General features: G+C 61.0%; 51 protein-coding genes, 8 tRNA genes and 1 riboswitch (1 of these 60 running past the window's edge). Of the genes, 14 read left to right on the top strand and 45 right to left on the bottom strand.

Features of this window, described 5'->3' with window-relative positions:
• A protein-coding gene (locus GIW02_RS11335; protein WP_236411150.1) for a Wzz/FepE/Etk N-terminal domain-containing protein crosses the window boundary here: on the top strand, positions 1–88 show its final stretch. 578 nt of this gene lie to the left of the window's left edge; only the last 88 of its 666 coding nucleotides appear in the window; the start codon falls outside the window, past its left edge; its stop codon occupies positions 86–88.
• Positions 89–654: 566 nt separating this feature from the next.
• Here GIW02_RS11335 and GIW02_RS11330 read toward each other — a convergent pair.
• Positions 655–731: transfer RNA gene (locus tag GIW02_RS11330), tRNA-Val, on the bottom strand.
• Positions 732–915: 184 nt separating this feature from the next.
• Between GIW02_RS11330 and GIW02_RS11325 the strand changes: the two genes are divergently transcribed.
• Positions 916–2,199 carry an NAD(P)/FAD-dependent oxidoreductase gene (locus GIW02_RS11325; RefSeq protein ID WP_236411152.1) on the top strand — a complete coding sequence of 428 codons (1,284 nt, stop codon included), beginning with the start codon at positions 916–918 and terminating at the stop codon, positions 2,197–2,199.
• A 243-nt stretch (positions 2,200–2,442) separates the two neighbouring features.
• Here the strand turns inward: GIW02_RS11325 and GIW02_RS11320 are convergent.
• The 19 genes from GIW02_RS11320 to leuC form a co-directional block, all read right to left on the bottom strand.
• Positions 2,443–2,519 (bottom strand) — tRNA-Asp (locus GIW02_RS11320).
• 106 nt (positions 2,520–2,625) lie between these two features.
• A tRNA-Asp gene (locus GIW02_RS11315) sits at positions 2,626–2,702 on the bottom strand.
• A gap of 55 nt (positions 2,703–2,757) precedes the next feature.
• Positions 2,758–2,833 (bottom strand) — tRNA-Val (locus GIW02_RS11310).
• A 107-nt stretch (positions 2,834–2,940) separates the two neighbouring features.
• Positions 2,941–3,705: an SDR family oxidoreductase gene (locus tag GIW02_RS11305; protein WP_236411153.1), complete on the bottom strand. Its 765-nt coding sequence runs from the start codon at positions 3,703–3,705 to the stop codon at positions 2,941–2,943.
• Positions 3,706–3,716: 11 nt separating this feature from the next.
• Positions 3,717–4,928, bottom strand: a complete 1,212-nt coding sequence (locus GIW02_RS11300; RefSeq protein ID WP_236411155.1) for an O-succinylhomoserine sulfhydrylase — start codon at positions 4,926–4,928, stop codon at positions 3,717–3,719.
• Between the two features lie 65 nt (positions 4,929–4,993).
• Positions 4,994–6,499 carry an amidophosphoribosyltransferase gene (gene purF / locus GIW02_RS11295; protein ID WP_236411157.1) on the bottom strand — a complete coding sequence of 502 codons (1,506 nt, stop codon included), beginning with the start codon at positions 6,497–6,499 and terminating at the stop codon, positions 4,994–4,996.
• Between the two features lie 41 nt (positions 6,500–6,540).
• Positions 6,541–7,098: a CvpA family protein gene (locus tag GIW02_RS11290; RefSeq protein ID WP_003192538.1), complete on the bottom strand. Its 558-nt coding sequence runs from the start codon at positions 7,096–7,098 to the stop codon at positions 6,541–6,543.
• Positions 7,099–7,342: 244 nt separating this feature from the next.
• A complete protein-coding gene (locus GIW02_RS11285) occupies positions 7,343–8,005 on the bottom strand; it encodes an SPOR domain-containing protein (protein ID WP_236419089.1) in 663 nt (220 codons plus the stop codon).
• Complete coding sequence (gene folC, locus GIW02_RS11280) at positions 7,989–9,296, bottom strand: bifunctional tetrahydrofolate synthase/dihydrofolate synthase (protein WP_236419088.1); 1,308 nt, start codon at positions 9,294–9,296, stop codon at positions 7,989–7,991. The genes GIW02_RS11285 and folC overlap by 17 nt, the downstream gene beginning before the upstream one ends.
• Complete coding sequence (gene accD, locus GIW02_RS11275) at positions 9,293–10,213, bottom strand: acetyl-CoA carboxylase, carboxyltransferase subunit beta (RefSeq protein ID WP_236419086.1); 921 nt, start codon at positions 10,211–10,213, stop codon at positions 9,293–9,295. Before accD ends, folC begins: the two co-directional genes overlap by 4 nt.
• Positions 10,214–10,457: 244 nt before the next feature.
• The gene (locus GIW02_RS11270; RefSeq protein WP_236419083.1) at positions 10,458–11,090 is read right to left on the bottom strand and encodes a phosphoribosylanthranilate isomerase; all 633 of its coding nucleotides are present in this window, start codon (positions 11,088–11,090) and stop codon (positions 10,458–10,460) included.
• A gap of 64 nt (positions 11,091–11,154) precedes the next feature.
• Positions 11,155–11,979: a tRNA pseudouridine(38-40) synthase TruA gene (gene truA / locus GIW02_RS11265; protein ID WP_020372639.1), complete on the bottom strand. Its 825-nt coding sequence runs from the start codon at positions 11,977–11,979 to the stop codon at positions 11,155–11,157.
• A 230-nt stretch (positions 11,980–12,209) separates the two neighbouring features.
• Positions 12,210–14,759, bottom strand: coding sequence for a FimV/HubP family polar landmark protein (locus GIW02_RS11260; RefSeq protein ID WP_236421867.1), 2,550 nt, complete (start codon positions 14,757–14,759; stop codon positions 12,210–12,212).
• 160 nt (positions 14,760–14,919) lie between these two features.
• Positions 14,920–15,930, bottom strand: a complete 1,011-nt coding sequence (locus GIW02_RS11255) for an aspartate-semialdehyde dehydrogenase (protein ID WP_236419995.1) — start codon at positions 15,928–15,930, stop codon at positions 14,920–14,922.
• Positions 15,931–16,167: 237 nt separating this feature from the next.
• A complete protein-coding gene (gene asd, locus GIW02_RS11250) occupies positions 16,168–17,280 on the bottom strand; it encodes an aspartate-semialdehyde dehydrogenase (RefSeq protein WP_185704102.1) in 1,113 nt (370 codons plus the stop codon).
• A 64-nt stretch (positions 17,281–17,344) separates the two neighbouring features.
• Complete coding sequence (gene leuB / locus GIW02_RS11245; RefSeq protein ID WP_017530190.1) at positions 17,345–18,427, bottom strand: 3-isopropylmalate dehydrogenase; 1,083 nt, start codon at positions 18,425–18,427, stop codon at positions 17,345–17,347.
• A 53-nt stretch (positions 18,428–18,480) separates the two neighbouring features.
• Positions 18,481–19,245 carry a class I SAM-dependent methyltransferase gene (locus GIW02_RS11240; RefSeq protein ID WP_236419554.1) on the bottom strand — a complete coding sequence of 255 codons (765 nt, stop codon included), beginning with the start codon at positions 19,243–19,245 and terminating at the stop codon, positions 18,481–18,483.
• A gap of 130 nt (positions 19,246–19,375) precedes the next feature.
• Entirely contained in the window at positions 19,376–20,020 is a 645-nt protein-coding gene (gene leuD, locus GIW02_RS11235; RefSeq protein ID WP_236419552.1) for a 3-isopropylmalate dehydratase small subunit, read from the bottom strand.
• A 10-nt stretch (positions 20,021–20,030) separates the two neighbouring features.
• Complete coding sequence (gene leuC, locus GIW02_RS11230) at positions 20,031–21,449, bottom strand: 3-isopropylmalate dehydratase large subunit (RefSeq protein WP_058419749.1); 1,419 nt, start codon at positions 21,447–21,449, stop codon at positions 20,031–20,033.
• A 140-nt stretch (positions 21,450–21,589) separates the two neighbouring features.
• Here leuC and GIW02_RS11225 point away from each other — a divergent pair, with 140 nt between their 5' ends.
• Positions 21,590–22,480: a LysR family transcriptional regulator gene (locus GIW02_RS11225; protein ID WP_236419240.1), complete on the top strand. Its 891-nt coding sequence runs from the start codon at positions 21,590–21,592 to the stop codon at positions 22,478–22,480.
• 66 nt (positions 22,481–22,546) lie between these two features.
• Entirely contained in the window at positions 22,547–25,825 is a 3,279-nt protein-coding gene (locus GIW02_RS11220) for an EAL domain-containing protein (protein ID WP_236419238.1), read from the top strand.
• Here the strand turns inward: GIW02_RS11220 and GIW02_RS11215 are convergent.
• From GIW02_RS11215 to uvrB, 13 genes are all read right to left on the bottom strand, one after another.
• On the bottom strand, positions 25,820–27,154 hold the full coding sequence (locus tag GIW02_RS11215; protein WP_236419237.1) for a hypothetical protein: 1,335 nt from the start codon (positions 27,152–27,154) through the stop codon (positions 25,820–25,822). The two genes, GIW02_RS11220 and GIW02_RS11215, sit on opposite strands and share 6 nt — an antisense overlap.
• A gap of 119 nt (positions 27,155–27,273) precedes the next feature.
• The gene (locus GIW02_RS11210) at positions 27,274–28,116 is read right to left on the bottom strand and encodes a hypothetical protein (RefSeq protein ID WP_236421866.1); all 843 of its coding nucleotides are present in this window, start codon (positions 28,114–28,116) and stop codon (positions 27,274–27,276) included.
• Positions 28,117–28,201: 85 nt separating this feature from the next.
• Complete coding sequence (locus tag GIW02_RS11205) at positions 28,202–29,629, bottom strand: hypothetical protein (RefSeq protein ID WP_236418927.1); 1,428 nt, start codon at positions 29,627–29,629, stop codon at positions 28,202–28,204.
• Between the two features lie 414 nt (positions 29,630–30,043).
• A complete protein-coding gene (locus GIW02_RS11200; RefSeq protein WP_236418924.1) occupies positions 30,044–31,015 on the bottom strand; it encodes a tRNA-dihydrouridine synthase in 972 nt (323 codons plus the stop codon).
• A 55-nt stretch (positions 31,016–31,070) separates the two neighbouring features.
• Positions 31,071–31,505 carry an acyl-CoA thioesterase gene (locus GIW02_RS11195; RefSeq protein WP_116626400.1) on the bottom strand — a complete coding sequence of 145 codons (435 nt, stop codon included), beginning with the start codon at positions 31,503–31,505 and terminating at the stop codon, positions 31,071–31,073.
• Between the two features lie 41 nt (positions 31,506–31,546).
• Positions 31,547–32,380, bottom strand: a complete 834-nt coding sequence (locus tag GIW02_RS11190) for an alpha/beta fold hydrolase (protein ID WP_236418922.1) — start codon at positions 32,378–32,380, stop codon at positions 31,547–31,549.
• 16 nt (positions 32,381–32,396) lie between these two features.
• Positions 32,397–32,936 carry a TetR/AcrR family transcriptional regulator gene (locus GIW02_RS11185; RefSeq protein ID WP_236418920.1) on the bottom strand — a complete coding sequence of 180 codons (540 nt, stop codon included), beginning with the start codon at positions 32,934–32,936 and terminating at the stop codon, positions 32,397–32,399.
• A 190-nt stretch (positions 32,937–33,126) separates the two neighbouring features.
• Positions 33,127–33,202, bottom strand: a tRNA-Glu gene (locus GIW02_RS11180).
• Positions 33,203–33,280: 78 nt separating this feature from the next.
• A tRNA-Ala gene (locus GIW02_RS11175) sits at positions 33,281–33,356 on the bottom strand.
• A gap of 50 nt (positions 33,357–33,406) precedes the next feature.
• Positions 33,407–33,482: transfer RNA gene (locus GIW02_RS11170), tRNA-Glu, on the bottom strand.
• A gap of 78 nt (positions 33,483–33,560) precedes the next feature.
• Positions 33,561–33,636: transfer RNA gene (locus GIW02_RS11165), tRNA-Ala, on the bottom strand.
• A gap of 147 nt (positions 33,637–33,783) precedes the next feature.
• Positions 33,784–35,265 (bottom strand): glutamate--tRNA ligase, encoded by a 1,482-nt coding sequence (gene gltX, locus GIW02_RS11160; protein WP_053128828.1) that lies wholly within the window; start codon positions 35,263–35,265, stop codon positions 33,784–33,786.
• A gap of 218 nt (positions 35,266–35,483) precedes the next feature.
• Positions 35,484–37,499, bottom strand: coding sequence for an excinuclease ABC subunit UvrB (gene uvrB / locus GIW02_RS11155; protein ID WP_017527823.1), 2,016 nt, complete (start codon positions 37,497–37,499; stop codon positions 35,484–35,486).
• Positions 37,500–37,842: 343 nt separating this feature from the next.
• Between uvrB and GIW02_RS11150 the strand changes: the two genes are divergently transcribed.
• Positions 37,843–39,039: an amino acid aminotransferase gene (locus tag GIW02_RS11150; RefSeq protein ID WP_236419477.1), complete on the top strand. Its 1,197-nt coding sequence runs from the start codon at positions 37,843–37,845 to the stop codon at positions 39,037–39,039.
• A gap of 458 nt (positions 39,040–39,497) precedes the next feature.
• Positions 39,498–39,707 (top strand): hypothetical protein, encoded by a 210-nt coding sequence (locus tag GIW02_RS11145; protein WP_049712317.1) that lies wholly within the window; start codon positions 39,498–39,500, stop codon positions 39,705–39,707.
• 101 nt (positions 39,708–39,808) lie between these two features.
• Here GIW02_RS11145 and ptrR read toward each other — a convergent pair whose 3' ends face one another.
• Complete coding sequence (gene ptrR, locus GIW02_RS11140) at positions 39,809–40,687, bottom strand: putrescine utilization regulator PtrR (protein WP_236419479.1); 879 nt, start codon at positions 40,685–40,687, stop codon at positions 39,809–39,811.
• A gap of 103 nt (positions 40,688–40,790) precedes the next feature.
• Here ptrR and GIW02_RS11135 point away from each other — a divergent pair, with 103 nt between their 5' ends.
• Positions 40,791–42,182, top strand: a complete 1,392-nt coding sequence (locus tag GIW02_RS11135) for an aldehyde dehydrogenase family protein (RefSeq protein WP_236421865.1) — start codon at positions 40,791–40,793, stop codon at positions 42,180–42,182.
• Positions 42,183–42,210: 28 nt separating this feature from the next.
• Here the strand turns inward: GIW02_RS11135 and GIW02_RS11130 are convergent, their stop codons facing one another.
• Genes GIW02_RS11130 through GIW02_RS11120 form a run of 3 tightly spaced genes read right to left on the bottom strand, consistent with a single transcriptional unit; the run spans position 42,211 to position 45,137 of the window.
• On the bottom strand, positions 42,211–43,230 hold the full coding sequence (locus GIW02_RS11130; RefSeq protein ID WP_236418169.1) for a sensor histidine kinase: 1,020 nt from the start codon (positions 43,228–43,230) through the stop codon (positions 42,211–42,213).
• Positions 43,231–43,239: 9 nt separating this feature from the next.
• A complete protein-coding gene (locus tag GIW02_RS11125) occupies positions 43,240–44,706 on the bottom strand; it encodes an ATPase domain-containing protein (RefSeq protein WP_236418170.1) in 1,467 nt (488 codons plus the stop codon).
• A complete protein-coding gene (locus tag GIW02_RS11120) occupies positions 44,703–45,137 on the bottom strand; it encodes a hypothetical protein (RefSeq protein ID WP_236418171.1) in 435 nt (144 codons plus the stop codon). The genes GIW02_RS11125 and GIW02_RS11120 overlap by 4 nt, the downstream gene beginning before the upstream one ends.
• A 118-nt stretch (positions 45,138–45,255) precedes the next feature.
• Positions 45,256–45,449: riboswitch (cobalamin riboswitch) on the top strand.
• Between the two features lie 116 nt (positions 45,450–45,565).
• On the opposite strand from GIW02_RS11120, the gene GIW02_RS11115 reads away from it, so the two are divergent.
• The 3 genes from GIW02_RS11115 to GIW02_RS11105 are packed head-to-tail and all read left to right on the top strand — an operon-like array spanning position 45,566 to position 48,350.
• Positions 45,566–46,576 (top strand): ABC transporter substrate-binding protein, encoded by a 1,011-nt coding sequence (locus tag GIW02_RS11115; protein WP_236418172.1) that lies wholly within the window; start codon positions 45,566–45,568, stop codon positions 46,574–46,576.
• Positions 46,577–46,584: 8 nt separating this feature from the next.
• Positions 46,585–47,589: a FecCD family ABC transporter permease gene (locus GIW02_RS11110; RefSeq protein ID WP_236418173.1), complete on the top strand. Its 1,005-nt coding sequence runs from the start codon at positions 46,585–46,587 to the stop codon at positions 47,587–47,589.
• Complete coding sequence (locus GIW02_RS11105) at positions 47,586–48,350, top strand: ABC transporter ATP-binding protein (protein ID WP_236418174.1); 765 nt, start codon at positions 47,586–47,588, stop codon at positions 48,348–48,350. Before GIW02_RS11110 ends, GIW02_RS11105 begins: the two co-directional genes overlap by 4 nt.
• 112 nt (positions 48,351–48,462) lie before the next feature.
• Here the strand turns inward: GIW02_RS11105 and GIW02_RS11100 are convergent, their stop codons facing one another.
• The 7 genes from GIW02_RS11100 to GIW02_RS11070 form a co-directional block, all read right to left on the bottom strand.
• Positions 48,463–48,960 carry a GNAT family N-acetyltransferase gene (locus GIW02_RS11100; protein ID WP_236418175.1) on the bottom strand — a complete coding sequence of 166 codons (498 nt, stop codon included), beginning with the start codon at positions 48,958–48,960 and terminating at the stop codon, positions 48,463–48,465.
• Complete coding sequence (locus GIW02_RS11095) at positions 48,957–49,181, bottom strand: hypothetical protein (protein WP_236418176.1); 225 nt, start codon at positions 49,179–49,181, stop codon at positions 48,957–48,959. The genes GIW02_RS11100 and GIW02_RS11095 overlap by 4 nt, the downstream gene beginning before the upstream one ends.
• Positions 49,182–49,238: 57 nt before the next feature.
• Positions 49,239–49,703, bottom strand: coding sequence for a GNAT family N-acetyltransferase (locus GIW02_RS11090; RefSeq protein ID WP_236418177.1), 465 nt, complete (start codon positions 49,701–49,703; stop codon positions 49,239–49,241).
• A gap of 35 nt (positions 49,704–49,738) precedes the next feature.
• Positions 49,739–50,683 (bottom strand): alpha/beta hydrolase fold domain-containing protein, encoded by a 945-nt coding sequence (locus tag GIW02_RS11085; RefSeq protein ID WP_236418178.1) that lies wholly within the window; start codon positions 50,681–50,683, stop codon positions 49,739–49,741.
• On the bottom strand, positions 50,683–51,123 hold the full coding sequence (gene tspO / locus GIW02_RS11080; RefSeq protein WP_236418179.1) for a tryptophan-rich sensory protein TspO: 441 nt from the start codon (positions 51,121–51,123) through the stop codon (positions 50,683–50,685). The genes GIW02_RS11085 and tspO overlap by 1 nt, the downstream gene beginning before the upstream one ends.
• Before the next feature lie 123 nt (positions 51,124–51,246).
• Positions 51,247–51,810, bottom strand: coding sequence for a nucleotidyltransferase family protein (locus GIW02_RS11075; protein WP_236418180.1), 564 nt, complete (start codon positions 51,808–51,810; stop codon positions 51,247–51,249).
• Between the two features lie 114 nt (positions 51,811–51,924).
• Positions 51,925–52,158 (bottom strand): hypothetical protein, encoded by a 234-nt coding sequence (locus GIW02_RS11070; RefSeq protein ID WP_017136893.1) that lies wholly within the window; start codon positions 52,156–52,158, stop codon positions 51,925–51,927.
• 483 nt (positions 52,159–52,641) lie between these two features.
• Here GIW02_RS11070 and GIW02_RS11065 point away from each other — a divergent pair, with 483 nt between their 5' ends.
• Entirely contained in the window at positions 52,642–52,872 is a 231-nt protein-coding gene (locus GIW02_RS11065; protein WP_236418181.1) for a DUF6124 family protein, read from the top strand.
• Between the two features lie 355 nt (positions 52,873–53,227).
• Here GIW02_RS11065 and GIW02_RS11060 read toward each other — a convergent pair whose 3' ends face one another.
• On the bottom strand, positions 53,228–53,827 hold the full coding sequence (locus tag GIW02_RS11060; RefSeq protein WP_236419854.1) for a TetR/AcrR family transcriptional regulator: 600 nt from the start codon (positions 53,825–53,827) through the stop codon (positions 53,228–53,230).
• Between the two features lie 175 nt (positions 53,828–54,002).
• Here GIW02_RS11060 and GIW02_RS11055 point away from each other — a divergent pair, with 175 nt between their 5' ends.
• From GIW02_RS11055 to GIW02_RS11045, 3 genes are all read left to right on the top strand, one after another.
• Positions 54,003–54,743: an SDR family oxidoreductase gene (locus tag GIW02_RS11055; RefSeq protein WP_236419856.1), complete on the top strand. Its 741-nt coding sequence runs from the start codon at positions 54,003–54,005 to the stop codon at positions 54,741–54,743.
• A gap of 205 nt (positions 54,744–54,948) precedes the next feature.
• A complete protein-coding gene (locus tag GIW02_RS11050) occupies positions 54,949–55,434 on the top strand; it encodes a nuclear transport factor 2 family protein (RefSeq protein ID WP_236419858.1) in 486 nt (161 codons plus the stop codon).
• Between the two features lie 127 nt (positions 55,435–55,561).
• Entirely contained in the window at positions 55,562–56,290 is a 729-nt protein-coding gene (locus GIW02_RS11045; protein WP_236421864.1) for an SDR family oxidoreductase, read from the top strand.
• The last annotated feature ends 94 nt before the right edge of the window (positions 56,291–56,384 follow it).

Raw genomic sequence — 56,384 nt, 5'->3', positions numbered from 1 at the left:
CGGCTTAATATTTGGGTTTTTACTGGGTTGCTTTTTTGTTCACCTCCGCCTTTTAGTCTCTAAGCATGAGAGTGATTCAAAACCTTAATCGGTAGCAGTCTTTAGGCTTTTGAATGTGAGAAAAGCGGCGCATCGAGTCGTAACTGCGCTCACACGGCAGCCCAACCATTCGGGATCGGTCATACGCAACCGCCAGCCCTCGCGTTCTTTTTGTCAGCCTGCTCGAACAGTTCGGAGAGCACCATAGCGGCGCGGGTGGTTGGCGCGCGTCGCTGGGCAGATCCGGAATCACCGCAGGCGGCGACAGCCATTGACAGCCGCATCGCCGCGAAGACCTGACCGGGCGTCATGACATCACCCCACCAGCCAGACGGTAATGCTTCAGCAGATCCTCCAGGCGGTGTTCGCGCCGGCCATACCCGGCGCATGGCAGCTGGCCCAGATGTTCCGGCACTTCGCGATGCCGTTTTGACCCGACCAGCAAGCACGTCAGGCAAGCCTGCCAACGACAGGAAAAACCTTGTACGGCGGCTCGGGCGCCGAATTGGCGTTCTGAGGTGGGAGTTTTGCAAAAGTTTTGCAAATCGCAGACAACAAAAAAGGGCCCACCTTTCGGTGAGCCCTTCTAGACCGCCCAGCAGAGCGGATTTTGTTTGGTAGGCGCGATTGGACTCGAACCAACGACCCCCACCATGTCAAGGTGGTGCTCTAACCAACTGAGCTACGTGCCTGCTGTGAGGCGGCATTTTACGGAATTCCGGAGGGGTGTCAACATCTTTTTTGCAGCTAACCCTATGAATATGCGAATTTTTTATTTGCGGCCAGCACATCCGCATTTCTCGGGTGGCTGGCAGGCGATTTTCAACTCAGGTAGGATCAGGGCACTCGTAAAAAATATAAAACAGAGGTTCCAGGATGGCGAACACCCCCTACCCCCAGTCGTATTACGCCGCTTCCGCGAACGCAGTTCCGCCACGCCCCGTACTGCAAGGCGAGGTCGAAACCGATGTGTGCGTGATCGGTGCCGGCTATACCGGCCTCTCCAGCGCGCTGTTTCTGCTGGAGAACGGTTTTCGCGTGACGGTCCTGGAAGCCGCGAAGGTGGGCTTTGGTGCGTCCGGGCGAAATGGCGGGCAGATCGTCAACAGCTATAGCCGTGACATCGATGTGATTGAGCGCAGTGTCGGCCCCCAGCAGGCACAGTTGCTCGGGCAGATGGCATTTGAGGGCGGCAGGATCATTCGCGAACGGGTCGCCAAGTACCAGATCCAGTGCGACTTGAAGGACGGCGGCGTGTTTGCCGCACTCAACAGCAAGCACATGGGCCACCTGGAGTCGCAGAAGCGCCTGTGGGAGCGCTACGGCCACACGCAACTGGAGCTGCTGGACGAACGCCGCATCCGCGAGGTGGTGGCCTGTGACAACTATGTTGGCGGCCTGCTGGACATGAGCGGCGGGCATATCCACCCGCTCAACCTGGCACTGGGCGAAGCAGCGGCCGTGGAGTCGCTGGGCGGCACGATCTACGAGCAGTCGGCGGCGGTGCGCATCGAGCGCGGGGCAAACCCGGTGGTGCATACGGCCGAGGGCAAGGTCAGGGCCAAGTTCATCATCGTGGCGGGCAATGCCTACCTGGGGAATCTGGTGCCGGAGCTGGCAGCCAAGTCGATGCCATGCGGCACGCAGGTGATCACCACTGCGCCGCTGGGCGATGAACTGGCCAGGACGCTGCTGCCGCAGGATTACTGCGTCGAGGACTGCAACTACCTGCTCGACTACTACCGCCTCACCAGCGACAAGCGCCTGATCTTCGGCGGCGGCGTGGTGTATGGCGCGCGCGACCCGGCCAATATCGAGGCGATCATCCGTCCCAAGATGCTCAAGGCCTTCCCGCAACTAAAAGACGTCAAAATTGACTACGCCTGGACGGGTAACTTCCTGCTGACTCTGTCGCGCTTGCCGCAAGTAGGCCGCCTGGGCGACAACATCTATTATTCGCAAGGCTGCAGTGGCCACGGGGTGACATACACGCACCTGGCAGGCAAGGTACTGGCAGAGGCGCTGAGGGGCCAGGCAGAGCGTTTTGATGCATTTGCCGACCTGCCGCACTACCCGTTCCCGGGTGGGCAACTGCTGCGCACACCGTTCGCAGCCCTGGGCGCCTGGTATTACGGGCTGCGGGATAAGTTGGGGTTCTGAGCCAACGCAACGGTGGGAGCGGGCTTGCTTGCGAACACGGTGCGTCAGTCAATGTTTCCAGCGACTGATAGACCGTATTCGCGAGCAAGCCCGCTCTCACATTTTTTTGGACCGCGGCAGGATCGAGGTCAAATCGCAGACACAAAAAACCCCGGTCTTTCGACCAGGGTCTTTGCTATCGGATCAAAGTAGCCAGAGGCTTTCTTTGTGCTTCAAGGCGTTCAGTGGGCCTTGATGCAGATATGGCGCAGCGGACGGGACTCGAACCCGCGACCCCCGGCGTGACAGGCCGGTATTCTAACCGACTGAACTACCGCTGCGTATCGCTTGACCGGCTGAGCACAACACCCTCAACCGTCTTTTAACACCTGATCGCTCAGCCTTGGCTGTTCAATCTCAAGCCCGACAAATCGAACCTGGAAAATATGGCGCAGCGGACGGGACTCGAACCCGCGACCCCCGGCGTGACAGGCCGGTATTCTAACCGACTGAACTACCGCTGCGCGTCGGTGCAACCTTTAACGTTGCGTCTTGCCCCAGGGCAAAACTCTCAAGAAGTGGTGGGTGATGACGGGATCGAACCGCCGACCCTCTGCTTGTAAGGCAGATGCTCTCCCAGCTGAGCTAATCACCCTTTGCTTCGTTGAGGCCGCGAAATTTACGCAGGTAACGGACCTAAGTCAATAGCCTGCTTGAAGTTTTTCTGAAAAAGACAAAATTGCTTCAAGACGGCCGCCGGCCCTACTCGCTGTAAATCATCTTCTTGCTCATGCCACCGTCCACCACGAACTCTTGCCCGGTGACGAACCCCGCCTGACGCGACAACAACCACGCCACCATCGCCGCCACATCCTCTACCGTGCCCACCCGTCCAGCCGGGTGCTGGGCATGATCAGCATCGGTCAAAGGCTCGGCACGCCGCGCGGCAGGATCACGCGCGTCGATCCAACCCGGACTGACGGCATTGACCCGCACCTCCGGCCCAAGGCTGATCGCCAACGCGTGAGTCAGGGCCAGCACGCCGCCCTTGCTCGCCGCGTAGGCTTCGGTGTCCGGCTCCGATTGACGGGCCCGGGTCGACGCCAGGTTGACGATCGCCCCGCCGTGGGCGCGCAGGTACGGCGCACAGTGCTTGGCCAGCAACATAGGCCCGCTGAGGTTCACCGCCAACACACGATTCCAGTAGGCCAGGTCGAGGCTTTCCAGGGTGGTGTTGCGCGGATCGGCCACCGCAGCGTTACACACCAACCCATCCAGGCGCCCGAACTGCCCGAGCACCTCAGCGACGGCCTGGGCAACCTGCTTCTCGTCGGCCACGTCCATACTGATAAACCAGGCGTTTTCACCGAGCACCTTGGACACCTTGGACCCGCGTTCGCGGTCCAGGTCGGTCAGCACCACCTGCCAGCCTTCACTGATCAGCCACGCGGCAATCCCGAGGCCGATGCCCCGCGCCGCGCCAGTCACCAGCGCGACACGCCCGTTACTGGCGGCTGCAGCTTCCATGGACCACTCGATCACAAGGCCGCCAACCCGCGAGCCAGGTCAGCCTGCAAATCGGCCACATCTTCGAGGCCCACCGCGATGCGGATAAGGCTGTCGCGGATGCCGGCCGCTTCACGCTCCTGTGGCGCCAGGCGCCCATGGGACGTGGTGCTCGGGTGAGTAATGGTGGTCTTGCTGTCACCCAGGTTGGCGGTGATGGAGATCAGGCGCGTGGCGTCGATAAAGCGCCAGGCGCCCTCTTTGCCACCCTTCACTTCAAAACTCACCACGGCCCCGAACCCACGCTGCTGGCGCTGGGCCAATGCGTGCTGCGGATGGCTCTTGAGGCCGGCGTAATGCACCTTCTCAATACCATCCTGCTGCTCCAGCCACTCGGCCAGGGCCTGGGCGTTGGCGCAATGGGCTTTCATCCGCAGGCTGAGGGTTTCCAGGCCCTTGAGGAAAATCCAGGCATTGAAGGGGCTCAGGGTCGGGCCAGCGGTGCGCAGGAAGCCCACCACTTCTTTCATTTGCTCGCTTGCGCCTGCCACTACGCCGCCCATGCAACGGCCCTGGCCGTCGATGAACTTGGTCGCCGAGTGCACGACAATATCCGCACCCAGTTTCAGCGGCTGCTGCAGGGCTGGGGTGCAGAAGCAGTTGTCGACCACCAGCATCGCGCCCTTGGCGTGCGCCACCTCGGACAACGCCGTGATATCCACCAGCTCCGCGAGCGGGTTGGACGGCGACTCGACAAACAGCAACCTGGTGTTGGCCTTGATCGCCGCATCCCAGCCGGACAGGTCCGCCAGCGGCACGTAGTCGACTTCGATACCGAAGCGCTTGAAGTATTTCTCGAACAGGCTGATGGTCGAACCGAACACACTGCGCGATACCAGCACGTGGTCGCCCGCACTGCACAGGCTCATCACCACCGCGAGGATCGCGGCCATGCCAGTAGCCGTAGCCACGGCCTGCTCTGCGCCTTCCAGGGCCGCGATACGTTCTTCGAAGGCACGCACGGTCGGGTTGGTGTAGCGCGAATACACGTTGCCCGGGACTTCACCGGCAAAGCGCGCAGCAGCGTCGGCAGCGGTGCGAAACACATAGCTGGAGGTGAAGAACATCGGGTCACCGTGTTCGCCTTCCGGCGTGCGGTGCTGGCCGGCGCGCACAGCCAGGGTATCGAAAGCTACGCCATCGAGGTCGCTGTCCAACCGACCGGCATCCCATTCCTGACTCATGCTGCGACTCCTTACTCAAAGCTTTATTTAAGATACAAAACCGGCCCCTCAGGGCCGGTGTTTACTCAGTTGTTGTACAGATCGATGATCGCGCTGACCGCCTGGGTCTTGACCTTCGAGGAGTCATTACGCGCCTGCTCAATCTTGTTCAGGTAGGCCTCGTCGACATCGCCGGTCACGTACTTGCCGTCGAACACGGCGCAGTCGAACTCGGCGATCTTGATCTTGCCGCCGCCAACCGCCTCGATCAGGTCCGGCAGGTCCTGGTAGATCAGCCAGTCGGCACCGATCAGGTCCGCAACGTCCTGGGTCGAACGGTTGTGGGCGATCAGCTCATGGGCGCTCGGCATGTCGATACCGTACACGTTCGGGTAACGCACGGCAGGCGCGGCGGAACAGAAGTACACGTTCTTCGCACCGGCTTCACGCGCCATCTGGATGATCTGCTTGCAGGTGGTGCCACGCACGATGGAGTCGTCCACCAGCATCACGTTCTTGCCGCGGAACTCCAGCTCGATGGCGTTGAGCTTCTGGCGCACCGACTTCTTGCGCGCAGCCTGGCCGGGCATGATGAACGTACGACCGATGTAGCGGTTCTTCACGAAGCCTTCGCGGAACTTGACGCCCAGGTGGTTGGCCAGTTCCAGCGCAGCGGTACGGCTGGTATCCGGGATCGGGATCACCACGTCGATGTCGTGTTCCGGACGCTCGCGCAGGATCTTCTCGGCGAGTTTCTCACCCATGCGCAGGCGCGCCTTGTACACCGAAACGCCGTCGATGATCGAATCCGGACGCGCCAGGTAAACGTGTTCGAAGATGCACGGGGTGAGTTTCGGCGCCACGGCGCACTGGCGGGTGTGCAGCTTGCCGTCTTCGGTGATGTACACCGCTTCGCCTGGCGCCAAGTCGCGGATCAGTGTGAAGCCCAGCACGTCCAGGGACACGCTCTCGGACGCAATCATGTACTCGACGCCTTCGTCGGTGTGACGCTGGCCGAACACAATCGGACGGATACCATGCGGGTCGCGGAAACCAACGATGCCGTAACCGGTGATCATCGCCACGACGGCGTAACCACCGACGCAACGGTTGTGCACGTCGATCACCGCCGCGAACACGTCTTCTTCGGTCGGTTGCAGCTTGCCGCGCTGGGCCAGCTCGTGCGCAAACACGTTGAGCAATACTTCCGAGTCGGAACTGGTGTTGACGTGGCGCAGGTCAGATTCGTAAATCTCCTTGGCCAGTTGCTCAACGTTGGTCAGGTTACCGTTGTGCGCCAGGGTGATGCCGTAAGGCGAGTTGACGTAAAACGGCTGAGCTTCGGCCGAAGTCGAGCTACCGGCAGTTGGGTAACGCACATGGCCAATACCCATATGCCCGACCAGGCGCTGCATGTGACGCTGATGGAACACGTCACGAACCAGGCCATTGTCCTTGCGCAGGAATAACCGGCCGTCGTGGCTGGTCACAATACCGGCAGCATCCTGGCCGCGGTGCTGGAGGACGGTTAGCGCGTCATACAGCGCCTGATTGACGTTCGACTTACCGACGATACCGACGATGCCACACATGCGACGCAACCCCTACTTAATGAATCTTGACTGAACACTGCTTACTGAGGCGTTTTGGCCGGTAAGAGGTGTTCCTTGAACGGAAGATCAGCGGGTACGCTGATTCCGCTGGCCAGCCACTGACTGCTCCACCCCAAAATGAGGTTTTTGGACCAATCTGCAACCAATAGAAATTTTGGCACGAGTACCGACTCCTGCCACCACGAATCCTGCTGTACCGGCCCCAGGCTTAACAGCCCGACCGCCACAACCACCAGCAACGCACCCCGTGCGGCGCCGAAGGCCATGCCGAGAAATCGATCGGTCCCGGAGAGGCCGGTGACACGTATCAACTCGCCAATAAGATAATTGACCATTGCCCCCACCAGCAGCGTGGCGATGAACATGATGGCGCAGCCCGCGATGACGCGAGCCGAAGGTGTCTCGATGTATCCGGCCAGGTAGACAGACAGTGAACCACCGAACATCCAGGCTACGACTCCTGCGATGATCCAGGTCAGCAACGACAGTGCTTCTTTTACGAAGCCGCGGCTAAGACTGATCAAAGCGGAGATGGCGACGATTGCAACAATCGCCCAATCAACCCAGGTAAATGGCACGTTTGAGCCTACGGACGGATAAGGCGGCGCATTTTAGCAGAGCGTCGGGCTATCGGTAAGCGGTGATTGACGGCGCTTTGCAAATCAATAGTTTGTGACGAACCAGGCCTATTTCAACCCCCACCGCAAAACCAATGTGGGAGGGGGCTTGCTCCCGATGGCGCTGGAACAGTATCAGATGTGCTGACTGACCCACCGCTATCGGGGGCAAGCCCCCTCCCACATTTTGACCGCGTCGCCCTACTTAGCCGCGCTCAGGCTGGAACCGGGTCACGAACCCCTTGAGGTTCTGTTGGCGATCCAGCAAGTCCCGCAGGCGGTCTGCCTCGGCGCGCTCGATCAGCGGCCCGATAAATACCCGATTCTTGCCGTCGGCACTGCGGATATAGGCGTTGTAACCCTGGCTACGCAGCTTTTTCTGCAGGGCGTCGGCGCCTTCGCGATTGCCCAGGCTAGCCACCTGGATCGACCAACTGATCGGCAGGCCATTGGGGTCGATACGGCTCTGACCCACGTCCGGCTTGCCCGGTGCGGCAGGCTGGGGCGCGATCGGCTTGGCAGCAGGCACAGGCGCGGCAGGCTTGGCGGCCGCTACAGGCGCCGCCGGAGCCGGCTTGACCACCGGCACACTTGGCTGCACCGGCATCGACGGGGCTTGCTGCGCCGCCACCTCATCTTCGCTTGGCACCGGCTCTTCTTCAGGCAAGGCCTGCGGCTCGGGCACCACCACCGGCTCAACCTGCACCTGAGGCACCGCCGGTGCCTGCGGCGCCGCAGGGGCTTCAACCACTACCTGGCGCTGTTCGTCCTGGCGGGAAAACAGCATCGGCAGAAAAATCACCGCGAGCGCCACCAGAACCAGGGCTCCGACCATTCGCTGCTTGTATGCGCTATCCAGTAATGCCATGTGCAGCTTCCTCCGTGGAGCGCCGGGCCAACCACTCAAGCGCCTCGGCAACACAATAAAATGATCCGAACAACAGAATCTCGTCTTCGGCCGTTGCCACCGCACACTGCGCCTCGAGGGCCGCCGTCACGCTTGCATACGACGTCACGCACGCACCAAGGTTCTGCAAGGCCAGTTGCAACTCAGCCGCCGGCCGACTGCGCGGCGTATCCAGCGGCGCGACTGCCCAGGCCTGGACACTGCCCAGTAACGGCGCGACAACGCCATCCAGGTCCTTGTCAGCAAGCAAACCGAACACCGCAAGGCGCCTACCGATTGGCGGCGTGCGTGCCAGGCGTTTGGCCAAGTACTCGGCCGCATGCGGGTTGTGCCCCACGTCCAGCAGCAGGTTCAAGCGCTTGCCTTGCCATTCGAACTCACGACGATCCAGACGCCCCACTACGCGGGTTGCCAGCAAGGTCGCGGCAATCTGCTCGGCACTCCATGGCAGATCCAGTAGCAGATAGGCCTGCAGCGCGAGCGCCGCGTTTTCCATCGGCAAGTTCAACAGCGGCAGGTCACGCAGCTCTACGAGCTGGCCACGCGCATCACGCCCGCGCCACTGCCAATGCTGATCACCGATCTCAAGCGTGAATTCGCGGCCCCGCAGGAAGAATTCGCAACCTAACTCGCGCACCTTGTCCAGCAAGGGTTGCGGCGGGTCCAGATCCCCACAGAGTGCAGGCTTGCCTTGGCGGAAGATTCCGGCCTTTTCAAAGGCCACGGATTCGCGGGTGTCCCCCAGGTAGTCGGCATGATCCACGCCAATGCTGGTCACCAGCGCCAGGTCGGCATCCACCACGTTGACCGTGTCCAGGCGCCCACCCAGGCCCACTTCCAGAACCACCACATCCAGTTGCGCACGCTCGAACAGCCAGAACGCCGCCAGGGTGCCCATCTCGAAGTACGTCAGGGAAATTTCGCCGCGGCCGGCATCCAGTGCGGCAAAGGCTTCGCAGAGTTGCTCATCAGTGGCTTCGACGCCATTGAGTTGCACCCGCTCGTTGTAGCGCAGCAGGTGCGGCGAGCTGTACACGCCCACCTTGAGCCCTTGGGCTTGCAGCAGCGCAGCGACAAAGGCGCAGGTAGAGCCTTTGCCGTTGGTGCCGGTCACCGTGATCACGCGCGGTGCCGGCCGCCCCAACCCAAGGCGGGCCGCTACCTGTTGCGAGCGCTCCAGGCCCATGTCGATGGCGGACGGATGCAACTGCTCAAGGTAGGCGAGCCATTCGCCAAGGGTTCGTTGGGTCATAGGTTTGCAGGCACCGGCGGCACAACGATCGGCTCGACTTTAGGCGCGACGTACACAGGCGTCGGCAGACCGGTCATCTGCGCCAGCAGGCTACCCAGGCGCGGTCGCAGCTCGCCACGCGGGATGATCAGGTCGATTGCGCCGTGCTCCAGCAGGAACTCGCTGCGCTGGAAACCTTCAGGCAGCTTTTCACGCACGGTCTGTTCGATTACGCGCGGGCCGGCAAAGCCGATCAGGGCTTTTGGCTCGCCGACGATCACATCACCCAGCATCGCCAGGCTGGCGGAAACGCCACCGTAGACCGGGTCGGTCAGCACGGAGATGAACGGGATGCCTTCTTCGCGCAGACGCGCCAGTACCGCGGAGGTCTTGGCCATTTGCATCAGGGAGATCAGGGCTTCCTGCATACGCGCACCGCCAGAGGCGGCGAAGCAGATCATCGGGCAGCGGTTTTCCAGGGCGTAGTTGGCGGCACGCACAAAGCGCTCGCCGACGATGGCCCCCATGGAGCCGCCCATGAAGGAGAACTCGAACGCCGAGACAACGACCGGCATGCCCAGCAGCTTGCCGCTGACGGAAATCAGTGCGTCTTTCTCGCCGGTCTGCTTCTGGGCGCCGACCAGGCGGTCCTTGTACTTCTTGCTGTCGCGGAACTTGAGACGGTCAACCGGCTCCAGGTCTGCGCCCAGCTCGTTACGGCCATCGGCGTCGAGGAAGATGTCGATGCGCGCGCGAGCGCCAATACGCATGTGGTGGTTGCACTTGGGGCAAACATCCAGGGTCTTTTCCAGCTCGGGGCGGTACAGCACCGCGTCGCAGGATGGGCACTTGTGCCACAGACCTTCAGGAACCGAGCTTTTCTTCACCTCGGAACGCATGATCGAAGGGATCAGTTTGTCTACTAACCAGTTGCTCATGCTTTCTTTCTCCAGTACCGGTGGCTTGAACTCAGCCCCGCGTATGCCCTTGAGCTAAATTCATATGTGGCGATGAAGCGTGCAGGACGGGGTCAGACGTTCGACCAGCCATTTCCCGCATGCCTCCTCAGCCTTCCAGACAACCTGCCAGCGCAGGGTTGCCACTTCATTTCCGGTCCACCCACAGGCGGCGCCGGGCTGTTTTACACAGTGGTAGTTATGGACGGCGGCAGACTGCCAGCCGTCACATCCCGCCGCTGCTGTTGCGCACCGCCTGCAGGAATGCGCGAATCTTAGCGTGATCCTTGATGCCCTTGCTCTGCTCTACCCCGCCGCTGACGTCCACCGCATACGGCCGCACCTGCTGGATGGCCGCCGCGACATTCGCGGGGTTGAGCCCACCGGCCAGGATGATCGGCTTGCTCAGCCCCTCGGGTATCAGCGACCAGTCGAAGGCTTCACCGGTACCGCCGGGCACGCCTTCGACATAGGTGTCCAGCAGTACCCCGCGTGCGCCGGTGTAAGCGGCGCAGGCAGCAGCAATGTCGTCACCGGCCTTGACCCGCAACGCCTTGATATACGGGCGCTGGTAGCTTTCGCATTCGTCCGGGGTTTCGTCGCCGTGAAACTGCAGCATGTCCAGCGGTACGGCATCGAGGGTTTCGTTGAGTTCGCAGCGGCTGGCATTGACGAACAGGCCCACGGTCGTCACAAACGGCGGCAAGGCGGCGATGATCGCCCGCGCCTGCAACACGTTAACCGCTCGCGGGCTCTTGCTGTAAAACACCAAACCGATGGCATCCGCCCCCGCTTCGACCACCGCCAACGCGTCTTCTATGCGGGTAATGCCGCAAATCTTGCTGCGAACGGCTGACATGTCGTGAAAACCTCAGGGGTTGAACCGAGAAAGTCCCGGATGGTAACAAAAGCTTTTCCGGGCGTCAGCCGCCAAGTTCGCTGAAACCTGTGAGGAAGTGTGGCCCGATGAAACGCTCGGGCAGCTCGAACTCGTCGCGGTACTCCACATCCACCAGGTACAAGCCGAACGGATGCGCCGTCACCCCGCCCGTACGCCGCACCCGGCTTTCGAGTACTTCCCTGGCCCACTCCACCGGGCGCTCGCCGGTGCCGATGGTCATCAGCACACCGGCGATATTACGCACCATATGGTGCAGGAACGCCCCGGCGCGAATATCCAGCACGATCATCTTGCCGTGACGGGTCACACGCAGGTGGTGGACTTCCTTGATCGGCGACTTGGCCTGGCACTGACCCGCACGGAACGCACTGAAATCATGCACGCCGACCAGATGCTGCGCGGCCTCAGCCATACGTTCGGCGTCCAGCGGACGGTGGTTCCAGGTGATCTCTTCGTTAAGGTGTGCCGGGCGGATCTGGTCGTTGTAGATCACGTAGCGATAACGCCGGGCGATGGCCTTGAAGCGCGCATGAAAGTGCGCCGGCATGACCTTGGCCCAGCTAACACTGACGTCATGGGGCAAATTGATATTGGCGCCCATCACCCACGCCTTCATCGAGCGCTCGGCCTGGGTATCGAAGTGCACCACTTGGCCGCAAGCGTGCACGCCGGCGTCGGTTCGCCCGGCGCACATCAACGACACCGGTGAGTCGGCGACTTTCGACAACGCCTTCTCGAGGGTTTCCTGCACCGTCAGCACGCCCGACGCCTGGCGCTGCCAGCCGCGATAGCGCGAACCTTTGTATTCCACGCCCAGGGCGATGCGGTAAAAGCCTGCGGCCGCCATTTCGGCGGCCGCGTTATCTATATTTGCCAAGAACTGAGAGCCTGATGAGTTGCGCAAAGGCGGCCATTATAGAGGCGGCAACCGTGTGGCGCGCGCTTTTGTTAGGGATTGAGGCGCTGCACATGTGCAAAGGGGCCTGCTCCCGATCGCGGCTTGCCAGTCGATACATCGATGACTGGACTAGCCCTATCGGGAGCAAGCCCCCTCACACAGTGGATAGACGTAACCGGTCAAATGCGACCGAGCATTTCCTTGGCTTCGCCGCGCTGCAGCTCGTCACCTTCGGTGAGCACTTCCGAGAGGATATCCCGCGCACCGTCCGCGTCGCCCATGTCGATGTAGGCCTGGGCCAGGTCGAGCTTGGTGGCGACTTCATCCGTACCGGACAAAAAGTCGAACTCCGGCTCATCATCCCCCAGCGCCGCATCTTCAGCGGTGAAGGAAGGCTCGATGGAAGGATGCTCCAGGCTCTGCGACAAACGATCCAGCTCGGCGTTGACATCGTCCAGCTCCGAGGCAAATGCGTCAGGTTGAGGGGTCGCGTCAGGCTCATCGGCCAGGGACAAGTCAAAATCCTCCGGCAGATCGAAATCATCCGGCGCCCCAGGGGTGAGGGTCGGCGGCTCGACGGCCGGCACGTCCTTCATCTGATCCTCAAGGCCCGAGAGGAAGTCATCGTCCGACGGCGTGGAAGCCGGCGCGTCCAGCTGCAAGTCCAGGTCAAAGTCCGAATCCGGGTTGGCTTGGGCTGCGGTCTGTTCTTTCAGAAGCGATTCGAACGTCGTCTGATCGTCGTTCAGCACGGCCGGTGAAGCCGCTTCCAGGTCGTCCAGGCTCAAATCGAAATCGGTGTCGAGGGTATCCGGCTCTACAGCGGCTGGCTTGTCTTCCAGCAGATCCTTGACGTACTGAGCGTCGAGGGCGGCAGCAGCCACGGCGGCGCTGACGCCCGCAGCCAACACCGCCATCGCCGGGAAACGGCTCTTGAGTTGCTCGACCTGGGCGTGGTTTTCACCATTGGCCACCAGTTGGCGCTCCTGGGTGACAAAGCCGTCCTTGTCGTTTTGCAGGCCGTAGACTTCCATCAGCTTCAAGCGCAGGTCGCTGCGCTTGGGCTCATGCTTGATCGCTTGCTCCAGCACGTCCGCAGCCTGGTTCAGGTGACCACGGTCGACCAGGGACTGAGCCTGCGCCAGCGCATCGTTGGCGTTTTGCGGCGCCACGGCGACGGCCAGCGGTGCCAGCACGGAGGCCACGGTCGGTACCACCACCGCCGGTTCAACCACCGGCGCCGGTGCCGGCGCGGGAGCCGCGGCCAGCTTGACGTTCGGCGACGGTACTTCAAGGCCCTCGAAGCTGTCCGGCGGCAGGTCCTGATCAATATTGGAGGTAAACACCGGCTCTTCTGCCAGGGCGCGGGCCATGCGCAAGTGTTTTTCTTCCTCGCGACGGGCGTTGCGATGGCGCACCCACAACAGCAGGAGCAGCAGCACCAGCAGGCCGGCGGCGCCACCGACTACACCGAGCACGACCGGATTGGTCAGCAACTCGTTGAATTTATCCGGGGTGGCAGCCGGCGCAGCGTCCGGCTTGATCGGTTCAGGCGTCGGGGCTGCGGCAGGCGGCGTGGCCTCGGGCGCAGCCGGGTTGCTTGCAGGCGCACCCGCCAATTGAGCAGGCATCGCCGCCGTGGCCGGCGCCGCAGGGTCACCTTTCTCCGCCTGCAGGCGGGCCAACTGATCGTTTTTCAGTTGAATCAGCTTTTGCAGCTTATCCAACTGGCTCTGCAAGTCGGCCGCACGGCTTTTCAACTCAGCGTTGTCCCGGCGAGTGGTGTCCAGCTCTTCCTGGGTCATCGCCAGCTTGTCGCTCAACGCCTGACCGTCACCGGCCTTGCCCTGACCACCCTTCTTCGCCGCTTCGGCCGACACCAGGCTCAAGTTGTCCTTGGCGTTGGTGCTCGCTGGCGCGTTACCGGCCTGGGTGCGCCGGGTGGCGTCGAGTTGTTGCTTGCCTGCTGCCTGGTTGGTCGCCGAACGGCGGCCCTGACGCCAGGCAGCATTCTGCGCGGAGACTTCAGCAATCGCCTGGGGTTGCGGCAGGCTGGTTGCTTGCACGCGATCCGGAAGGCGCAGGACCTGACCGGTTTTGAGGCGGTTGATATTGCCGTCGATGAAAGCATCAGGATTAAGTGCCTGGATCGCCAGCATCGTTTGCTGAACGGAGGCCCCGTTGCGATTTTTTTCAGCAATTTCCCACAAGGTATCCCGAGCGGTCGTGGTGTGCTGAGCAGCTTTGCTGACAGCAGGCGCTGTGCTGGCAGGCGCACTCAAACGCGGCGACGGTGCACTGGCGGCGGGCGCCGACGCCGGCTGATCAAACTTGGCCGGGTCGAGCAGTACGCTGTAGTCACGCATCAGGCGGCCATTGGGCCATTGCACCTGCAACAGGAAACGCACGTAGGAATCAGGCAACGGCTTGCTGGAAGTGACGCGCACCACGCTGCGGCCATTGGGGTTGACCACCGGCGTGAACGTCAGGTCGTTGAGAAACGCCTGGCGATCCACACCTGCATCCACAAATGCCTGGGACGACGCCAGGCTTGGCGTGATCTCGGCAGCCGTGAGGCCACCGACATCGAGCAATTCGATTTCCACCGACAACGGTTGGTTCAACTTCGACTTGAGGGTCATCTCCCCCAGCTGCAGCGCCTGCGCCATACCGGAGGACAGCGCCGAGGCGGCCGCTATTGCTAACACCAGTTTGCGAACTTGAACCATAGCCTCATCCTTTGTCTGAACACTCCCCGGCCTGCGAGAAGGTTGGTAACCGCTGCCATAAGGCATGGCGAGCCGATAGGTCACCGACGCGCTTCTGTTCCGCTTGGGCCAAGCATAGCGCCTGGCTAGAATCAATCTACAAATTGCCGCCAAGTATCTTTTACGCAAGGCCTTTTATCAACAACTGCGCCAGTTGCACCGCATTCAGTGCCGCACCTTTGCGTACGTTATCTGACGTCAGCCACAGATTTAGTTCCGCCGGGTCATCCACACCCGCGCGCACCCGCCCAACATAGACTACATCCTGGCCGACCGCATCGCCCACGGCCGTTGGGTAGTCGCCCTCTTCCACGAGTTCGATGCCGGGTGCCGCCTCGAGAATACGATTGACCGCCGCCAGGTCGACCGGCTGGCCCAATTGCAACGACACCGTCAGGCTATCGCCAAAAAACACCGGGGCTTGAACGCAAGTAGCGGAAATTTTCAGCAAAGGAGTTTCCAGCACCGCACGCAGTTCGTGTATCAGACGTTTCTCCAGAACGGTGTGGCCTTGTGCATCTGGCGTGCCGACCTGTGCCAGCAGGTTGAAGGCCATCTGCCGATCGAAAAACTGTGGCTCCAACGGACGCACATTCAGCAGCTCTGCGGTTTGCCGTGCCAACTCGCTGACGGCTTCACGGCCTTGGGCAGACACTGCCAGGTTGGCGGTGACGTTGACGCGCTGGATGTCGAGCACCCCACGCAAGGGCGCCAGCACCACCGCCAGGTTGGTCGCGGACGGGCTTGGGCTGCTGAGCTGGAAGGGCTTTTTCAGGCCGTCGAGCACGTGTGCATTGGCCTCCGGCACGACGTGGGGCGCCTGCTCGGCGGGCAAGGCGCCGGACAAGTCGATCACCGCGCAACCTGCCGCCGTGGCGCGCGGCGCGAAGCTCAGGGTCACGGCCGGGCCAGCGGCGAAGAAGGCCAGCTGGACTTTGCTGAAGTCGAACTCATCGACTTCCTTGACTCGCACGTTCTTGCCGCGAAACGGCACCGAGGCGCCGGCGGAATTGCTTCCAGCCAGCAGGTACAGGGTGCCCACCGGAAACGCCAGCTCTTCGAGAATCTGCACCAGGGTTTCACCAACGGTGCCGGTGGCGCCGATCACGGCGATTTCAAAGGTCTGGGTCATGGGGGCTGCCTCGGGCATTGCGGGGGGAGCGGCACTTTACCGGGTGGTTGGGGGTGAGGCAATTGGCCTGGGGTTTGTGGTGGGGCTGATGGCCTCATCGGGAGCAAACCCCCTCCCACATTTTGATTTGTGAACACAGCCAAATGTGGGAGCGGGCTTGCTCGCGAAGAGGCCCTGAAAAGCAACAAAAAACCCGCGCCTGTCACCAGAGCGCGGGTTTCTTGTTGCCGGCAGCGATTAACGCTCGAGCAGGATCCGCAACATGCGACGCAGCGGCTCGGCCGCGCCCCACAGCAGTTGGTCGCCCACGGTGAACGCACCGAGGAACTGACTGCCCATGTTCAGCTTGCGCAGACGGCCAACCGGTACATTCAGGGTGCCGGTAACCTTGGTCGGGCTCAGCTCCTGCATGCTGATGTCGCGGTTGTTCGGCACCAGCTTGACCCATGGGTTGTGCTGGCTGATCAGCCCTTCGATATCAGCGATCGGCACGTCTTTGTTGAGCTTGATGGTCAGCGCCTGGCTGTGGCAACGCATGGCGCCGATGCGCACGCAGATACCGTCGACCGGGATCGGGCTTTTGAAGCGGCCGAGGATCTTGTTGGTTTCAGCCTGGGCCTTCCACTCTTCACGGCTCTGGCCGTTCGGCAGCTCTTTGTCGATCCACGGGATCAGGCTACCGGCCAATGGCACGCCGAAGTTCTCGGTCGGGTACGCATCGCTGCGCATGGCTTCGGCCACGCGGCGGTCGATGTCGAGGATCGCGCTGGCCGGGTCAGCCAGTTGATCGGCCACGGCGGCGTGGGTTGCGCCCATCTGCTTGATCAGTTCGCGCATGTTCTGCGCGCCGGCGCCGGAGGCCGCCTGATAGGTCATCGCGCTCATCCACTCCACCAAGCCGGCTTCGAACAAGCCGCCCAGGCCCATCAGCATCAGGCTGACGGTGCAGTTGCCGCCGACGTAGTTCTTGGTGCCGGCATCCAGCTGCTGGTCGATGACCTTGCGGTTGACCGGGTCGAGGATGATCACCGCGTCGTCCTGCATGCGCAGGCTGGAGGCGGCATCGATCCAGTAACCCTGCCAGCCGGCTTCGCGCAGCTTGGGGAAGACTTCGCTGGTGTAGTCGCCACCCTGACAGGTCAGAATCACATCGAGGGTTTTCAGCTCTTCGATGTTGTAGGCGTCCTTGAGCGGGGCAATATCCTTGCCCACGGACGGCCCTTGGCCACCCACGTTCGAAGTGGTGAAAAACACCGGCTCAATAAGATCGAAATCCTGCTCTTCCAGCATCCGCTGCATGAGCACGGAACCGACCATACCGCGCCAACCGATCAGACCTACACGTTTCATCGCAACTACACCTTGTTAAAAAGTGGGCCGCCTTGCAGCAACATCTGCAAGCGGGCCCGAGAGATTACAGATTCCGCAACGCGGCGACTACTGCGTCGCCCATTTCTTGCGTACCGACTTTGGTGCAACCTTGTGACCAGATGTCACCGGTGCGCAGGCCCTGGTCCAGCACCAGGCTCACGGCCTTCTCGATCGCGTCCGCCGCGTCGCTCAGGTTGAAGCTGTAACGCAGCATCATCGACACCGACAAAATCGTCGCCAACGGGTTGGCAATGCCCTGGCCCGCGATGTCCGGCGCCGAACCGTGGCAAGGCTCGTACATGCCCTTGTTGTTGGTGTCCAGCGACGCCGACGGCAGCATGCCGATGGAGCCGGTGAGCATCGAGGCCTGGTCGGACAGGATGTCGCCGAACAGGTTGTCGGTGACGATCACGTCGAACTGCTTGGGCGCGCGCACCAGTTGCATGGCGGCGTTGTCGACGTACATGTGGCTCAATTCGACGTCCGGGTAGTCCTTGGCGACTTCTTCGACGATCTCGCGCCACAGTTGGCTGGAGGCCAGTACGTTGGCTTTATCGACCGAGCAGACCTTTTTACCGCGCACACGGGCCATGTCGAAACCGACACGGGCAATACGGCGGATTTCGCTCTCGCTGTACGGCAGGGTGTCGTAAGCCTGGCGCTCGCCATTTTCCAACTCACGCACGCCGCGTGGCGAGCCGAAGTAGATACCGCCGGTCAGCTCGCGCACGATCAGGATATCCAGGCCCGCCACCACTTCCGGCTTGAGGCTCGACGCGTCGGCCAGTTGCGGGTAGAGGATCGCCGGGCGCAGGTTGCCGAACAGGCCCAGTTGCGCACGGATTTTCAGCAGGCCGCGCTCGGGGCGGATGTCACGCTCGATCTTGTCCCACTTAGGGCCACCCACGGCGCCGAGCAGCACGGCGTCGGCCGCGCGGGCGCGGTCCAGGGTTTCGTCGGCCAGCGGCACGCCGTGCTTGTCAATGGCGGCGCCGCCGATCACGTCGTGGCTCAGTTCAAAGCCCAGGCTGTACTTGCTGTTGGCCAATTCCAGGACCTTGACCGCCTCGGCCATGATTTCCGGACCAATACCGTCGCCAGGGAGAATCAGAATCTGCTTGCTCATGCGTTCCTCATTTCATCAAGCGACCCGCCCGTGGGCAGGTCGGGAAAAATCAATCAGCGCTCGGCGAACACCACCAGCACGTCGGTGCTGAAGGTGCCGTCGGCTTGAATTTCGTAGTAATCGCGCACTTCCTGGCCCATCGCCTTTTGCAGCTCAAGGATCGCGGCGCGCAATACCTCTGGCGTGCGCATGCGTTCGACCCACGAGGTGTATTCCAGGCGCAGGCGCTGGCGGCTGCTGGTGCGCACATGCAAGCCGGACTCGCTGAGCTGTTGCATCCACTCGGCGGCGCAGTAATCACGCACGTGGCTGGTGTCGCGCAGCACTTCGACGGTTTGCAGGTAAGTGTCCAACAACGGGCTGCCCGGTGACAACACATCAACGAATGCCGCCACGCCACCCGGCTTGAGCACTCGGCGCACTTCACGCAGGGCCAGGCCGAGGTCGCTCCAGTGGTGGGCCGAGTAGCGGCTGAACACGAAGTCGAACTCGCCATCGGCGAACGGCAGGCGTTCGGCCGCGCCGTTTACAGTGCTGATGTTGCTGAAGCCGCGATCCTGCGCAGCGGCCGCCACCACATCGAGCATCTGCTGGGACAGGTCGTAGGCCACCACTTCTTTCACCAGTGGTGCTACGTGAAAGCTGACATGCCCGGCACCGCAGCCCAGGTCCAGCAGTCGCGCATTGCCCTGTCCGGCCAGTTCGGCCTGCAGCAGCGCGAATTCGGTGCCTTGGGCGTGCACGGCACTGCTCAGGTAGGCCGAGGCTTGCTCGCCGAATTGTTTTTGCACGACGTGGGTGTGGGCGGTGGTGGTCATGGGTGTTCCTCACTGGACCTTGTGGTGTTTGTTCTGGCCCTATCGGGAGCAAGCCCCCTCCAACAGTTGATCGCATTTCAACTGTGGGAGGGGGCTTGCTCCCGATGGCGGCGCCCCTGCTTACATCAAATCAGGCATCGCGAAACAACCACGGCTGGCTCGCCCGGTGCTTGGCTTCAAATGCTGCAATCGCATCGCCGTCCTGCAAGGTCAGGCCGATATCATCCAGGCCGTTGATCAGGCAGTGCTTACGGAAGGCGTCCACTTCAAAGTGATACACCTTGCCGTCCGGACGGGTCACGGTTTGCGCGGCCAGGTCGACGGTCAGTTGGTAGCCCTCTTGGGCTTCCACCTGCTGGAACAATTCGTCGACTTCTTCGTCGGTCAAGATGATCGGCAACAGGCCGTTCTTGAAGCTGTTGTTGAAGAAGATGTCGGCATAGCTCGGCGCGATAATGCTGCGAAAGCCGTATTCTTCCAGGGCCCACGGTGCGTGCTCACGGCTGGAGCCGCAGCCGAAGTTTTCCCGCGCCAGCAACACGCTGGCGCCCTGGTAACGCTCGGCGTTGAGCACGAAGTCCTTGTTCAACGGGCGCTTGGAGTTGTCCTGGTAGGCGTAGCCCACGTCCAGGTAGCGCCATTCGTCGAACAGGTTCGGGCCGAAACCGGTGCGCTTGATCGACTTCAAAAACTGCTTGGGGATGATCTGGTCAGTGTCGACGTTGGCACGGTCCAACGGCGCGACAAGACCTGTGTGTTGGGTAAAAGCTCTCATCGGGTATTCCTCAGATCAATTCGCGAACGTCGATGAAACGACCGTTGACGGCAGCCGCAGCGGCCATGGCCGGGCTGACCAGGTGGGTACGCCCGCCGGCGCCCTGACGCCCTTCGAAGTTACGGTTGGAGGTGGACGCGCAGTGCTCGCCCGACTCCAAACGGTCCGGGTTCATCGCCAGGCACATCGAGCAGCCCGGCTCGCGCCATTCAAAACCGGCTTCGAGGAAGATTTTGTCCAGGCCTTCGGCTTCGGCTTGCGCTTTGACCAGGCCCGAACCCGGCACCACGATGGCTTGCTTGATGGTCGAGGCGACTTTGCGGCCCTTGGCGATCACCGCCGCAGCACGCAGGTCTTCGATCCGCGAGTTGGTGCAGGAGCCGATGAAGACGCGATCCAGCTGGATGTCGGTGATCGCCTGGTTGGCCTGCAAACCCATGTACTTCAAGGCGCGCTCGATGGAACCGCGCTTGACCAGGTCGGTTTCCTTGGCCGGGTCCGGGACGTTCTGGTCGACGGCCAGAACCATTTCCGGCGAGGTGCCCCAGCTGACTTGCGGCTTGATCTGGGCAGCGTCCAGTTCAACCACGGTGTCGAACACCGCATCGGCGTCGGAGACCAGGTCTTTCCAGGCTTCAACGGCGGCGTCCCAGTCAGCACCGGCAGGTGCAAATGGACGGCCCTTGACGTATTCAACGGTTTTTTCGTCCGCGGCCACCATGCCCACGCGGGCACCGGCTTCGATGGACATGTTGCAGATGGTCATGCGGCCTTCGATGGACAGGTCGCGAATCGCGCTGCCGGCAAACTCGATGGCATGGCCGTTACCGCCGGCGGTGCCGATCTTGCCGATCACGGCGAGCACGATGTCTTTAGCGGTCACGCCGAACGGCAACGTGCCTTCGACCTTGACCAACATGTTCTTCATCTTTTTGGCGACCAGGCACTGGGTGGCGAACACATGTTCGACCTCGGAGGTGCCGATGCCATGGGCCAGAGCGCCAAATGCGCCGTGGGTAGAGGTATGGGAGTCGCCGCAAACCACGGTCATGCCCGGCAAGGTCGCGCCCTGCTCCGGGCCGATCACGTGCACGATGCCTTGACGCACGTCATTCATCTTGAATTCGGTGATGCCATATTCGTCGCAATAGTCGTCGAGGGTCTGTACCTGCAAACGCGAAACGGTGTCGACAATCGCGTCGATACCGCCCTTGCGCTCCGGCGTGGTCGGCACGTTGTGGTCCGGCGTGGCGATGATCGAGTCGACGCGCCAAGGCTTGCGCCCGGCCAGTCGCAGGCCTTCGAACGCTTGAGGCGAGGTCACTTCATGGATGATGTGACGGTCGATATAGATCAGCGACGAGCCATCATCGCGCCGTTTCACTTCATGGGAATCCCAAAGCTTGTCGTAAAGCGTTTTGCCGGCCATCAGTCGGTCCTCATCAGCGGTGTTTCTGTATGCCGGGCTTTTCAATAACCCTTTGGCTTGTGAGGCTGATGGTATGGCGCTACATTAAATAACTCAAATTCATATTTTTTATGCTTTGGATTACCAACTGGAATACCACAATGGACTTGGCCAACCTCAATGCCTTTATTGCCATCGCCGAGACAGGCAGCTTCTCCGGCGCCGGTGAGCGCCTGCACCTGACCCAACCGGCCATCAGCAAACGCATCGCGGGTCTGGAGCAACAATTGAAGGTGCGTTTGTTCGACCGCCTGGGCCGTGAGGTCGGCTTGACCGAGGCCGGGCGGGCCCTGCTGCCGCGTGCTTATCAGATCCTCAACGTGCTGGACGATACGCGCCGCGCCCTGACCAACCTGACCGGCGAGGTCAGTGGCCGCCTGACTCTGGCCACCAGCCACCATATCGGCCTGCACCGTCTACCGCCGGTGTTGCGCACGTTTACCCGCGAATACCCCAACGTGGCGCTGGATATTCAGTTCCTCGATTCGGAAGTGGCCTACGAAGAAATCCTCCATGGCCGCGCTGAAGTGGCGGTGATCACCCTGGCGCCCGAGCCCCACAACCTGGTGCGTGCCACGCCGGTGTGGGATGACCCGCTGGATTTCGTGGTGGCGCCGGAGCACAGCCTGATCAGCAATGGCAATGTCAGCCTGGCCGATATTGCCGGCCACCCGGCGGTTTTCCCGGGGGGCAACACCTTTACCCACCATATTGTCAGCCGACTGTTCGAGGCCCAGGGCCTCACGCCGAACATCGCGATGAGCACTAACTACCTGGAAACTATCAAGATGATGGTGTCCATCGGCCTGGCCTGGAGCGTGTTGCCGCGCACCATGCTCGATGATCAGGTGGCAAGTATCGCTTTGCCGGGCATACAGCTCAGTCGCCAGCTAGGCTATATCGTGCACACCGAAAGGACGCTGTCGAACGCTGCGCGGGCTTTCATGAGCCTATTGGATGCACAGGTCGATCTGCCAGGGATACCGGCATGAAGCTGTGCGGCCTCAAGGTCTGAACCAGACCGCGCCGAACGCCCATTGAGCGAAGGCCCTTTGATAATGCGCAACCCCGTCGATTCCGTGCCACCCCTGCCCCGTATTTACGCCCTTGACCCTCAAGAGGCGGAGCAAAGCTGGGACAGCGCGCCGCAACTGCTGGCAGCCCTCAACGCTGCCCGGCTGGGCGCGTGGTGCTGGGAAATCGATACCGGCAGGATAAGCTGGTCCCGGGGCACCCAGGCGCTGTTCGGCTTCGATCCACGCCAACCGCTGCCCAAAGACCTGGATTATCTTGATTTGCTTGCGCAGCAAGATCGCGCCCGCGTGGTGCGGGCCTTTCACGCGGTGCTGGCGGGCGAGCCGTTCGAGCAGGCCATGCATCACCATATCCAGTGGCCGGACGGCACCCATCATTGGCTGGAGATCAACGGCAGCCTGGCGCCGGACAAGGCAGGTCGGCGCCGCATGATCGGCGTGATCCGCGAGACGACCCGACAGCGCGAGCGCGAGCACGCCCTCAGCCACTCCGAAAAACGCTTCGCCACGCTGTTTCACCTGTGCCCCAACATGGTCTTGCTGACGCGACAGTCCGACGGCCTGATCAGCGAAGCCAACCAGTATTTTGAGATGCTCTTCGGCTGGCCGTTGGCCGATGCCATTGGCCGCACCACGCTGGACCTGGGCCTGTGGCGCCACCCCGAGCAGCGCGCGCAACTGGTCAAGGCCACGCAGCGCAAGGGCCAGCCCATCACCATGGAGGTGCAGTTCTGCGCCAGTAACGGGCAGATCCACGACGGCACCCTCAGCGCGCAAAAGGTCGAGCTTGACGGCCAGGCCTATCTGCTCAGCACGTTCCTCGACACCACCGAACGCAAAAACGCCGAGCAAGCGCTCAAAGACAGCCAGGAGCGCCTTGACCTGGCACTGGACTCCGCGCAGCTGGGCACCTGGGACTGGCACATCCCCAGCGGCATGCTCTACGGCTCGGCCCGCGCCGCGCAATTGCATGGCTTGCCGCCCGAGCCCTTCCATGAGTCCTTCGATGCGTTCTTTGAGGGCATGCCCAGGACAGAACGGGAAAACATGCGCAACGCCTATCGCACCTTGCGCGAAGGCCCGGCCGGTAACTACCAACTGACTTACCGCGTGCAACTCGAAGATGGCAGCTCGCGCTACCTCGAAAGCCGTGCCCGCCTCTATCGCGACGACCAGGGCGCGCCGCTGCGCATGGCCGGGACCCTGCTGGACATCACCGACCAGGTCGAGCGCGAACAACGCCTGAGCGCCTCCGAGGAGAAATTCGCCAGCCTGTTCCAGGCCAGCCCGGACCCGATCTGCGTCACCAGGCTGGACAGCGGCGCATTCATCGAGATCAACCCCGCCTTTACCCAGATCTTCGGCTGGACCGCCGCCGAAGTGATCGACAAAAGCGTCGAGCAGATCGGCCTGTGGGACGAATCGAGTAAACGCCTGCAACGCATCGAACAGGTCATTCGCGAGCAGGCGCTCAGCAATGTGGCCATCGTGGTGCACCATAAGGATGGCCAGGCGCTGACCTGCATGATTTCCAGCCGCCTGATCAAGGTGGGTGACCAGCCGTGCATCGTCACTACCCTGCGCGATATCACTCAGCAACAGCGCTCGGAGGCCGCGCTGAAGGCCAGCGAAGAGAAATTCGCCAAGGCCTTCCACTCGAGCCCCGACGCGATTTCCATCACCGAGCGCGACACCGGCCGCTATGTGGAGGTCAACGATGGCTTCTGCCGCCTGACCGGCTACCGCGCCGACGAAGCCATCGGGTTGACGCTGTACCAGATCGGGATCTGGGCCGATGAAAACCAGCGCGCCGCGCTCCTGGCCGAGCTGCAGATCAAGGGCCGCATTCATCACCTGGAAATGCTCTGGCACAACAAACGTGGCGAATTGCTCGCGGTGGAAGTCTCGGTCGAACCGATCACCCTCAATGAAACCCCGTGCCTGCTGCTGACCGCGCGGGATGTGAGCCTGCTTAAAAACGCCCAGGCACAGATCCGCCACCTGGCTTATCACGACCCACTGACCAACCTGCCCAACCGCGCCCTGCTGATGGACCGCTTGAGCCAGCAGATCGCGCTGCTCAAGCGACACAACCTGCGCGGCGCGCTACTGTTCCTGGACCTGGACCACTTCAAGCACATCAACGACTCCCTCGGGCACCCGGTGGGCGACAGCGTGCTGAAAATCGTCACTGCACGCCTGGAAGCCAGCGTGCGCATGGAGGACACCGTGGCGCGCCTGGGCGGCGACGAATTCGTGGTACTGCTCAGCGGCCTGGACGGCACGCGCATGGAGGTCAGCGCCCAGGTGCAGGAACTGGCCGACACCCTGCGCGAACTCCTCTCGGAGCCGATGTTCCTCGACGGCCACCGCTTGCAGGTCACACCGAGCATTGGCGTAGCGCTGATTCCCGACCATGGCTCGACCCCTGCGGACCTGCTCAAGCGCGCCGACATCGCCCTGTACCGCGCCAAGGATTCGGGGCGCAACACCACGCAGATGTTCCACAACAGCATGCAAAAAACCGCCAGTGAACGCCTGCGCATGGAAACCGACCTGCGCCTGGCCTTGTCACGCGGGGAGTTCAGCGTGCATTACCAGCCCCAGGTGGATGCACGCGGCAACATTATCGTTGGCGCCGAGGCCCTGGTGCGCTGGCAACACCCGCAACTGGGCGCGCAGTCGCCGACCGAATTCATCAAGGTGCTGGAGGACAGCGGGCTGATTCTGGAAGTCGGCACCTGGATCCTCGACGAAGCCTGCGCCACCTTTGCCGAATTGATCGCCGACGGCCTGGTGGACCCGCTGAACTTCAGCCTGTGCGTCAATATCAGCCCCCGGCAGTTTCGCCAGAACGACTTTGTCGAGCGGGTGGAGCGCAGTCTGCGTGCGCACCAATTGCCGTTTAGCTTGTTGAAGCTGGAGATCACCGAGGGCATCGTGATTCAAAACCTCGACGACACCATCAGCAAAATGCGTCGCTTGAAAAAGCTCGGCATCAGTTTTGCCATGGATGATTTTGGCACCGGGTATTCGTCACTGACCTACCTCAAACGTCTGCCGGTGGATGCGTTGAAGATCGACCAGTCGTTTGTCCGTGATGCCACCCACGACCCGAACGACGCGGAAATCATCCGCGCCATCGTGGCCATGGCCCGCAGCCTGAACCTTGAGGTGATTGCCGAAGGCGTTGAAACCCTGGAACAGCTGGCGTTTTTACAGGGGCTTGGCTGCCATTTGTATCAAGGCTACCTGCACAGCCGCCCTCTGCCGGTGGAGGGTTTCAGGCGGCTGCTGTTATGACGCGCCCACCAGCTTGATTGCGCGGTAGCCGGTGTTTTTCCATTCCGACGCCGCCAGTGACCATTTGGAGCCATAGAAATCCAGGTTGCCGTTTACTACCGCGACCGAATGCTCAGTGCTTGCCAGGGTGCCTAGCGCACCGTCGGCCAATTCCTGCGCGGTACTTGGCCGTGTGTAGGCATACAGCCCCAGGCGTCGAAAGGCTTCACCCGGGAACTCGCCATCATTGAGCGTGCCCATCGCTGCTTCAAAGCTCCCTTTGGCGCGGAACTCGTTGTTCTCCCGCTGGGCGCGCTTTGCACTCACTGCGTAGAGGAAATTGGCGTCCTTGATCAGGTTCTTGTCAGCCCCCTTGAGGTTTGAAGCCTGTTCAGCCTTTTGCAGCTCTTTAAAGGTCAAATGCAGTGAGTGACCGTCACGCATGGTTACCTTATAGCCACTGGCAGTCTTGCGGATATTTCTATAGATACCGGACGGGTTCTGCCCGAACTTCATCATGGCGGCCTTGATCGCCGAGACGGTCACACAATTCCCCTCGACGCCCTGATAGAAACCGCCCCAGATATCGCCAGGCTTGACGCCCACCGGCACGCTGGACACGCTGGCGCTGCCAGGCTCAACCCAACGCTCATCATCTGCACTCTCCTCACCCGCCAGCATGTAACCGTAGTGGTGCCCCAGCGGCTCCTGCCTCTGGTGATCATGCTTGACCCCCTCCAGCACCAGCGCTGAGCCAAAGTTGCGAACGCCCACTACGCCAACCGCGTCCTTGCCGCGCATCTCATTGGATTCGACATACCGCATAAAACCAACCATGCCCATGCCATTGAGGAGTCGCTGGGGAGTTTCGCCTTCCCGCGTACGGGTCAGCACCGCCTCAAAGCTGTTGCTCTTCGAGGCGCGCGTGCCTTCAAGCTGCTTGCGCTTGACGAACGCGGCAAAGATGAAGCTGGCGTTTTGAATAGCGCCCCGGTCATTGCCAACGAACCCTGAGGCTCGCGCGGCGCGCTGCAACTCATCCTGAGTCAGATGGAGCTTGAATTCGTCCTTCATGATCACGTTATAGCCACCTGCAACCGGCGTTACTCGATCAAATACATCAGCGGGGCTTTGGCCAAACCTGAGCATCATCATCTTGATCACCGCAGCGTGAGTGCTGACATCAAAATGCTCACCAAAGCGACGCTCCGCAGCGTTGAAGGCATTGATAATAGCCTTGGGTTTTTCACCTTTTTTGCCAACGGGGAAATATTCCTCACCTCGGGTGGCCGAAAAACCAACTAACGCGGTTTGAGGAAACCGCGTAGCGTTGGTTTTGTTCACAGGCACAACACTGCCTGAAACCGAACTCATCATTTCATTACCCACCTGCACAATTGATAAGCGACCCCCGATATAAAACGAGGGCAAGACACACTGATGATCGACTGACAACTTACTATCGCGCATTACGTGAACGCGATTGCATCGCCCCGTACCGGAATTTTCCCTCTCCTCCCGTAATACTCTTCAACACCGTTAATCACCACCGCCGAGTGATTACCGCAATTGACAACACCCAACTCACCACGCGCAAGTTCACTCACAGGAACACGCTTGATATAGCGCCCCAACCCCAGCCTGAGTAGCGCTTCCCCAGGCTTGTTTTCATCTTCATCCTCACCTTCATTCAAGCTATAAATGGCAAACCCGAAACCCCTTCGCGCGTAACCATCATTATTTTCCAGTTGAGCTCGTTTGGCACTTACCGCAAACAAGAAATGCGCATCCTTGAGCACTTCTTTATCTCGGCTGACAAACCTGGACGCTCGCGCAGCCTGCGCTAACTCCCCACGACTTACATGCAGCGAGTAGCCGTCGCGCATGACCACTCGATAGCCGTTACCCTCTTTGCTAACGCCCTGAAAAATATCCGTGGGGCTTTGCCCAAACTTGAGCATGGCGGCCTTGATCGCCGCCACCGTCACACAATTGCCAGTAGGCCCCTGGCGGAACCCAACCCAGCAATGATCCGGTTGGGCGCCATTGCGCTTGCTCGACAGATCTGCAAGAGCGCCTGGCTGCGGTAACACCTGCTGCAAACTCGCCATAAGCTCGCTGAGCCTTAGCGAAAACGTATTGAGTAAGGTCGCCAAGTCCGCTTGGGTGCCACCCCACAACGAAGACAGGCCGCCATAGGTTGAGGCATTTACGTGACGCGAACTACTTTCAAGGGTAAGTGCAGCACGCGCATCAAGCGCGTGATAGCTGCGGCTTACAGCGGATGCAGAATTAATTGCCAGTCCGGACATACATTCACCTTTTTAAAGTACCCCCCTGCATCGTCAGCCAAGGGGGCAACTTCATCAGCCCATGCTCTGAAAAGACCTGCCGAACTTACGCCCGCGCCCGGTGATCCGTATTCGCGCCCCAGGCGTTGTCGAACCGGTTCCGGCTGCGGTTAAGAAAAACATGATCCAAAGAGTCATCGGCAGGCCCGGGGGAGGTCAGTTTCAACTTGGGGCTGCTGCCAGGCGTGACCTCGGGTTGCACGTCACCAGGCTTGGTGTCCGCCTCAAGGTTTTTCGGGGTCCGGGAGATCTTCACCGTTTCGCCATCAACCTCTGGCGTGTCCGGCTTATTTACCACCACGGACGGCTGCCCATCGACCTCCGGCTTTTCAGGCGTATTCAGCGCCAACGGCGTCTGGCCATCCACTTGGGTTTTTTCCGGGGTATTCAGCACCAGCGGCGGCTGGCCATCGACCTCGGGCTTGTCCGGGGTGCTCAGCACCAACGACGTCTGACCATCAACTTTGGATGTGTCCGGGGTGTTCAGCACCAACGACGTCTGGCCATCAACTTTGGATGTGTCCGGAGTGTTCAGCACCAACGACGTCTGGCCATCGACTTTGGATGTGTCCGGAGTGTTCAGCACCAACGATGTCTGACCATCGACTTTGGATATGTCCGGAGTGTTCAGCACCGACGATGTCTGGCCATCGACTTTGGATGTGTCCGGGGTGTTCAGCACCAGCGATGTCTGGCCATCGACTTTGGGTTTGTCTGGGGTGTTCAGCACCAACGATGTCTGGCCATCAACTTTGGATGTGTCCGGAGTGTTCAGCAGCAACGATGTCTGGCCGTCGACCGTTGAGGTGTCACGAATAACATTTACTTCAGGATGAGCGTGATCGCAGTTAATCACCTGAACCGTCATGTTAATTCCAGCGGTCTGACTATTCTGCAACTCCTTAGCCAACAGAGTGTCTGGCACTTCGCGAGTCAGCGTTTTGGTCAACATGCCCGCCTCCGGGCGGTTCTCGGCGTCATTGCCGGGGTTCTCCATTGACTCAGGTTCGGCGTTTTGCGCCGGCTTGGGCATCACAGCAGCGTCCGCAAGGGCTTTGGACGCAATATCCTTGAGCAATTGCACGCCGGTATTCGCCTTTGGATCTGCGTCCGCCTGCTCAGGCGTTTTTTCAGCGGTTCCTGCAACCACGCTTGAGCCCGGGTTGGCCTGCGGCGTCACTTTAGGCAACACGCCCGCCTCAGGCATTGGTTGGGGTATCGCGCCTTGGCGGGTGAACATGTTTCGCATAGCCTTGAAGAGCGATTCCAACATATCAAAAATCTGATTAAGAACCGCCGTGTTCATAGTAGCGTGATCGTCTTTCGACCCTGCATCATGATCAAGCAGTGGCATATCGGTAATACCATTAGACACCAGCGGATCATGCACTTTATCAACCACAGGTTTGTCTTGACCCTGTAATGGGTAGTTATGATTCATGGGCATGAAATTATTAATTGGCAGATTAGACATGTAGTTACCTTATTCTGCGTTGCTCCACGTCGGCACGCGACCGGAGAAACTGTCGATATGATTGGAATTTTAAAACACGTATGAGTGCTTACACTCCCCTCTTTCGTGGATTACCAGGACTTTAAGTTCCGACTTTTCCAATTCACATTAGGAAACCAATAGGAATCGAGGGAAAACTCCTTATAGACACTCACGAAAAACCGTGAGCGCTTGCCTCTCCAATACAAATAACGAAGACACAAAGGGCAACAGTCGTCATCCATGACACTTGATGACATCATCAAACACTAACAACGCGCCTCAACTATGCTAGTTACTACGCGCGCAAACACTTTGTCTTAAATAACAAAATCAACGGACATGAAAAAGGGCGCTTGAAGCGCCCTGGACTTTAAAACGGATAGATAGCTGATATTACGGCATCACCGCTTCGTGCTGCGGCTGGCTCACCCCAAGCAAATGCCCTACCTGCGCCAAATCAGTTTCGCGGCGCATTGCGCTGAATAACTCCACCGCCTCCGGATAGTTACGGGTCAGCATCGCCAGCCATTGCTTCAACCGGCCAGGCGCCTGACGCTCAGTCAACTGCTCCACGCACTGACGCCAGAACGCTTGAAGCAGCGGCTGCATCTGCGCCCAGGTCATTTCCACCACATCTTCACCTGCACGGGCGGCGGCAATCTGCCGAGCCAGGTCCGGACGCGCCACCAGGCCGCGACCGAGCATGATGTCTTCGACGCCGCTGATTTCCCGACAGCGCCGCCAGTCTTCGACGCTCCAGATATCACCATTGGCGAATACCGGCACCTTGACCACGTCCTGCACACGCGGGATCCACTCCCAATGCGCCGGTGGCTTATAGCCATCGGTCTTGGTGCGCGCGTGCACCACGATATGCGCCGCGCCGCCTTCGGCCAGGGCGGTGGCGCACACCAGCGCGCCGTCCGGGCTGTCGAAGCCCAGGCGCATCTTGGCGGTGACCGGGATATGCGCCGGCACCGCACGGCGTACGTGCTCGACGATCTGGTTGAGCAGCTCCGGCTCCTTGAGCAGCACCGCGCCGCCACGGGACTTGTTGACGGTCTTGGCCGGGCAGCCGAAGTTCAGGTCGATGACCTGGGAGCCCAATTCACAGGCCAAGGCGGCGTTTTCCGCCAGGCATACCGGGTCGGAGCCGAGCAATTGCACGCGCAGAGGTACGCCCGCAGCAGTATGCGCACCGTGCAGCAACTCTGGAGCGAGCTTGTGGAAATAGGCCGGGGTCAGCAGGCGGTCATTGACGCGAATGAACTCGGTCACGCACCAGTCGATACCGCCCACGCGGGTCAGCACGTCGCGCAGGATGTTGTCGACCAACCCCTCCATGGGCGCCAAAGCAATTTGCATGGAAAACACTCAACAAAAATCGTGGCGCAGTTTACTGGTTTTCCTCGGGCAACCGTTAACCCCCTGTCAGGGCGGGGCCATAACCGTCGAGAAACTCGGCAGGCATGCGCTTTGGCTTGCCGCTGGACAGTTCGATGCAGACAAAGGTGGTTTGGGCCCGCAGCAGGGTCACGCCATCACGCGGGCGTACCAGCTGAAAACGACGGGTCATTTTCAGGCGCTGGTCCCAGTCGACGATCCAGGTGGCCAGTTGCAACTCGTCGCCTTCGTAGCCCGCCGCCAGATAGTCGATTTCATGGCGCACCACGGCCATGGCGCGATCCAGGCGGCGATATTCGGTGAGGTCCAGGCCCAGACGCTGGGAGTGCCGCCAGGCGCAGCGTTCCAGCCAGGACACGTAGACCGCATTGTTGGCGTGCCCGAGGCCGTCGATGTCTTCAGGCGCAACCTGCAGATCGATGATGAACGGCGTTGCCAAATCCCAGCCCATGCGGTGCTCCCAGTCGATTAATGTCGGCGGGGGGCAGTGTATCAGGCGCTTTGCCGCGCCTGTAGACGGCGACCGGCCAACAGCGTCAGCACCCCCTCGACCACACGCGGGTCGGCCAGCACTTTCTGGTGCCCGCCCTGCTCCAGGCGCAGCAGCCGGCTGTCGAACCAGGCGTCATGAATCGCTTGCGACGCTTTGACCGGCACAAAGGTATCGTCTTCAGCGTGCACAATCAGGCCGGGGATACTCATCTGGTAGTGGGCGACATCCAAGTGCTTGAGCGGCATGCCGAAAGTGTGTTCCACCTCCTGGATAAACGCCGCGCGAGCGCGCGCCGGCAAACCGACCATGTGGGTAAAACCGCGCAGTACGTCAAGGAAACGCGATGGCGCGGCAATACTCACCAGCGCCTCGGTATGCAGCCCCAATTGCACCGCCAGCATCGCACTGGCGCCGCCCATGGAATGGCCGATTACCGCGTGCAGCGGCGGCAGCTCGGCGGCTGCCTCGAGCATGGCACGGGCAAACAGCAGCACATGCGCTTCACGCCCTGGCGAATGGCCGTGGGCGGGGCCATCCAGGGCGATCACTGAATAACCGTTATCCACCAGCGCGGTGATCAGGCTGGCGAACTGGGTTGGCCGACCTTCCCAACCGTGCATCATCAGCACCGCGGGCCCCTGACCCCAGCGCAGCGCAGACAGGCCGAAACGCAGGGTGATGCGTTCCGATTGCGCCAACAGCGGTAATTCCCAGTCACGCGGTGGCAAATCGCGCGGGGTCATGAAGGCACGACGCATCTTGCTGGCCACTGTGTGTGGCGCCAGGTGCCCCAGCGTGCCGTTAAAACGACGAATCCAGGTTAACGTGCCCATGCTGCAAGCCCTCTTCCTATTGCACAGCCGACTTGGCGGCGCGCAGTACCCGGTCGGATAACTCACCCGGCCCGAGGGCACGGGCCAACGCCAGGCCACCGATCATCAGCGCCATGTCCGCCAAGGCCTTGTCGGTATCCTCGGGGCTCGCGGCGAGTTGGGCGGCCATCAGCTCCACATGCTCATTGAGTGCGTCACGAAAGGCCTCGGGCAAGCGCGCCATCTCGCCAACGGTGGCCGGGATCGGACATGCCTGGGCCGTGGAGTCGCGGTGCTTGCGTGACAGGTAGAACGCCGCCACCAGCCCCCTGCGCTCTTCGCCGGTGAGTTGCGCATCCATGTCGTCAATCGACGCACGCCGCCGGGCCAGCAGCTGTGTGAACGCCTCCAGCATCAGCGCGTCCTTGCTTTCAAAGTGCGCGTAGAAACCACCAACGGTCAGCCCCGCCGCCCCCATGACCTCGCCCACGCTCGGCTCGGCCGGGCCACGCTGGATCAACGCGGCGCTGGCGGCTTGCAGAATACGTTCGCGGGTTTGCGCTTTTTTATCGTTCATCGTTGCCTCCGACTTTCATGGGTTGAATATTATTACCATAATAATATTTCGCAAGCGACACGCATGACCACTGGTCAGAACAGAAGAAGGGAAGAAGGGAAGAGAGGAGAGAGTTGGCCAAACGCCAGACAAACAAAAGGGCCATTCAATAATTGAATGACCCTTAAAAATCCCGCAGAGCGGGTAATCGTGGCGTCCCCTAGGGGACTCGAACCCCTGTTACCGCCGTGAAAGGGCGGTGTCCTAGGCCACTAGACGAAGGGGACACAAACCTTCTGTACACTGATCAGGCTGAGACTGATCTGATTCAGGGACGGTGTGGCCGGAACCCTGAATCTGTAAATTGGTGGAGCTAAACGGGATCGAACCGTTGACCTCTTGCATGCCATGCAAGCGCTCTCCCAGCTGAGCTATAGCCCCGGATTTTTCGTCTCGCGACGCAGCAGACCTTTCGAGCTGCTTGTTGAAAATGGCGTCCCCTAGGGGACTCGAACCCCTGTTACCGCCGTGAAAGGGCGGTGTCCTAGGCCACTAGACGAAGGGGACAAAACCTTCTGTACATCTGATCAGCGCTGAGAACTGATCAATTCAAGGACGGTGTGGCCAGACCTTGAACCTGTAAATTGGTGGAGCTAAACGGGATCGAACCGTTGACCTCTTGCATGCCATGCAAGCGCTCTCCCAGCTGAGCTATAGCCCCTCATCGGTGAGGACGGGGCGAATCTTAATGGCGGTTTGGAAGTGTGTCAAATTTATTTTCAACATTTTCCAAAATTTTTTGCCGGGATAACAATCACTTACCGTCGAAACCCCGGAAAGCCGGGGTTTCGTCGTTCCATCAGGCTGCTCAGGCGATAGCGCCCAGCAGCTTTTCCCACTCTTTGTTTTCTTTCTTCGACACACCACCAAGCAAATCAAGGGCTTGGCGCAGGCGGAAACGCGTGAGGTCGGGGCCGAGAATTTCCATCGCATCCAACACCGACACCGAACTGGCCTGCCCGGTAATCGCAGCGAACATCAGCGGCATGGCGTCGCGCAGTTTCAATTCAAGGGACTCAACCACGGCCTGAATCGTCGCGGTGATCGCATCCTTTTCCCACTGGCGCAGGCTTTCGAGCTTCCACAAGATCAACTGCATCAATTGGCGAACCTGGTCACCCGAGAGCTTCTTGGACTCGAACAGCTTGGCATCCGGGTTCACGCCCCCGGCAAAGAAAAAGCTGGCCAACGGCGCGACCTGGCTGAACGTCTCCACCCTGCCCTGCACCAACGGCGCGATCTTCATCATGTACTCGGGGTTCAACGCCCACTGCTGCACACGGCTGGCGAATTCTTCCACCGGCAAGTCACGCAGCCACTGGCCATTGAGCCACGAGAGCTTCTCGATATCGAAAATCGGCCCGCCCAGGGAGACGCGGGACAGGTCGAAGTTGTCGACCATTTCCTGCAGCGAAAACTTCTCGCGCTCGTCCGGCATCGACCAGCCCATGCGGCCCAGGTAGTTGAGCATCGCTTCCGGCATGAAGCCCATACGCTCGTAAAAGGTCACCGAGGTCGGGTTCTTGCGCTTGGACAGCTTGCTCTTGTCCGGGTTACGCAGCAGCGGCATGTAGCACAGCTGCGGCTGTTCCCAGCCAAAGTATTCGTACAGCAGGATCAGTTTCGGCGCCGACGGCAGCCACTCTTCGCCGCGCAGCACGTGGGTGATGCCCATCAAGTGGTCGTCGACCACGTTGGCCAGGAAGTACGTCGGCAGGCCGTCGGTCTTCATCAGCACTTGCATGTCCATGCGGTCCCACGGGATCTCGACGTCACCGCGCAGCATGTCCGGCACCACGCACACGCCTTCGCTCGGCACTTTCATGCGGATCACGTGCGGTTCGCCGGCGGCCAGGCGCTGGGCCACTTCTTCTTTCGACAGCAGCAGCGCGCGGCCGTCATAGCGCGGGGTTTCGCCCCGGGCCTGTTGCTCGGCGCGCATCTGGTCGAGTTCTTCGGCGGTGCAGAAGCATGGGAACGCATGCCCCATGTCGACCAGTTGCTGGGTGTATTGCTTGTAGATGTCGCTGCGCTCGCTTTGGCGATACGGGCCGTGCGGGCCGCCGACGTCCGGGCCTTCTGCCCAGGTAATGCCCAACCAGCGCAGCGCATCGAAAATCTGCTGCTCCGACTCACGGGTGGAGCGCAGTTGATCGGTGTCTTCGATCCGCAGGATGAATTCACCGCCGTGCTGCTTGGCAAAGCAGTAGTTGAACAAGGCGATGTAGGCAGTACCGACGTGGGGATCCCCAGTAGGCGATGGCGCAATGCGCGTGCGGACGGTGGTCATGGCTGGTCTCGAATGGGCGATAAAACTGAAAATTGAAACAAGGGGCGAATGGTAACAGCCTGGGGTGGTTGGGCTCCAGCTTGGGAGAATCTGGGAGACCGAGGTGAAGCCATCGGGGGCAAGCCCCCTCCCACACTTGACCGCGCCCCCTCAGTTGGAATGCGGTCGAAATGTGGGAGGGGGCTTGCCCCCGATGAGGCCAACCCAGTCACCGCAAATCAGACAGCCAATAGCCGCTCGCGCAGCTTGCCAATCTCATCACGCGTCTGCGCCGCCGCCTCAAACTCAAGGTCCCGCGCCAACTGGTACATCTTCTCTTCCAACTGGCGGATACGCTTGGTGATTTCACTCGGCGAGCGCAGTTCGTTCTCGTACTTGGCACTTTCCTCCGCCGCCTTGGCCATGCCTTTGCGCTTCTTGCTGCGCGAGCCGGGCACCGTGGCGCCTTCCATGATGTCGGCAACGTCCTTGAACACGCCTTTGGGCGTAATACCGTTTTCCAGGTTGAAGGCGATCTGTTTGTCGCGACGGCGCTGGGTCTCGCCAATCGCCCGCTCCATGGAGCCGGTGATGCGGTCCGCGTAGAGAATCGCGCGACCATTGAGGTTACGCGCCGCACGGCCGATGGTCTGGATCAGCGAGCGCTCGGAGCGCAGGAAGCCCTCCTTGTCCGCATCCAGAATCGCCACCAGCGACACTTCCGGCATATCCAGGCCCTCACGCAGCAGGTTGATCCCCACCAACACGTCAAAGGTGCCCAAGCGCAGGTCGCGGATAATCTCCACGCGCTCCACGGTGTCGATGTCCGAGTGCAGGTAGCGCACGCGCACGCCGTGATCGGCCAGGTAGTCGGTCAAGTCTTCGGACATGCGCTTGGTCAGCGTGGTGACCAGCACCCGCTCTTCCAGGGCTACGCGCTTGTTGATTTCCGACAGCAGGTCATCAACCTGGGTCAGCGCCGGGCGGATTTCAATCTCGGGATCGACAAGGCCGGTCGGCCGCACGAGCTGCTCGATCACGCGGCCAGCATGCTCGGCCTCATAGTTGCCCGGGGTGGCCGACACAAAAATGGTCTGCGGGCTGATGGCCTCCCACTCGTCGAAGCGCATCGGCCGGTTGTCCAGCGCCGACGGCAAGCGGAACCCGTACTCCACCAGGGTTTCCTTGCGCGAACGGTCGCCTTTATACATGGCGCCCACCTGCGGCACGCTGACGTGGGATTCGTCGATCACCAACAACGCGTCGTCCGGCAGGTAGTCGTAGAGCGTCGGCGGTGGCGCCCCAGAGTCACGGCCCGAGAGGTAGCGCGAGTAGTTTTCGATGCCGTTGCAGTAACCCAGCTCCAGGATCATCTCCAGGTCGAAGCGCGTGCGCTGCTCCAGGCGCTGGGCTTCCACCAATTTGTTGTTGGCGCGCAGGTATTCCAGGCGCTCGGCCAGCTCGACCTTGATGCCCTCGATGGCCCCCATCAGGGTTTCGCGCGGCGTCACGTAGTGGCTTTTCGGATAGAAGGTGAAGCGCGGCAGCTTGCGGATCACCTCGCCGGTCAACGGGTCGAAGGCCGACAGGCTCTCGACTTCATCGTCGAACAGCTCGATGCGGATCGCTTCGAGGTCGGACTCGGCCGGGTAGATGTCGATCACATCGCCACGCACGCGGAAGGTGGCGCGGGCAAAATCCATGTCGTTGCGCGTGTATTGCAGGCTCGTCAGGCGGCGCAGCAATTCGCGCTGGTCGAGTTTGTCGCCGCGGTCGACGTGCAGCACCATTTTCAAATAGGTTTCCGGGCTGCCCAGGCCGTAAATGCACGACACCGTGGTGACGATGATCGCATCCTTGCGTTCCAGCAGCGCCTTGGTCGCCGACAGCCGCATCTGCTCGATGTGGTCGTTGATCGACGCATCCTTCTCGATAAAGGTATCGGAGGACGGCACATAGGCTTCGGGCTGGTAGTAGTCGTAATAGGAAACGAAGTACTCCACGGCGTTGTTCGGGAAAAACGCCTTGAACTCGCCATACAGCTGCGCGGCCAGGGTCTTGTTCGGCGCCAGCACCAGGGTCGGGCGGTTGATCTGCGCGATCACGTTGGCGATGCTGAAGGTCTTGCCCGAACCGGTCACCCCGAGCAGCGTCTGGTGCGCCAGGCCAGCTTCGATGCCTTCGACCATCTGGCGAATGGCCTCGGGTTGATCGCCGGCGGGTTCAAAGCGGGTGACGAGCTGGAAATCCGACATAACGTACCTCGTTCAAGTCACCCCGGGCCTACAGCTGCCAAGGACGAAAAGCTCAGCAACCCGCGAATAGTCATCGCAGGTTGCAGGAAAAAACCATGATAGCTGTAGAAGTGGTGGCGAATGTGACGGGTTTCAAGGCAATCCTCTGACCTGCCGTCTACGATCAAGGTTGCAATAAGACTAACGGTGAGCAAATAAACCGAAAAACTTGGCTGAAAAGCCGTTTCGGCTGTCGCCCTCGACGGTGCGGGCCTCTATACTAGCTCCCCGTTTGTGCACCGCTCTAGTGCATTCGGCTGGAGCGCGACACGTCCCTCCATTCCCCCATAGAGCTGCCGCAAAAATGAGCCTGTTCTCCGCTGTCGAAATGGCACCACGCGATCCTATCCTGGGCCTCAACGAAGCATTCAACGCCGACACACGAACCACCAAGGTCAACCTTGGCGTGGGCGTTTACTGCAACGAGGAGGGGAAGATTCCACTCTTGCGTGCCGTTGCCGAAGCGGAAGCCATTCGTGTGGCGCAACACGCCGCCCGTGGCTACCTGCCGATCGACGGTATCGTCGCCTACGACCAGGCCGTGCAAAAGCTGCTGTTCGGCGCTGAGTCGCCGCTGCTGAGCGCTGGTCGCGTAATCACCGCCCAAGCGGTCGGCGGCACCGGCGCGCTGAAAATCGGCGCCGACTTCCTCAAGCAGCTGCTGCCCAACGCCGTCGTCGCCATCAGCGACCCAAGCTGGGAAAACCACCAGGCGCTGTTCGAAAAAGCCGGCTTCCCGGTGCAGACCTACCGCTACTACGACGCCGCCACCCACGACGTGAACCGCGCCGGCCTGCTCGAAGACCTCAATGCCCTGCCGCCACAGTCCATCGTGGTGCTGCACGCGTGCTGCCATAACCCGACCGGCGTCGACCTGAGCCCGGCCGACTGGCAAAACGTGCTGGACGTGGTCAAGGCCAAGAACCTCGTGCCGTTCCTCGACATGGCCTACCAGGGCTTTGGCGACGGCATCCACGAAGACGCTGCGGCCGTGCGCCTGTTCGCTGAATCGGGCCTGACCTTCTTTGTGTCCAGCTCGTTCTCCAAGTCGTTCTCGCTGTATGGCGAACGTGTGGGCGCGCTGTCGATCGTCAGCGAATCCAAGGAAGAAAGCGCGCGCATCCTGTCCCAGGTCAAACGCGTTATCCGCACCAACTACTCCAACCCGCCAACCCACGGCGCCGCCATCGTGGCGGCAGTGCTGAACAACCCTGAGCTGCGCGCCCAGTGGGAAGCCGAACTGGCCGAAATGCGCCTGCGCATCCGTGGCATGCGTGAGCAGATGGTCGCCGAGCTGGCCAAGGCTGCTCCGGGTCACGACTTCAGCTTCGTCGGCCGTCAGCGCGGGATGTTCTCCTACTCGGGCCTGACGGTTGAGCAAGTCACCCGCCTGCGCACCGAGTTCGGTATCTACGCGCTGGATACCGGGCGCATCTGCGTGGCGGCACTGAACCAGTCGAACATTGGCGCGGTGACCCAGGCGATCGTGCAAGTGCTGTAAGCGTTAACAGCTGAAGAAGGGGAAGCCATTCATGGGCTTCCCCTTTTTTATGCGCAAACGCTAAGCCTATGGCTTAGCTGAACCTGAGGCCTAGTTGAACCTGTGGCCTAACTGAACCTATGGCCTAGTTGAACCTGTGGCCTAACTGAACCTGTAGCCTGGTTGAACCTGTGGCCTAACTGAACCTGTAGCCTGGTTGAACCTGTGGCCTGACTGAACCTGTAGCCTGGTTGAACCTGTGGCGAGCGAGCTTGCTCGCGTTGGGCTGCGCAGCAGCCCAAAAACCCTGCCACCTTGAACTTCCTGACAAAACGCGGTGCCTGAACAAGGGGCCGCTACGCGCCCCAGCGCGAGCAAGCTCGCTCGCCACAAGAATCATATCGCCCGCAAAAAATTCACTGGGCACAACGCGCAGCCCCTAGACTGAACCTCGACTGCCCCTTTGCTGTGAGAACCTTATGAGAAACGATGACCTGGACCTGCGTGCCGACCGCGACGAATTGCACGACTACACCCCGCGCGCCCCGCAAGCCAAGCGCCAGAAAAGCCTGGTGCTGCAGGTAGCCCTGGGCGTATTCCTCGGTGGTTTGGCGCTGTGGCTGGTGCAGCTGGGTGCAACAGCACTGATGGCAAAACTCGCCATGGGCACCCTGCAATTCGGTGGCTGATAAAGATCAAAATGTGGGAGCGGGCTTGCTCGCGAAAACGGTGGGTCAGCCAACACACCCATCACTGATACACCGCCTTCGCGAGCAAGCCCGCTCCCACATCAGCTCTGCGTCGTTACCAGACCGCGCTCTTCCAGCAACGTCACAAAACTGCTCAAGCTCTGCGACACCGTGCCCCGGCGCCAGATCAGCCAGGTATTGAGGAGGCGGAAGCTGTCCGCCAACGGCCACACGCTCACCGCCGCGAACCCCGGCATGTTTTCCAGCATGCTGCGCGGCATCAACGCCAGGCCGGCACCGGCGCTGACGCAAGCGAGCATGCCGTGGTAGGACTCGATTTCAAAGATCTTGCCCGGCACCGCACCGTCCTGTGAAAACCAGCGCTCGAAATGATGCCGATAGGAACAGTTGGAGCGGAACGTATAAATGTTCTCGCCGTTCACGTCTTGCCCACGGGTGATCGGTGCATGGTGCAGCGGCGCGACCACGACCATTTCCTCCTCGAACACCGCCACGCCGTCCAGGGTGGAGTGCAGCACCGGGCCATCGACAAAGGCCGCCGTCAGGCGCCCCGACAGTACGCCTTCGATCATGGTGCCAGAGGGGCCGGTGCTCAGGTCCAATTCGACCTTGGTGTGCTTCTGGTTATACGCCGCCAGCAATGCCGGGATGCGCACCGCCGCCGTGCTCTCCAGCGAACCGAGGGCAAACGCGCCCTGGGGCTCCTCCCCCGCCACCGTCGCTCGGGCCTCTTGTACCAGGTCAAGAATGCGCCGCGCATAACCGAGGAAATTCCACCCGGCCGGTGACAGGCGCAGGCGGCTTTTCTCGCGGATAAACAATTCCACGCCCAAGTCCCGCTCCAGTTGCTTGATGCGGGTGGTCAGGTTCGACGGCACCCGATGAATCAACTGCGCAGCGGCGCTGATGCTGCCTTGCTCGGCAACGGCCTTGAATATTTCGAGTTGCACCAGGTCCACGTTATTCTCCATTCGTGAATGTATTGCTTAATATTATTCAGTTTCCAGAAAAGCACCAGCCCCGTAGGCTGAACCCATTCCACTCATTCAGCAGGACGGTGCCATGAACGCTATTTCTCACCAGACCCACGCCCTGTCGATCAACCCCGCCACTGGCGAAACGGTCGGCAGCTACCCTTATGAAAACGCGTCGCAACTGGACGCCGCGCTCGACCGCGCCACCGCCGCCTTCCGCACCTGGCGCCGCCAGCCGGTCAGCCAACGCGCCGAATTGCTGCTGGCCCTGGCCAGCACCCTGCGTGAACAGGCCGAAGAGATGGCGCAGATGATCACCCTGGAAATGGGCAAGCCGATCGCCCAGGCCCGCGCTGAAATCGAAAAATGCGCGCTGCTCGCCGAATGGTATGCCGCCCAGGGCCCCGCCATGCTGGCACCGGAGCCGACCCTGGTCGACAACGGCAGCGCACAAATCGAATACCGCCCACTGGGCCCTATCCTCGCCGTGATGCCATGGAACTTCCCGGTCTGGCAGGTGCTGCGCGGCGCCGTACCGACCATGCTTGCGGGCAACACCTATGTGCTTAAACATGCGCCGAATGTGATGGGCAGCGCCTACCTGATGAAAACGGCGTTCCAGAAAGCCGGCTTCGCTGACGGCCTGTTCGAAGTGATCAACGTGACCCAGGACGGCGTGTCCAAGGCCATCGCCGACCCTCGTATCGCCGCCGTCACCCTCACCGGCAGCGTGCGCGCTGGCATCGCCATCGGTTCCCAGGCCGGTGCCGCGCTGAAAAAATGTGTACTGGAACTGGGTGGCTCCGACCCGTTCATCGTGCTCAACGACGCCGACCTCGACGCCGCCGTGCAGGCCGCCGTGATCGGTCGCTTCCAGAACAGCGGCCAGGTCTGCGCCGCCGCCAAGCGCCTGATCATCGAAGAGGGGGTGGTGGAGGCCTTCACCGCCAAATTCCTCGAAGCCAGCCGTGCACTGGTCATGGGCGACCCGACATCGACCGCCACCTACGTTGGCCCCATGGCCCGCTTTGACCTGCGCGACGAGCTGCACGGCCAGGTCCAGGCCACCCTGGAAGAAGGCGCCACCCTGCTGCTGGGCGGCAACAAAGTCGCAGGCGAAGGCAACTACTACGCGCCGACCGTATTGGCCAACGTGACCGACCAGATGACCTCGTTCAAACAGGAACTGTTCGGCCCGGTGGCGTCAATCATCACCGCGCGCGACGCCGACCACGCCGTGGCCCTGGCCAACGACAGCGAGTTCGGCCTTACCGCGAGCATCTTTACCCAGGATTCGGCCAAGGCACGCGACATCGCCAACCAGCTGGAAACCGGCGGAATCTTCGTTAACGCCTTCAGCGTCTCCGACCCTCGGGTGGCGTTCGGTGGTGTGAAAAAGAGTGGGTTTGGCCGCGAGTTGTCGCACTTTGGTGTGAGGGAATTCTGCAACGCGCAGACCGTGTGGCTGGACCGCAAGTAAGTCCACGACTCAACGAAAACGCCTGGGTTCAGGCGTTCAGCAGCGGCAGCGTGACCACAAACTCGCTGCCCTTGCCCTTGCCTTCGCTCATGGCGGCGACCGTGCCGTCATGGGCTTCCACCAGTTCGCGCACCACCGTCAAGCCGATCCCCAACCCCGAGCCGTTGAAGCCGATGGCGTGCTCGTCCTGCACATAAGGGTCAAAGATGAACGGCAGCGCCTTGGCCGACACGCCGATGCCGTTGTCGCGAATGCTGATCCTCAGCGCGTCTGCGACGGTCACCGACAGCACAATACGGCCCCCCACCGGCGTGTACTTGGCCGAGTTCGCCAGCAAGTTATTCAGGATCTGTGCGAGGCGCCCGGGATCACCGCTCACCGTCAACGGGCCATCGGGCAGATGCGCCTCAAAGTGCTGTTTTTTCGCGCGCATCACCGGGCCACACGCGTCAATGGCGCTTCTGAGGATGTGCAGCATGTCGACCTCACGGCGTTCCACGCGCAGTTTGCCCGTGCTGACGCGGGACACGTCCAACAGGTCATCCACCAGCTGTGAAATATGCTGCACCTGGCCTTCGATCAGCTCACGCATGCGCGGCAGTTGGTCACTCGGCAGGCGCACCATGCGCTCGGCGATCAGGCTGATCGGCGTCAACGGGTTGCGCAGTTCATGCGCCACCATCGCCAGGATACTTTTCTGCTGGCCCAGCGCGCGTTCAGCCGTCGCCTGCAGGTCTTGAGCACTGAGCGCAGCAATGACCAACTGCGCATTTGCCTCGCGAAGTTCCTGATACAAACGCTGTTCTTCCAGGCGCGGCGGGCTTTGCGCGTCCGATTGCGCGAGCAGGATCGCCACCACCAGTTGCTGGTTGGCCTCGATCACCTGCTCGACCTGCTGGGTATCCACCAGGCGGCTGCTGACGTCACTCAGTTGCTGTTGCAGGGCGGCGAGCACGGCGCGGGCCTCGACGGTTTTCTGGCCAAGCAGGAACAGCTCGTGGGCCGCTGTATTCAGCTCACTGTCATTCTTGCCGCCGGTTTCACTCATGAGCCGGGCTCACACATGTTTGTCTCCCACCGAAACCTGTTTGGTCGGGCGCCCGCCCAACAACCCTTCCTGCTCCGGCAACATGTCGCGAATCTGCAGGCCGTTATCGTCGATGTGGTACTGGCGCAACTGATCGGAGTGAGCGCTGGCGCGCACCTTGACCACGGCCATGATGCGCAGCAAGCGGCTTTCTACTTCAATGTAGCGCTGCACAATGATCGCATCGGTGAGGAACGCCGTGCCATAGGGGCTGAAACGCAGGTCGGTGTAGCGGTCTTCCAGCTCCGACGTCATCAACACGCTGACCCCGGCACCGGTCAGCGCAGTGACCATGCGCGACAACGACTCACGGAAATCCGCGCGAAAGGTCGGCGCCAGCGCCAGCTCGAAGCCTGACAGTGAATCGATCACCACGCGGGAGGCCTTCAAGCGGCTGATCTCGCCGAGCAACAATTGCACAATCTCGTCAATCGACAGGTCCGGCGCGCGACTGTCCACCAGGCCCACCTGCCCATTCTTGATCAACTCGGCCAACTGCGGGTTCTGCGAATGGTTGGGCCGCTGCTCGAAGACGGCGATGACCCCGGTCTCCCCGTTGCGCGCGCCCTCGGCCAAGAAGGTCGCCGCCAGGATGCTCTTGCCCGAGCCCGACGGCCCGGCCACCAGCAGCGAATAGCCGCGAGGCAGGCCGCCGCCGAGCATCTCATCAAGGGCTGGCACGCCCATTTTCAAGCGCGTGATCGGGAACGTCGGCGGCGCTTCTACCGAACGGCTGAGCGCAGCCGGTGGGTACACCTTGATCCCCGAGGTGGCAATCCGGAAGGTGTGCAGCCCCGGCAAAGTCGGTTGGCCGCGCATCTTCATGATTTCCATCTTGCGCACCATCGAATTGCGCTCGACGCTCTGGCGCAGCCAGATCAGGCCGTCTGCCACGGTAAAAATCGGATTGGTGTCGGTTTCGGTGAAATATTCGCCGATCAGGAAGGTCGTCGCCTGCCACGTGGTCATCAACATGCCCAGTTGCTGGATGAACTGCGGCAGGTTGTTGTTGGGGTTGTGCTGGGTCTGGCTGGCCAGCACCACAGAGCGAAACGAATCGACAAACACCAGCGACGGGGAATGCGCCTCGACCTCGCTGACGATGCGCCGCAGCACCTCGTCCAGATCACCGGCCAGGGTGTCGTCCGCCAGGTTGATATAGCGAATCGACTGGTTGATGGCGTCGTTGTCGAAAAAATCGAACTGCTGCTGATACCGCAGCATCTTGAGCGGCGGCTCGCCGAGCACGGTAAAGAACAGCGCCGGGCGCTCGGGCGTCGCCAGGGCAAACATCATCTGGTGCGCGAGGGTGGTTTTGCCACAGCCCGGCGGCCCGGCGATGAGGTTGAACGAAAATTCCGGCAGGCCTCCGCCCAGGACCTCGTCCAGTCCTGGCACACCCGTGGCCAGACGGTTGATAGTCACTTTGGTGCTCATGGCGAAATTTCCTGCGAAGAGGTGTCGCTCGAAGGAGGCAACCACACACCCACCAGCAAACGTGCGGTGAGTGAGGGCCCGATCAGCGTGGTCAGAAGTTCGTAGAGGGTGGTCAGCAACGCCTCACCGAACAGCCGCGCATCGGTCTCGTTTTGCTCGACGAGTATGGATTTGAGGGCAAGCAGATCCAGCGCGGCCGGCACACTGTCATTACTGACGGCCAGGCGTGGAGGGTTGGAGACGCACAAATGGAAGCTGCGCCGGTACAGCGCGGCAACGCCCTGCTGGCCGATTACGGGCGCCAGTGCGGCGCCCATATCCTGCAAAATCGAAACAATCGCCTCGGCGATGCATGCAGTGTCAGCGTGCGGACCAGCGCGGTGCGCCAGAGTAGCTACAATCTGGCGGCTCTCTTCGCTAAGCGTGGGCATGTCTGACTGATTTCTGATGAACAGAGACCGATGGTACACCCTATACCAAGGTTTAGAGACCCCACCGGGAACAGCGGGCCAAATGCGCACGGATGAGGTTCCCCCCGCCCGCCACGATCGACTACCATACCGCGCCGGTTCCCCAACGGGACTAATAGGGAATTCGAAACGCGGTACGCCGCGCCAATCGAAACTGCCCCCGCAACTGTAGATGCCGAGCCTGCTCCTTGACGCCACTGGACCTTGTCCGGGAAGGCCGGAGCGTGGCGACGACGCATGAGTCAGGAGACCTGCCGGCCAAGCAAAATCACTAACCGGCGGGGTGTCCGGGAAGGACGTCCTTGCCCTGCTCTGTCGGCAGCGTTCGAGGGTGTGTTTCCGAACCGTACCTCCCCGGTTTCACCTACGGTTCAAACGGAGATTGCCCCATGCTGCCACGCGTTAGCGCCCTGTTCACCGGCCTTGGCTTTTGTGCCCTGGCCCAAGCAGCGCCTACTCAGTACCCGCTGACCGTCGAAAACTGCGGCAGCAACGTGACCTTCCAGCAAGCCCCCGCACGCAGCGTGACCATTGGCCAGGCCGCCACCGAGATGCTTTACGCCTTGGGCGTGGGCGACAAAGTGGTCGGCACCTCGCTGTGGTTCAACAACGTGTTGGCGCAGTACAAGACTCTGAACGACGGCATCGAACGCCTGGCCAATAACGAGCCGAGCTTTGAGTCGGTGATCGCCAAGCGCCCGCAACTGGTGGCCGCCGAGCTGGAATGGGTGGTTGGGCCGCAAGGCGTGGTCGGCACGCGCGAGCAATTCCATGAGCTGAAAATCCCCACCTACCTGCTGCCCTCCGACTGCGAAGGCAAGGACAACCTGGTGGGCGCCGACGGCACGCGGCTGGAGCCGTTCCGCATCGAGACCATCTACAAGAGCATCAGCCAACTGGCGCAGATCTTCGACGTGCAGGATCGCGGCCACCAGCTGAACGACGAACTCAAGGCGCGCCTGGCCAAATCCGTCGCCACCGTGCACAGCAAAGGCCTCAAGCACGCCAGCGCATTGGTGTGGTTCTCCAGCGCCGAGATGGCCAGCGACCCTTACGTGGCCGGCCACAAAGGCATTCCCGAATTCATGCTCGAAACCCTGGGCCTGCATAACGTCGTGCAGTCCGATGAAGAGTGGCCCGCCGTTGGCTGGGAAACCATCGCCAAAGCCAACCCGACCTTCCTGGTGATCGCCCGCATGGACCGTCGCCGCTACCCCGCCGACGACCATGAAAAGAAACTCGCCTTCCTGCGCACTGACCCGGTGACACGCAACATGGACGCGGTGAAAAACAACCGCATCATCGTCCTCGACGCCCTGGCGTTGCAGGCCAGCATCCGCATGTTCGATGGCCTTGAACAGCTGGCCGGCGCCATCGACGGCTACGACCTGAGTAAATGAGTACCAGCGTGATTCGAACCCTGCTCGCCCTGGCCCTGCTGTTGATCGCCGTGCTCGCCGGCGTGGCCATCGGTGAAACCGCCATCTCACCCCAGGTGGTGCTACAGGTGCTCGCCAACAAACTGTGGGGCGCCAGCTACTTGCTGGACCCGATCGATGAAGGCGTGGTGTGGAACTACCGCCTGACCCGCGCCCTGGTCGCCGCCGCGTGCGGGGCCGGCTTGGCGACGTGCGGAGTGATCCTGCAGTCGTTGCTGCGCAACCCGCTGGCCGACCCGTACCTGCTGGGCATCAGTGCCGGCGCTTCGACCGGCGCCGTGCTGGTGGCGTTGATGGGCGTGGGCGGCGGTTTGATCTCGCTGTCGGCGGGTGCGTTTGTGGGGGCCATGGCCGCGTTTGCGCTGGTGATCCTGCTCGCGCGTGCCAGCGGCTCCGTGAGCGGCACCGGCCAGATCATCCTCGCGGGCATCGCCGGCTCGCAGCTGTTCAACGCCCTCACCGCGTTCCTGATCACCAAGTCGGCCAGTTCAGAGCAGGCGCGCGGCATCATGTTCTGGCTGCTGGGCAACCTCAGCGGTGTGCGCTGGCCCTCTGTGTGGCTGGCCGTGCCGGTGGCAGTCGCGGGGCTGGCGGTGTGCCTGTGGCACCGGCGCGCGCTGGATGCGTTCACCTTCGGCAGCGACTCGGCGGCCTCCCTCGGCATCCCGGTACGCCGTGTGCAATTTGTGTTGGTGGGCTGCGCCGCGCTGGTCACGGCGGTGATGGTGTCGATTGTCGGCTCCATCGGCTTTGTCGGCCTGGTGATCCCCCATGCCGTGCGCCTGCTGCTCGGCACCGGGCATTCACGTTTGCTGCCGGCCAGCGCCCTGGGCGGCGCGTTATTCCTGATTGCGGCTGATGTGCTGTCGCGCACGCTGATCAAGGGCCAGGTGATTCCGGTCGGGGTGGTCACCGCGTTGGTCGGTGCGCCGGTGTTTGCGTTGATTTTGATTGGCCGGAGAAACCCCCGATGAGCGTACTGAGCTGCACCGGCCTGGGCTTCAAGGTGCGCGAGGCCGAGTTGCTGCGCAACATTGACCTGGACGTACAGCAGGGGGAAACCCTCGGCATCGTTGGCCCGAACGGCTCCGGCAAATCCACCTTGCTCAAACTGCTCGCCGGTTTACGCCCACCGGCCAGTGGCGACGTGCGCCTGGGCGGCCAACGCCTGGGCACGCTGTCGCGCCGCGCCATCGCGCAACAACTGGCGGTGGTAGAGCAACAGGCCGACACCGACGACGCCATCCGCGTCTTCGACGCCGTGGCGCTGGGCCGCACGCCGTGGTTGTCGGCGCTGAGCCCGTGGTCCAGTGACGACGACGCCATCGTGCGCCAGGCCCTGCACGACGTGGACGCCACCCACCTGAGCCAGCGCGCCTGGCGCAGCCTCTCCGGCGGCGAACGCCAACGCGTGCACATCGCCCGCGCCCTGGCGCAACGGCCGCAGATTCTGTTGCTGGACGAACCGACCAATCATTTGGATATCCAGCACCAACTGGCGATCCTGAAAGGCGTGCAAGCCCTGCCGGTAACCACGTTGATTGCCCTGCATGACCTGAACCAGGCCCTGACCTGTGATCGCCTGGCCGTGCTCGACCGCGGGCAATTGGTGGCCCTGGGCAAACCGCTGCAAGTGCTCACCCCGCAGCGGCTGCAGGACACGTTCGGGGTGCAGGCGCATTACCTGACGGACCCGTTTGATGGGGCGCAGATCCTGCGACTGCGCTCCAACTGACACACCAAAATTCAAAGGTGGGAGGGGGCTTGCCCCCGATGAGGCAGTGTCAGTTAATAAATCCATGACTGACCCACAGCCATCGGGAGCAAGCCCCCTCCCACCTTTGGATCTACAGAGGCTTTTGCATGTGGGTGGTCTGCCAGATCGGGTCGGCTTCGACATCGACGATCTCAAACCCCTGCCGTAGCCAAAAATCAATCGCCCCCGGCAGGAACGGGTGGGTATGCAGGTACACCACCGCCACTCCATCCGCGCGCGCCAGTGCCTCTAATGCGCGATACAACTCGCCCGCCAGGCCAAAGCGACGGAACTCAGGCTGCACGAACAGGCGCACCACTTCCACCGTCTTGCGTCCGTGGTAATTCAACTGCGGGAAACGCCCGTCATAGGGCAGATAACCAATAGCAGCAACGATCCGGCCTTGATCGCGAGCAATAAGGAACTGACCGTCGCCCTCAAGGTAGGTGGCGTCGAACTGTGCCAGGTCCGGTGGCATCCCCGTTGCGCTGAGCTTGGGGAAAAGCTCGGCACGGGCGTGCAGCACGAACCTCAGTACCTCAGGGATATCCGCAGCCGTGACCGCCTGGATGATCGGCACCGAGGTCATAGAACCGTTATCTGCGTAATACCCACCACCTGCGCCTGCTGCAGAATTTCTGCTGGCGTCGCATCCGCAGGCGGCAGGATCAAGCCATTCTCCGCATCGCCCAAATGCAACTGCAGCAAGTGCAACGCCGCCTCATGCACCGGCAGCTGGGCTTGCTTGAGTTCGAACACTTGGGTACGCGGTTCGGCGTTGAACAGGTAGTTGAGGGTGTATTCACGCATGGGGCAGTCCTTGTTATAGGGAGGAACAACTGAATAACCTGACCAGACGATCAAGTTTTAAGTTCCGACTCCATTGGCTCGCTCGTAACGCAGATAGCCATGGGCACCCGTGCCCACACAGGCAAACCCTGCCCGCTCATACATAAACCGCGCGGGGTTGTCAGGGCGCACGCTCAAACTCAACGGCGTGCAGCCATTGGCCGCTGCAGCAACCTGATAGGCCTCCAGCAACGCCCGACCTATGCCCTTGCGCCGATGAGCCGCGCTCACGTTGATCGTGCAAAGCTCGGCGAAGCCGCCCTCGGTTTTCCATAACGAATAACCGACAAATTGCCCGCCCAGCATCGCAACCGTCAAACGCTCGAAGTTGTCGACCCATGCAGTAAGGTTGCGCTCCACCTGCGCCCGCCAGGCGGCTTCGTGAGCGGGCTCCCATTGCTGGATGTAGGCCAACTCGCCGCGATAAATCGACGGCAGGTCGGTCACCATCGCCGGACGTAGGGTCAGCGTGTTCACGGGCACGTGCGTTCCTTGGCTTTACAGTGGGAGCTGAAAGATTACCCGGACGCTGGAAGATTGAGTACCCCGGCGTTCACCCGCTGGCTGATCCATTCGCGGCTATGAGCAAGCACGCAATCGGCCATCACCACCGGGAAATGAATGAACCCATGCGCCGACTCCGGCAGCAGATACGCCTGCGCGCCAGGCCAGCGCTCGGCGATCAACAGCGTGTCATCCTTCAACGGGTCCAGTTCGCCTACAAACATGAGTGCTGGCGGCATGCCTTCGAGGTCGCCATACAACGGCGACAGCGGTGGCAAGCGGCGCTCGTCATCGCTCAAGCCCGGCGTCAGCATGCGCAGCGCCTCGACCATGCCCGGCCCATCCAGCAACAACGTTTGCGGGCCTGCCGCGCGTACGCTTGGCGTACCGGCCAAGTCGTAGACGCCGTAATACAGCACCGCACCGCTCACCCGCTGGAGCAACGCCGGCCATTGCTTCAACGCCAGCAACGTCGCCGCCGCCAGATGCCCGCCGGCCGACTCGCCGACGACGATCACCGGCAGGTCGGCAAACTCATCGTTGGTCAGCAACCAACGGGCCGCCGCCAGGCAGTCGTCCATCAGCCCTTCCACCGGGGTATTCACCGCCAGCCGATAGTCCACCGATACCACCGCCACGTCGCAGGCCTGCACCATGCCCAGGTTGAGGTCGTCATCCATCTGCGCATTGCCAATCACCCAGCCGCCGCCGTGAATGTCCAGCACCACGCCCTTGGGCGTGCGGCTCGGCCGCAGGATGCGCACGGGCACTGAGCCCACCCAACAGGTTTCGGCCACCGGTGCGCGTTTGAGTTTTTGACTGGCGCGCAACAGCGCCTGAATCAAACGCGGCGTAACGCGGTTGCGAATTTTAAAGCGCGGCATCCAGCCAAGTTTCTGGTTGAAGCGGCGCATTTCGTCCAGTTCAGGCGCACTGGCGGGCCAGGGTGTAGGGGCCATCAACGATTATTTCGCAGGATCGAAAAGTTCAGCGCCGCCGCCACACACAGCCACGCCAGGTACGGGAACAGGATCAAGCCGGTGATCAGGTCCAGGCGCACCGCCAGCACCACCATCGCCGCCACCGTCACCCACAGCACCGCGATAATCACCATCCCGGCCAGGAGGCGATGCGCGCCAAAAAACACCGGCGTCCACAGCGTGTTCAACGCGATCTGCGCCGCCCACAGCGCCAGCACCACTTGGCTGCCGGGGATCAGGCTCAAGCGGTAACCGGCCCAGGCCAGCAGCAGATAGATAGTCGTCCACGCCACCGGAAACAACCAGTTGGGCGGGGTAAAGCCGGGTTTTACCAGGGATTCGTACCAGGCTCCGGGCTTGAAGATAATGCCGGTGCTGGCAGCGGCGGCGCAGGCGAGCAGGAAAATGAAAAAGGTCATGGTCGGTCCTTGAGGTCAGTTGAAAGAAAGCCACGCTATGGTTCAAAGACTCAAACTACCGCGCAGAAATTCAATACTTGCCTCAAAAATGCACCCGCAACGCCGATTTAATGTGGCCGGTGCTTAGCCCGGCTCCACAATCCTCAGCCAAGGCCAACGCGCCTGATAACTCCGGGCCTTCTTGGCAAACAGCGCAGGCTCCGCATGCACGGGGTTGATGCGCAACACGCCCTGCTCCACATCCGCCAACCCATAGGGCGCATACACCTCGCCCGTGGAGATATCCAACCCGATGCACGTGCCCGCCACCAGGTAACGGTCCACACCTTGCTTAGCCGTGTGCAACTGCGGATACGGCCGACCAAACCGCTGCCCATACCAGAGGTGGACCCGCGCCTGGTTCTTCACTTCAACATTAACCCCCAGGTCCTCGAACAACCGCTCAGCCCGGCGAATCACCGCGTCCTCTGCCTCGTAGGAAAGGTCTGTATCAAAGTAAAAAACGTCGTAATCCTTTACACCCTGAGCAGCCGGAAGGTTCGACTGATGATTCCACACCGCCTGGAACAGACATCCCGCCGTGAGCATGCACTGGTCTACCCCGAGGTCGGGCAGCCGCGCGGTGATTTCAGCGTTGATGGGGTTGGCCATGGCCAGGTTGAGCAAGCGGTCGACGGTCAATGTCATGGAAACTCCTTCGTCATCAGCCCGTCACTAGAGGCCGACTGCACACGTTGTGGTGAGGGAGCGTGCTCCCGCTGGGCTGCGCAACAGCCCCAAAACCCGCAGCACCGCTGCCCTCTAGCCTTTCAACTCACCCGCCCGATTGCTCGCCGCGTCGTCGTAAGCCACATACAACGACTCGGCGATCTGGCTCTTGATGGCCTTGGTGGACTCCAAGCCAAGCACAAAACCTTCGGCCTTACCGCCAGCACGGTTGAGTTCTTCATGGGTGGCAGCGCCGGTGATGGCGTCAAGCAGCTTGGCGGCGTGAGGGCCTACGCCTTTGGGAAGGCTGATTTGGTCGATGGACATGGGCGATACCTTGAAAGAATGAGATCGGTAGCGCTTAAAACCACTGCCGGGGGCTGGCATGGTAGACCGATATCCACCTCAAAGGGCTGTTTTCTGGCTGCCAGAGGCTTATCCGGCAACCTGGCCCTCTGTGGCGAGGGAGGTTGCTCACGTTCGGCTGCGCAGCCGCCCCAATCCCGCAGCACCTTGCTCCATTGCCTACGCTTACGTCAGAATCCGCCGGCTTGTGCGCTGGGGTGGCCGTCTCTAAGGTTGCTCGGTCGCCGACATCTCGGTGATCGGGTTTAGTAGCCCACGGTTTAACCTAACAACTGCACAAGCTTCATCCATCAGACGTTCCCGTCTGTGCTTGATGGTGGCTGTGCGCAGGGCGCCCCCGGGCGCGCCGGTTTTGTTAGGTTCCACCGGTCTACTAACCTGCGTACAGCTACCGCCTTTTCGTTTAGTAGCGATGAGGTGCCGGCCCGAGCAAGGAACTTAACAATGGTTACTGATTCAACCACTCTCTTCCGCGTCGCCCCAGACGCCAGCAGTGAAACCCTGCTCTCTAACAGCTTCGAAACCTTCACATCCGTGAGCACCCTGCTGCTAAACCTATCCGAAGACCTGAGCGGCAAGCACCGCGATATCGCGTTGGCCATTCACCAACTGAGTGAGCTGGGCGTGCTGCTTACCGCCAAACTTCTCGACCGTGAAACACCCTGCTCCGATTGAAGCCTACCCCTTAAAATCAATAGCTCAGCCAATCGCCGCGTGGTCGTAATTCAAATACAACCTTGTGACGATTTGGCTGGTAAGAGGTAGCAGCGCCTATGGCATTGACGATGCTTAATGGTGAAAGGGCATAGGCCTTGGGCAATGGAAATTTGGTTAGCCCAGCTGGGGTGAAAGCGTCTGCTTTCGGCCAAGAGCAGCCTCTGGCAGTGGCAGAAAGCTCCATCATCGAATGGCCAGGCCGGGCGCCCGCCGATCAGGTCGACCAAGGGGTTGTTCGTATCGGCCTCGCTCGTGACCAGCGGATGTGCACGCAGAAACCCACGTTCATGCAACTCGGTGGTGGGCGCATGGGTTAGCGTGCCGTTTGCTGCTCTTTACCCAGCTCGTGAGCAATGAACCGGCCCGCCGTCTGCGCGGCCTCGATTAGCCGTTTGCGGGGCATGCCGTTACACGCCGCAGACGATAGCCCGCGCAGGGTAATCGAAAGGTAGTCAGTGAGGCATTGGGCTTTTTCGGGCAGTGTCTGATCAAGATAATCCCGAATCGCCTTGACGCCTCCGTCCGCCAGAGTTTGCGCCATCCGGCGGGCTACCTCGTCATCCGCACGCGTGCCCTCGGTGACCATGCAACCGCGCAAGACACTGTCGTTTCCATACTGCTTCGCTGCCGCGACCAACAAGGCGGCGAGTGCTTCAGGCACTGGCCGGTCCGGCGCCAGCAGTTTGTCCAACGGCAAAGCGTGCTCGCGGGCGTAGCGCAGCATGGCCTTCTCGAATAACTCAGCCTTGCTGCCATACGCGGCGTAGAAGCTGGGCGGCTTGATGTCCATGGCTTCGACCAGATCCGTGAGGCTCACCGCGTCGAAGCCGTGTTCGTGGAACATGGCTTGGGCAATGGCGACTCCAGCCTCTCTATCGAAAGCAGGGCGGCGTTGGCGGATTTTGTCAGTCATGGCGATCTCGTTTGTGTGCCCGCGATTGTAGCGACCGCTATATCTCCGGGGCAACCGCGCAGAGCTGAATGGCGTATTTATATAGTGATTACTAAATAGCTTGCGTCTTTGCTGAGTGCTATATAGTGTTCGCTACATAAATTCATTCGCCCTCAACCTATACGGGAGTATCAGCATGCAGTTTCAAGACAAAGTCGTTCTCGTCACCGGAGGGTCCTCGGGATTGGGCCTTTCTATCGCCCAAGAGCTGGCAGGGCAGGGGGCCACGGTGGTGATTACCGGGCGTCGGCAGGAGCAACTGGAGGAGGCTTTATCGAAGCTCGGGGACCGAGCCAGTGCGGTGGTCGCGGACGTCTCGGTGATAGCCGATCTCGCTGTGCTATTTGACGCAATCAAGGCCCGTCATGGTCGAATCGATGTGCTGGTAGCCAACGCCGGCATGGGTGAAATTGCTCCGCTTGGCAGCATCACTGAGGCCTATTTCGACCGAGTATTCAGCACCAACGTCAAGGGTGTGACCTTCACTGTTCAGGGCGCACTGCCTCTCATGGGCGAAGGCAGCAGCATTGTCGTCATTGGTTCTACTGCCTCCATTGATCCCGGCCCTGGCCTGAGCGTGTACGGCGCCACCAAAGCAGCACTGCGCACGCTGGTCAGAAGCTGGACGCTCGACATCAAAGGCCGCGGGGTGCGCATCAACCTCTTGAGTCCGGGCCCTGTGGATACCCCGTCACTACGTCATATGCTCGCGGAACACGCTGAGGCCGTGATCGAGTCCCTGAGTGAGAAGAGCACCATCGGGCGTATCGGCCAGGCTCATGAGATTGGCGCTGCCGTGGCGTTCCTGGCCAGTGACGCAGCCAGCTACATTAACGGCGTCGAACTATTCGCGGATGGCGGGGCTTCGCAGTGCTAGATCACTGGATGGCTGCGGATCCCGAGGTTTACCGCAAATGTTGATCCCGTTCCGGCGCCAGCCACAAGACTGATAACTCGCTTATCAACATCATTGCTCGTCAGGCGCCAAATTGGATTGTCGCCAAGGTCGTTCGCCGAGCGCATCAAATATACGGTCGCCGCTATACACCATTCCTTTGTGGGCTGAAGCCTAGGAGAGAGTCATGACTAACTCACCAGAAATCCTCGCACGTCTCGCCGCCGAGAGCGCCATTCACCGCCTTCACGCTACCTACATCCATCGTCTTGACAGTGGAGATTTCACGGGTGTGGCCCAAGTGCTTCAGCACGCGGTGATTCATGTGCTAGGCACTGAGGCCTCTACGGTTGAGGGTTTGCTAGGTTTTTTCGAGGCGGGCCTTCAGGTACACGCCGACGGTACGCCGCGCACTTGGCATTCGATCACCAACGTACTGATTGACGTCGCGCCTTGGGGCGATAAAGCGAGTTCTGAGAGTTACTACACCGTGCATCAGCAGCTTGACGGATTCCCATTACAGCCTATCTGCGCCGGCAAGTACCTCGACCAATTCGAGCTGCATGATGGTGAGTGGCGTTTCACTCGTCGTGAGGTGACTTTGCGTTTTGCAGGCGACCTTCAGCACCACGTTCAAGGTGTTCAAAGTGATGCAGTAGCCCAGACCTCCTGACAGAACAAACAGGCTTCACGCTCAGCTCGCGAGACGGTTCGGGTATGGGGTTCTGACTCTTCGAGTTGGCACCCCAGAGCCTTGCAAACTAAAGAAAGAGCATCTTGATACTCCAAGGACTAGCACGATGACTATCAAACGACAGGCGCTTATCACCGGCGCAAATAAAGGCATCGGACTGGCAATTGCCAAGGGGCTTGCCGAGGCCGGGTTCTTTGTCTGGATCGGTGCACGCGATCATACCCGAGGCGAACAGGCCGTCGCCCAGTTACGTGATGCCGGGCTCGATGCAGGCCTCTTGGAACTGGACGTTGCGGTCGAAGACAGTGTGTACCGAGCCGCAGCGATGCTGTCTGAGCAAATAGATGCACTTGATGTCTTGATCAACAACGCCGGGATTGCGGTCGACATGACCAAGGCACCCAGTGAGGTGAGAATGCAGGACATGAAAGCTGTTTACGAGGTCAATCTGTTTGGTCCGGTGCGCGTCACCCAAGCTTTCCTGCCCTTGCTGAAAAATGCCGACCAGGCCCGGATCGTCATGATGAGCAGCGGTGTCGGTTCGCTCACGTTGATAACAGATCCGACATCGATCTATTCGACCGTCAACCTTCTCGATTACAGCTCGTCAAAAGTGGCACTGAATGCCGTAACGGTCGCCTTTGCGAAAGAGCTTGAGCCGCTGGGAATTACAGTGAATGCCGTCGAGCCTGGGCATGTGCGGACCGATCTAAACGGTAACTCGGGCGTATTGACGCCTGAAGAAGGGGCACAAATAGTCATCAAGATGTCGCTGCTGGGTCCCGATGGTCCTACCGGTGGCTTTTTTGGAAGTCACGGTAGGCAGCCGTGGTAGTCAGATGAATGCCCGCCGCTTGCGCTCGATTTCCAAGGGATTCGATGGTCCGCATTTGGCCGATAGCGGACAACCTCCACCCCCCTACCCATAC

This window comes from Pseudomonas syringae (genome assembly GCF_021606685.1).
Taxonomy (GTDB): domain Bacteria; phylum Pseudomonadota; class Gammaproteobacteria; order Pseudomonadales; family Pseudomonadaceae; genus Aquipseudomonas; species Aquipseudomonas syringae_R.
This window is presented reverse-complemented; position numbering and strand designations above follow the sequence as displayed.

What these genes read in the sequence shown, in the direction of transcription:
- GIW02_RS11060 (WP_236419854.1), bottom strand. Translation starts at nt 53,827, where the DNA reads ATGACTGACAAAATCCGCCAACGCCGCCCTGCTTTCGATAGAGAGGCT.
- GIW02_RS11085 (WP_236418178.1), bottom strand. Translation starts at nt 50,683, where the DNA reads ATGGCCCCTACACCCTGGCCCGCCAGTGCGCCTGAACTGGACGAAATG.
- GIW02_RS11285 (WP_236419089.1), bottom strand. Translation starts at nt 8,005, where the DNA reads ATGGCATTACTGGATAGCGCATACAAGCAGCGAATGGTCGGAGCCCTG.
- GIW02_RS11270 (WP_236419083.1), bottom strand. Translation starts at nt 11,090, where the DNA reads ATGTCAGCCGTTCGCAGCAAGATTTGCGGCATTACCCGCATAGAAGAC.
- GIW02_RS11075 (WP_236418180.1), bottom strand. Translation starts at nt 51,810, where the DNA reads ATGACATTGACCGTCGACCGCTTGCTCAACCTGGCCATGGCCAACCCC.
- GIW02_RS11145 (WP_049712317.1), top strand. Translation starts at nt 39,498, where the DNA reads ATGAGAAACGATGACCTGGACCTGCGTGCCGACCGCGACGAATTGCAC.
- GIW02_RS11210 (WP_236421866.1), bottom strand. Translation starts at nt 28,116, where the DNA reads ATGTCCGGACTGGCAATTAATTCTGCATCCGCTGTAAGCCGCAGCTAT.
- GIW02_RS11185 (WP_236418920.1), bottom strand. Translation starts at nt 32,936, where the DNA reads ATGAACGATAAAAAAGCGCAAACCCGCGAACGTATTCTGCAAGCCGCC.
- GIW02_RS11200 (WP_236418924.1), bottom strand. Translation starts at nt 31,015, where the DNA reads ATGCAAATTGCTTTGGCGCCCATGGAGGGGTTGGTCGACAACATCCTG.
- GIW02_RS11070 (WP_017136893.1), bottom strand. Translation starts at nt 52,158, where the DNA reads ATGTCCATCGACCAAATCAGCCTTCCCAAAGGCGTAGGCCCTCACGCC.
- tspO (WP_236418179.1), bottom strand. Translation starts at nt 51,123, where the DNA reads ATGACCTTTTTCATTTTCCTGCTCGCCTGCGCCGCCGCTGCCAGCACC.
- GIW02_RS11190 (WP_236418922.1), bottom strand. Translation starts at nt 32,380, where the DNA reads ATGGGCACGTTAACCTGGATTCGTCGTTTTAACGGCACGCTGGGGCAC.
- GIW02_RS11220 (WP_236419238.1), top strand. Translation starts at nt 22,547, where the DNA reads ATGCGCAACCCCGTCGATTCCGTGCCACCCCTGCCCCGTATTTACGCC.
- purF (WP_236411157.1), bottom strand. Translation starts at nt 6,499, where the DNA reads ATGTGTGGCATCGTCGGTATCGTCGGTAAGTCGAACGTCAATCAGGCG.
- GIW02_RS11260 (WP_236421867.1), bottom strand. Translation starts at nt 14,759, where the DNA reads ATGGTTCAAGTTCGCAAACTGGTGTTAGCAATAGCGGCCGCCTCGGCG.
- GIW02_RS11240 (WP_236419554.1), bottom strand. Translation starts at nt 19,245, where the DNA reads ATGACCACCACCGCCCACACCCACGTCGTGCAAAAACAATTCGGCGAG.
- GIW02_RS11045 (WP_236421864.1), top strand. Translation starts at nt 55,562, where the DNA reads ATGACTATCAAACGACAGGCGCTTATCACCGGCGCAAATAAAGGCATC.
- GIW02_RS11120 (WP_236418171.1), bottom strand. Translation starts at nt 45,137, where the DNA reads ATGCCCACGCTTAGCGAAGAGAGCCGCCAGATTGTAGCTACTCTGGCG.
- leuC (WP_058419749.1), bottom strand. Translation starts at nt 21,449, where the DNA reads ATGGCCGGCAAAACGCTTTACGACAAGCTTTGGGATTCCCATGAAGTG.
- GIW02_RS11105 (WP_236418174.1), top strand. Translation starts at nt 47,586, where the DNA reads ATGAGCGTACTGAGCTGCACCGGCCTGGGCTTCAAGGTGCGCGAGGCC.
- GIW02_RS11305 (WP_236411153.1), bottom strand. Translation starts at nt 3,705, where the DNA reads ATGGAAGCTGCAGCCGCCAGTAACGGGCGTGTCGCGCTGGTGACTGGC.
- GIW02_RS11050 (WP_236419858.1), top strand. Translation starts at nt 54,949, where the DNA reads ATGACTAACTCACCAGAAATCCTCGCACGTCTCGCCGCCGAGAGCGCC.
- GIW02_RS11300 (WP_236411155.1), bottom strand. Translation starts at nt 4,928, where the DNA reads ATGAGTCAGGAATGGGATGCCGGTCGGTTGGACAGCGACCTCGATGGC.
- GIW02_RS11255 (WP_236419995.1), bottom strand. Translation starts at nt 15,930, where the DNA reads ATGACCCAGACCTTTGAAATCGCCGTGATCGGCGCCACCGGCACCGTT.
- GIW02_RS11100 (WP_236418175.1), bottom strand. Translation starts at nt 48,960, where the DNA reads ATGACCTCGGTGCCGATCATCCAGGCGGTCACGGCTGCGGATATCCCT.
- GIW02_RS11150 (WP_236419477.1), top strand. Translation starts at nt 37,843, where the DNA reads ATGAGCCTGTTCTCCGCTGTCGAAATGGCACCACGCGATCCTATCCTG.
- GIW02_RS11055 (WP_236419856.1), top strand. Translation starts at nt 54,003, where the DNA reads ATGCAGTTTCAAGACAAAGTCGTTCTCGTCACCGGAGGGTCCTCGGGA.
- truA (WP_020372639.1), bottom strand. Translation starts at nt 11,979, where the DNA reads ATGGCGGCCGCAGGCTTTTACCGCATCGCCCTGGGCGTGGAATACAAA.
- leuD (WP_236419552.1), bottom strand. Translation starts at nt 20,020, where the DNA reads ATGAGAGCTTTTACCCAACACACAGGTCTTGTCGCGCCGTTGGACCGT.
- GIW02_RS11135 (WP_236421865.1), top strand. Translation starts at nt 40,791, where the DNA reads ATGAACGCTATTTCTCACCAGACCCACGCCCTGTCGATCAACCCCGCC.
- GIW02_RS11115 (WP_236418172.1), top strand. Translation starts at nt 45,566, where the DNA reads ATGCTGCCACGCGTTAGCGCCCTGTTCACCGGCCTTGGCTTTTGTGCC.
- GIW02_RS11205 (WP_236418927.1), bottom strand. Translation starts at nt 29,629, where the DNA reads ATGTCTAATCTGCCAATTAATAATTTCATGCCCATGAATCATAACTAC.
- GIW02_RS11130 (WP_236418169.1), bottom strand. Translation starts at nt 43,230, where the DNA reads ATGAGTGAAACCGGCGGCAAGAATGACAGTGAGCTGAATACAGCGGCC.
- GIW02_RS11225 (WP_236419240.1), top strand. Translation starts at nt 21,590, where the DNA reads ATGGACTTGGCCAACCTCAATGCCTTTATTGCCATCGCCGAGACAGGC.
- leuB (WP_017530190.1), bottom strand. Translation starts at nt 18,427, where the DNA reads ATGAGCAAGCAGATTCTGATTCTCCCTGGCGACGGTATTGGTCCGGAA.
- folC (WP_236419088.1), bottom strand. Translation starts at nt 9,296, where the DNA reads ATGACCCAACGAACCCTTGGCGAATGGCTCGCCTACCTTGAGCAGTTG.
- GIW02_RS11125 (WP_236418170.1), bottom strand. Translation starts at nt 44,706, where the DNA reads ATGAGCACCAAAGTGACTATCAACCGTCTGGCCACGGGTGTGCCAGGA.
- accD (WP_236419086.1), bottom strand. Translation starts at nt 10,213, where the DNA reads ATGAGCAACTGGTTAGTAGACAAACTGATCCCTTCGATCATGCGTTCC.
- GIW02_RS11065 (WP_236418181.1), top strand. Translation starts at nt 52,642, where the DNA reads ATGGTTACTGATTCAACCACTCTCTTCCGCGTCGCCCCAGACGCCAGC.
- gltX (WP_053128828.1), bottom strand. Translation starts at nt 35,265, where the DNA reads ATGACCACCGTCCGCACGCGCATTGCGCCATCGCCTACTGGGGATCCC.
- asd (WP_185704102.1), bottom strand. Translation starts at nt 17,280, where the DNA reads ATGAAACGTGTAGGTCTGATCGGTTGGCGCGGTATGGTCGGTTCCGTG.
- GIW02_RS11325 (WP_236411152.1), top strand. Translation starts at nt 916, where the DNA reads ATGGCGAACACCCCCTACCCCCAGTCGTATTACGCCGCTTCCGCGAAC.
- uvrB (WP_017527823.1), bottom strand. Translation starts at nt 37,499, where the DNA reads ATGTCGGATTTCCAGCTCGTCACCCGCTTTGAACCCGCCGGCGATCAA.
- GIW02_RS11195 (WP_116626400.1), bottom strand. Translation starts at nt 31,505, where the DNA reads ATGGGCTGGGATTTGGCAACGCCGTTCATCATCGATCTGCAGGTTGCG.
- GIW02_RS11095 (WP_236418176.1), bottom strand. Translation starts at nt 49,181, where the DNA reads ATGCGTGAATACACCCTCAACTACCTGTTCAACGCCGAACCGCGTACC.